The organism is Enterobacter cloacae complex sp. 2024EL-00214 (assembly GCF_043945575.1).
GTDB classification, from domain to species: domain Bacteria; phylum Pseudomonadota; class Gammaproteobacteria; order Enterobacterales; family Enterobacteriaceae; genus Enterobacter; species Enterobacter cloacae_P.
This window is the reverse complement of the sequence record NZ_JBIMRC010000010.1, coordinates 57672-115342: the sequence shown is the minus strand read 5'-3', so window position 1 is coordinate 115342 and position 57671 is coordinate 57672. Positions and strand designations below refer to the sequence as shown.

The following is a 57671-nucleotide window of genomic DNA, read 5'->3' as shown; positions in this document are numbered from 1 at the left end:
GAGCATCACTGGCATCAGCAACGACAGGGTGTAGTTGGTACTGAAAATAGAGCTGTTTTCATTCATCGGGATCAGGAGCAGCGAAAGCAGCCCGCCCATCACCGTAACCCAAAGCAGAGATTCGATAACCGTGACTTTTTTGTCTATCTGCAAACGGATCTGGGAAATAAATCCCCTGATATACCGTGGATGACGGATCAGCCGGATAAGCAAGTAGCTCAGCGGCACACCGGTAAGCCCACTGACTAACAGCGCCTGATAGTTAATGAGCGTACAAATATTGAGAGGGTTCAGCCCCGCCAGGCTCTGACGGCTCTCATAGATACCAAGATAGGCCGCAAACTGAAACAACAGCAGGAACAGCGTCGCCGGGCAAAAGACCTGCCAGAAGAGACGCTGAGCCATCAGGCGCACATCGCCATAAGCGGTCATATTGCGTCCGGGAGCAAACACGCGGTAGCCGCCCCAGCAGAGCACTAAGGGGACAATAAAATGAAATATGCTGGCGACGGTTTCAAACAGCCCAACCGACGTGTAGTAGCGGAACAACAGCGACAACACGATCCCGGGGAGCGCTTCCAGACCAAAGAACATCATCAGTGAAAGCAGGAACGAGAGCGGCAAATAATACAGTGCCACAATACCGTCGCCCATTTGCGTAAAGGTATTCGCCACGCTAATCGCAGGCAACAGAACGACAGGTAAAATAAGAGGGAGCGCCCACCAGCGATCTTTATTGTGACTCAGGAAGGGGATAATTTTCATAGATGCCCGGTTAAACCCCTTTCGCTCCAGAGGGAAAATGAAGACAGGCATCCGACCTGACATACATGCCGCCCGAAAGAGTACAGAGCGAATATCGTGGAGGATGGATTTTAGTTATCGGGGCCGGGAACCCGTTGACTTAAATCAAACTATTTAATCTGAACGCCCCTTATTTACGATTTTTTTGGTTACTTTCTTTGTTGTTATCAACGTAATAAATGCATAAGTTACGTTCAATAACATTAACAAATGTAAATGTTGACGGTTTTTTACACATCACAGAATTGACCCCGTCTTCCCACTGTGCCTTAATAACCGTATCGCCCAAAAGGGTATGCCCAGGAAAACACAGTGAGTCAGGCCACGCGTATGCACAAACGACATCGGTTTAACACTCGGATGACCCGCATCATACTGCTCATCAGCTTCCTGTTTTTCTTTGGCCGCTTTGTTTACTCCTCCATTGGTGCCTGGTATCACCACCAGGATAAAATGCAATCTCAGCAAACCAGTCTGTCCGTCGACACTGCCGATCGCTAAGCCAGCGGCGTATTTTGCAGCATCCGTATAATGGCAGAGATCCCTTTACTCAGGATTTTGTCCTGACGCATTACAACAGCCAGTTGGCGCTGCAAAACCGGTGTCAGTGAATGCACACTCAACCCTTCACAATCGGCCAGGTTTTCCACCGCCATTCGCGGCACGATGCTGTAGCCAAGCCCTGCACGCACCATACGTTTGATAGCCTCAATGCTTCCAAGCTGCATCACGGGCGCTATCGCGATCCCGCAGGCCTCAAACCAGCCGTCAATTAGCGCACGCGTGCCACTTCCCGATTCGAACGCAATCAAGGGCTGAGCGTGCAAGACCTCTGGCGTCAGCAGATCCCACGGGCCGGGCTGCTCCTGCGAAACAATAAAGACGAACTCTTCATTCATCACCGGCATGACATCCAGCGTGCGCCCGCTGACAGGCAGCGTGACCAGCCCCATGTCCAGACGATTCTCTTCAATCGCCCGAACAATATCGAGCGTGTTCCCGGTCGTGACGCCCACCTTTAATAACGGGTAATCGTTTCGTAGCTGTTGCAACAGCGGGGGCAAAAGATGGATACAGGCTGTTGCCCCCGTCCCGAGCGTGATTGTGCCGCTGACCTCGCGGTTAAACTCGCTGACGGAACGAATAGCCTCATCCACTACCTGTTCAATACGCTCCCCGTGGCTTAACAGTGCCAGCCCGGCAGCGGTGGCTTTAATGCCGCGCCCTGTACGTTCAATCAATCGCGTCTGAAGAAATTGCTCAAGCTGGCGGATTTGCAGGCTAACCGCAGGCTGAGAAAGGCCAAGCACATCCGCTGCGGCTGAAAAGCTGCCCCGCTGTACCACCAGGCGAAAAGTCGCCAGATTGCCCAGATTTAGCGTCGTCATTCAAAGTTTCTCTTATACAGGTCATAAGGTCACGAGCCTGCCAGCACAATACCGCGCCCGTTATGCTGAGGACAACTGCATTAACGGAATGAAAAATAATGGAAACACCTGCACTTCCCCGGTGCCTCTCTCTGACTGCCGGTTGCAATCAGCTCATCAACTGGGGTATCTCTTTTTACATGCCGGGTACCTTTGCACAGGCAATTGCCCACGACCGGGGATGGTCATCACCCGACATCTATCTCGGCCTGACTCTCGCCATGCTGATGATGGCCGCCGTCTCCCCTTTTGTCGCCCGCTTGCTGGCTCGCTTTGGCGGGCAACGTGTCGTGATGGGCGGAACCTTACTGATTGCCGCAAGCTGTGTAGTAATGACGTATACCTCTACGTTAACGGGCTGGTACGGCATCTGGCTCATCACCGGCATTGGCATGCGTCTTTCGCTGTATGACGCGCTTTTCGCCTCTCTGGTAAATCTCTACGGCCAACAGGCCCGACGTACGATTTCCCGTGTAACGCTGGCAGGTGGCCTGGCATCTGCCGTATTTTGGCCATTGGGCGATGCGTTACTCAAGGTGATGCACTGGCAGGATGCGCTTCTGATTTACGCCCTTTTTGGCCTGCTGAGTGCTGTGCTTATCTGCCAACTGCCTCACCACAAGCCTCCCGTCATTGTAAAAACAGAAGCGTCTGTATCGAAAGATGACCCGCATAACGGATGGCTCTATGCGGCATTTATCGCTCTCATCACCTTTGTCTCTAACGGTACGTCTACACATCTGCCGGAATTTATCGCCAGCTTTGGCCTTCCGGTTGGCATCGGGATACTATGGGGATTTGGTCAAACTGGCGCAAGGCTGATGGAAGTGATGGCAGGTACGCGCCTGACACCGCTCAGGCTGACGCTACTGACCTCGCTTGCCATGCCGCTCTGTTTTCTGGTCGGGCTGGGCGGGTCGAAATTTGTGTGGCTCGCCGCCGGATTTGTGCTGGGGTATGGTGCGATAAACGGGTTGGTGACAATAGTCAAAGCCACGCTGCCGCTGGAGTTGTTCAACGCTGAAAGCTATGCCAGACGCACCGGGGTATTGCTTATCCCGGGACAGCTGATGGCGGCGGCATCTCCGTTTGCCTATGCGTGGCTGAATAACATGCTCGGGATTGCCGGAGCACAATGGTTTTCCCTGAGCCTGACGCTGGTCATCGCTGCGCTGGCGGTCGTTATTGTGCGTCGTAACAGGCACATCCGCCCAGAATCTGTCAGCAAAATGTATCCCACCGTATCCCGGCAACCTCGCGGATAACCCGATACAAAAAACCATCAGGAGCAAACATAAAGACGATAACATACGCCCGCATTCAGCGGGCCTGAATGACAAAGGAGAAACCGGGCTTCACTCTACCTTTTTCACCCGGGTACCGACCGCTGTCAGTACCGTGCCGTCCTGCGCTGTCAGGGCCATAAATGGAACCGGCTTTCCGGTACGGTTATCAACCAACAATGAATGGCGTTCTCCTGGTTCGAACAAATGTTGTTCCCCCCATTGCCGCAGCGCCACGACGATGGGGAACAGGCTTTCCCCCTTCGTCGTCAGGACATACTCCTGATACGCCGTACCATCTGAAGCGCCCTGCATGGCCAGAATGTCCGCATCAACCAGCTTTTTCAGTCGATCGGACAGAATGTTTCGCGCGACGCCCAGGCTGCGCTGAAAATCGCCGAACCGACGCATTCCATCAAAGGCATCACGCACGATAAGCAGCGACCAGCGATCTCCGATAAGATCGACACAGCGAAGCACGGGACAAAATTCATTTGTTGTCGGTTTACGGGTCGACATAGATTTCCTCGCTAGCGTCAGATTGCGATAACCAGTTGCATTTTAAAACCACATACCCTAGCATTCAACCAGTTTCATTTTGAAACCAGGTTGCATGAAGCCGGGATCGTGAAAACATCGCTAACATCGCCACTACCGTCAGACAGACAGAACACCACTGACATGCCCCGCAGCCTGATATGGCTGTTTTCCATCGCCAGCGGATTAAGCGTCGCTAACGTCTATTACGCACAGCCTTTGCTTGATGCGCTGGCCGGGGACTTCGGTATCAGTCACGCGGCTGTTGGCGGCGTTGTTACCGCCACGCAACTCGGCTGCGCGCTGGCTTTGCTGTTCGTTGTTCCATTGGGGGACAACGTGGATCGCAAACGCCTGATGGCAATACAACTGTTGGCTCTTGTGGCCGCGCTGATATCCGTCGGCATAGCGCAGACTTCCTCAACCCTTTTGGCAGGCATGCTCGCCACCGGCATGTTGGGTACCGCAATGACGCAGGGGTTAATTGCTTATGCCGCCAGCGCCGCGTCGCCCCATGAACAAGGGCGCGTCATTGGTGCGGCACAAGGTGGCGTGTTTATTGGCCTGTTACTCGCCAGAGTGTTCTCCGGCGGCATAAGTGACATAGCAGGCTGGCGCGGAGTATATCTCTGTGCCGCCGTGCTTATGGTCATCATCGCATTTCCACTGTGGTGGAAACTCCCCCGTCTGCCAGCCGTTCCCACTGTAATGAGCTATCCGCAACTTATTGGCTCAATGCTGACCCTGCTACGGAAAGAAAAAGTGCTGCAAGTACGCGGCATACTGGCCTTGCTGATGTTTGCTGCGTTCAATATTTTCTGGAGCGCACTGGTGCTTCCACTGAGTTCGCCACCCTATAACTTCTCACATACCGCGATTGGGGCGTTTGGTCTGGCTGGCGTGGTGGGAGCGCTTGCCGCTACCCGTGCAGGGCAATGGGCCGATCGGGGGTATGCCCGGAACACCAGCGCGGCAGCGCTGGTCATCTTACTGTTAGCATGGTGGCCATTGTCGCTGATGGACCGCTCGCTCGGCATCCTGCTCATCGGCATCGTGTTGCTCGATTTGGGAGGACAAGCGCTGCATGTAACCAACCAAAGCCTGATCTTCCGCACCCGCCCCGAGGCACATAGCCGGCTGGTTGGCCTTTATATGCTTTTCTATGCCACCGGCAGCGGGTTTGGGGCGATAGGCACGACAATAACCTATGCCGCCGTTGGCTGGCAGGGTGTGTGCCTGCTCGGCGGAACGGTCAGCCTGCTCGCGCTACTGTTCTGGTGGATAACGCAAAAATCCGTAGATCAGGCATAAAAAAACCCGCATTGATGAAAAGACCCCATACAGCAGGTCACTCCATCTTGCGGGTTTAACACGTATCAGGACCGGTTGTGCGCGGGATAATCCTTGTTAATCCACGCGTGGTCATCCTCCCACGTGAACATCCATTTGCGCACCGGGCCTGCCATCACGTTCAGATAGTAGCTGTCATACCCGGCCATCGTCGCCACCGGGTGATAGCCCTTCGGCACCATGACCACGTCACGGTTATAGACCGCCATGCACTCATCCAGCGTTCTGTCGTCGGTGTAGACGCGCTGCATGCAGAAACCCTGCTCCGGGTTGAGACGATGATAGTACGTCTCCTCCAGATAAGTTTCGTTTGGCGGATTATCCGTGTCGTGCTTATGGCTCGGATACGAACTGGTACAGCCTTCGTTGGTCCAGACCTCCACCACCAGCAAACTGTCGGCAGGCTTATCTTCCGGCAGAATATTATGCACATAGCGCTGGTTATGGCCTTTTCCGCGCGCTTCACCGCCAATATCCTGTGGCGCGATCAGTCGCGTCGGGTACGTCCCTTTACCCGGTGCAGAACAGACCGCCAGCTCCAGCTTTGTCAACGCCTTCACCTGCACCGCTTCGTTCGGCGTAACGTAAACCGCCCAGGGTTTGATCCGCTCGAACGGGCTCATCCGCTCACCGATATCGCTAAACTGCGCCGTGGGAGTGCTGATGGCGGCGCGTCCGGCCACCAGCACCAGACAGCGCTCTTCACCGACGGCGGGCAGCGTCAGCGCCTGCCCCTCCTCCAGCTCATAAACGTCAAAGCCGACGTGCCCCCAGCCTGCACGTTCCGGCGTGACTGACTGCGTACAACCTTCCGCGTTGGGCTGCTGCCAGCGTGATAACAGACGTGACATGTCACCTCCTCAGATAAGCCCGGCGTCACGCGCCAGGCGGCTCAGATTGTTATATCCCAGACGGGCATACGTGAGCGGGTGTGCGATAGCCGGATCCTGCTCAGCTTCCACCACCAGCCAGCCCTGATACTGGTTCGCTTTCAGCAATGCCATAATCGGCGGGTAGTTCACGCTGCCGTCGCCCGGCACGGTGAAAACGCCGCTCAGCACCGCATCCAGGAAGCTGGTTTTGCGATTTTTGACGTCGGCCAGCACGTCGGCACGGACATCTTTGCAGTGAACATGATTAATGCGGGATGCCCAGCGCTGCGCGACCACCAGCGGATCGACGCCGGCAAAGGTCAGATGACCGGTATCCAGCAGTAGCCCAACCTCTTCACCAGTGTGAATCATCAGGTTATCCACGTCTTCAGCGGACTCAATCACCGTCCCCATATGGTGATGATAGGCAATCTGAACGCCCTGCTGTTGCGTATAGCGGGCAAACGCGGTGAGCTTTTCTCCGTACTCTTTCCAGCGTTCCTGCGGGAAGCGGGGACGCAGGTGAACCGGGGTCTGCTGCTCGCCATGAATGCAGCCGCTCACTTCAGCGAAAACCAGCACCTTCGCGCCCAGCTCACGCAGTAACGTGAGGTGCGATTGCACGGCGGCAATCTCCTCCTCCACGCTGCGCTCCAGTAAACGACCGGAATACCAGCCGGAGACCAGTTGTAAATCATGACGCTGCAGAATGGGGCCAAGCAGTCGCGCTTCACGCGGGAATTTGTTGCCCAGTTCGAAACCGGCAAACCCGGCCTCTTTTCCTTCGCTCAGACAGGTATCCAGTGGCGTCTCCGCGCCAAGAGAAGGCAAATCGTCGTTGGTCCATGTCAGCGGGTTAATGCCTAATTGCACAGTCATCTTTGTCTCCTGAATTATGCTTGTCCGCGCTCACGCCACCAGGCGATAAGCTGCAGGTAGTTGTCCCGGATGCGTGCGACCAGCTGCGCATCATCAATATCGTGTTTCAGCCACGCGCGGGAGGCATCGCCAAACAGCGTGCGCCCCACGGCAAACCCTTTCACCAGCGCCTGACCGGCGGCGGCTTTGAAATCGGCACGCAGTTGCTCTGCCGGCGCATCAAGCCCGAGGATCACCACACCACGACAGTGCGGGTCACGGCGTTCAATGATCTCGCCCAGCGCCGTCCAGCCAGCGGAAGAGAGCGGCGGCAGTTTCCACCAGTCGGGGTAAATCCCCAGGTTGTAGAAGCGGGAAATGGCACGCAGATACAGCTCGTCACTGCGCGGCATGCTGGCAGGCAGGATCACCTCCAGCAGCAGCTCATGCCCGGACTGGCAGCAGGCGTGGTACACCTCGGCGATTTTCTGCTCCTGCTCCAGACGCAGGCCATGCGCATCTTCCGGATGGAAAAAGACCAGGCATTTCACCACATGTTCCTGCGGCCAGCTGATGAGCTGGGTACCGATATTGCCGTGCTCCATCTCCAGCGGACGGGAACCTGGCAGCTCAATCGGACGGCCAATCCACCAGCCTTCACCGGTAATCGAATTCAGCGCGTCCTGACCAAAGGTACCGTCACACAACAACCCGGCTTTACCTTCCAGCCCGGCGCAGTTTGCCGCCTCGCGGCTGGCCTGCAGGATCAGCTGCTTCAGCGCCGGAATACGCTTCAGAGACGCACCGCACTGCATCGCCATTTCTTCAAGCTGGCTACGGTGATCGAAGGCCATGACGCACAGCTCCGGCCATTGACGCCGACGGGTCGTGACGCGGTGCAGATGGTTGAGATGCGGGTCGAGGTCGGGACGCGGTACCTGCGCTGCACGGGAAAGGTAATCATCCAGCTCAATTTTTCCCGGCATTGCGGGGGCACAACCGTGGCGCGACACCACCAGCGCCCCACAGGCGTTAGCATAGCGGCACGCCTGCTCCCAGCCCTCATCGTTAAGATAACCACGCAGCAGGCCAGACATAAATGCATCGCCCGCGCCGAGCACATTCAGCACTTCAACGCGCACGCCGGTCACCGTCAGGCCATCATCCAGACGTGGCGGAATGGCATCGGTATAAACCGAGCAACCCAGCGCGCCGCGTTTGCAGACCAGCGTAGCCTTACTTACCGCGCGAACCTGTGCCAGCGCCTGCAACGTATCGGTGCTGCCGCCCGCGATATGGAACTCCTCTTCGGTGCCGACAATCACGTCAAACAGATGCAGCACCTCCTGCAGCTCGCGGGTCACCTTATTGGCAGCAATAAAGCGCGTTTCGCCGTCACCTAATGAGGTCAGCCCCCACAGTACCGGGCGATAGTCGATATCCAGTACCGTGCGCAAACCGTGCCGACGGGCGTAGTTCAGCGCCGTCAGTACCGCTTCGCGCGTTTGCGGATGAGAAAGATGCGTCCCGGTGATGGCAAGACAACGTGCGGAAGCGATGTACTGTTCATCTACATCGCTGGCGGTAATCGCCATATCCGCGCAGTTATCGCGGTAAAAAATCAGTGGAAAGGTGTCCCGGTCTTTAATGCCGAGTAGCACCAGCGCCGTCAGGCGTTCTTTATCGGTAATCAGATGGCTGGTATCGCAGCCCACCTGGTTTAACTCTTCGCGCAGGAAGCGCCCCATATGTTCATCGCCGACGCGCGCCAGCATCGACGAGCGTAAGCCCTGGCGCGCCGTGCCGTACGCCACGTTGCCGGACGAACCGCCGAGATATTTCGCAAAGCTCGACACATCCTCCAGCCGCGCGCCAATCTGCTGGCTGTAGAGGTCAACCGCCACGCGGCCCATGCATATCACATCAAACTGCTTTTCCACGTTGATACCTCTTCAGACAATGTCGTTCACGTTCAGCCAGCGGCCTTGCTGGTGTGAGAGTGCAATGGCGTCAAGTACGCGTGACACCTTCCAGCCCTCTTCGAAGTCCGGCCACATCGGCGTACCGGTGGCAATGCCGTCCACCAGGTCACGCACTTCCACGGTTTTCTGATCGTTAAAACCGATACCATGCCCTGCCCCCATACAAAATGCGCCATAGTCCGGGTGCGACGGGCCAACGAGCAGCGTGCGGAACCCCTGGCGGTTGACCGGATCGTCATGCAGGTAAAGTTTCAGTTCCGCCATCCGCTCCTGGGTAAAACTGATGGCTCCTTTGGTACCGGTGATCACATACGACAGCCCCATCTTGCGGCCACAGGCGACACGGGAGGTTTCAATGACCCCCTGCGCCCCGCCCGCGAAACGCACCATCGCATGAGCCTGATCCTCGTTTTCCACCGCGATCATTTCCGCCGAACCGACCTTCGCCGGGCGCTCCGGCACCACAATCTTCAGGTCACCACAGACCTGCTCAATATCACCGACCAGATAGTGCGCCATGTTGACAATATGCGCCGACAGATCGCCCAGCGCCCCCAGCCCTGCCGTCTCTTTAAAGCAGTGCCAGTGAATGGGGGAAAGCGGGTCGGCCATGTAGTCTTCGTTGTGCGTGCCGTAGAAGTGGATCACCTCGCCAATTTCTCCGCGCGCAATAATCTCTTTCGCCAGCTGTGCCGTCGGGTTTTTCATGTAGTTGAAACCCACCAGCGTTTTCACCCCTGCCCGTTCGGCGGCCTCGACCATTTCACGCGCATCGTGAGCATTCAGCGCCAGCGGCTTTTCCGAATAAACGTGTTTGCCGTGACGAATCGCTTCCAGCGCCATCTCCTTATGCAGATGGTTGGGCGAGCAAATGTCCACCACGTCGATGGCCGGATCCGCCACCAGCGCGCGCCAGTCACCGGTAGAGCGGTTAAAGCCAAACGCCTGCGCCCGTTCGGCCGCCAGTTCCGGGGTCACTTCCGCCACCATTTCGCGTACCAGTTTGCCGCGCAGGTTAAACACCGTCGGTGCCTGGGCATAGGCAATGGCATGTGCCTTGCCGATATACCCGGTACCGATGAGTCCAATGCGTACTTCTTTCATTATTTATCCCTCACAATGCGCCGCGACGGCTCTTGGCATAGGTATCAAATGCCACAGCCAGAACGATAATTAACCCGGTAATAATTTGCTGGTAGTAGGCCGAGACGTTCATCAGTACCAGGCCGTTAATCAGAATGCCCATAATGATCGAGCCGATGATGGTGCCGCCGATACGTCCGTAGCCGCCCATCAGCGAAGTCCCGCCGATCACCACCGAGGCAATGACGCGCAGCTCAAATGAGATCCCGGCCACCGCTTCCGCACTCCCCAGACGCGCGCTGAGGATAAAGCCCGCCAGCCCCGCCAGACAGCCAATCAGCACGTAGACGCTCACCAACACCCGCTTCACGTTGACCCCGGCCAGGCGCGCCGCCTCCGGGTTGCCACCGATGGCGTACACAAAGCGCCCCCAGCGGGTTTTATGCAGTGCCAGGTAACCGCCAATGGCGACCAGAGCAAAGATCCAGATTGGAATCGAAATGCCGAGCAGCTCGCCACGCCCCCACCAGCGGTAGCCCGGGTCGAAACCGGCAATCGGTGCGCCGTCGTTAATCACCAGCGTCAGACCACGCCAGATGGTCATCCCGCCGAGGGTGACGATAAACGGCGGCAGACGCAGGCGCGTCACGCCAAGACCGTGCAGGAAGCCAATGGCAGTCCCCATTGCCAGACAAATGCCCAGCCCAATCAGCCAGCTCATGCCGCCCCAGGCGTTGGGATCGACGGTGGTGAAGTTGTCACCCTTAATCACATACGCGGCAGTCATGGCGCAGACCGCCAGAATGGACCCCACGGACAGGTCAATCCCGGCGGTCAGAATGACGAAGGTCATCCCCACGGCCATGATCCCGTAGATAGACACTTCGGTCAGGATATTGAAAATATTGCGTTCAGAGAGAAAATTGCTGTTCTGCAACTGAAAGAAAATCAGCAGCAGGATCATGAAAATCAACACCCCGAAGCGCTCAAAAAAGGCGATGGGATCGATGCGCCCGGCGCGTTTAACCGGAACCTGCGTTTTAGAAATCATTTGCGTCATGAGAAACTCCGTTATGCCGCGTTCAGGGCGTTGTGGTTGATGGCCATCATCGTCATAAGCCGCTCTTCACTGGCGTCGTCGCCGTGGATCTCGCCGGTAACCCGGCCTTCACTCAGGGTGATGATCCGGTCAGAAACCGCCATCACCTCAGGCAGATCGGAGGAGATCACGATCACCGCCACGCCTTTTTTTGCCATATCAAACAGCACCTGATGCACTTCCGATTTGGTGCCAACGTCAATGCCTCGCGTCGGCTCATCAACGATCAACACGCGCGGGTTCAGCGCCATGCAGCGTGCGAGGATCACTTTTTGTTGATTCCCGCCGGAGAGCTTACGTACCTCCTGCTCGCTGTTGACCATCTTGATTTGCAACGCCTGACGGTAAGACTCAATCAGGTCGTCCTCTTTGCGGGTGTTGACGAACCAGCGCCAGTGCAGCAATGAAGAGAGGCAGGAGAGTGACAGGTTGTCGCGAATTGACAGGCCCAGCACCGCGCCCTCTTTTTTACGATCTTCCGGCACCAGCGCCACGCCCTGATCCAGTGCGTAAAGCGGGTCGCGCGGCTGATACGGTACGCCGTCCAGTTCAAACACACCGGAGGTAAAGGCGTCGGCACCAAACAGGCAGCGCGCCACTTCGGTTCGCCCGGCCCCCACCAGCCCGGCAATCCCCAGCACTTCGCCAGCATGAACGTGGAAGCTGATGTCATGCAGCGCAATGCCATGTGGATCCAGCGGCGGCTTTTCACGGCTCAGCCCCTTCACCGCCAGACGAATGGGTTTGTCTTCATGATGCGTTTCGCTGGAAGGGCGACGGTTAAAGGCCACGTCGCGTCCCACCATCAGGCGGATCAACTGCTCTACGGTGGTATCCGCGACCGCCCCGGAGCCAGTGAAGCGGCCATCCTGGAAAACGGTAAACCGATCGCAAAGCTGAAAGACTTCGTGCAGACGGTGAGTGACATAAATAATGCTCACGCCACGGCTTTTAAGCTCCCGCACCACGCGGTGCAGGCTCTCCACCTCGCTGTCACTCAGGGCAGCGGAAGGCTCGTCCATAATGATCAGTCTGGCGTTCAGCGTCAGCGCCCGGGCGATTTCCACCATCTGCTGCTGGGCCACGCTCAGACGAGCAACAGGCGTAGTCGGCGCGACGTTCAGCTGCAGGTAATCGAGAATGACCTGCGCTTCCTGATTTACCGCCTTCTCGTCGACAATCAGGTTACGCTTGCGCGGCTCGCGGCCCAGGAACATATTTTCCGCGACGGTCATATTGGGCAGCAGGTTAAATTCCTGATAGATAGTGATAATGCCCTTGTTCTGCCGCGCCACCGGAGAATCATCCACTGGCAGCGTTTCGCCGTTGAACCAGATATCCCCGCGCGTTTGCGGCTGTGCGCCCGCAAGTGCTTTCAACAGCGTGGACTTTCCCGCTCCGTTTTCACCCAGCAGAGCGTGAATTTCTCCGCTGCCGACGGTCAACTGAGCGCTGCTCAGCGCCCAGACGCCGGAAAAGCTTTTTGCCAGGTCGGTCACTTTCAGTAAGGGTTGCGACATCAGTCTGCTCCTCCTCATAAGGAGCCGCCGCTGGGGCGGCTCCGAATATGTTAGTTACCGGCCTCACCGATACGCTCAGCCTGCTGCAGGTTCTCTTTGGTGATAAGCGTTGGTGGGTAGTCAGCACCGGTGATCGCTTTCTTCTCACGCACGTTCGCCACCAGCTGGCTCATCGCCGTTTGCACCGCGAAACCCGGACGCTGATCGGCTGTCACCGCCAGCCAACCGTCGCGCACGCGGGCCAGCGCTTCAGGCACCGCATCAAAGCCGGTGACAAGAATTTCACCCGGCTTCACGCCCTGCCCTTGCAGGGCTTCAATCGCGCCCAGCGCCATATCGTCGTTCGCAGAGAGGATCACCTGAGGGCGTTTTGGCAGCGACGGCAGTACGCTTTCCACAATGCGCATGCCTTCAGAGCGCATCCAGTTACCGGTCTGATCGGCGACGATCTTGTACTTATCACCCCCCGCTTTCAGGCTGTCGCGAATGCCTTTGGTGCGCTCGATGTTAGAGGAGGAACCTGGCTGACCGGTCAGCAGAATGATGTCTGCCCCGTTGGGGAATTTGGTTTTGACGAAGTCGCCAATCGCCTGCCCCCCTTTATAGTTGTTAGCGCCAAAGTGCGGCACTTTCTTCTGGCTGTCGACGGAGCGGTCGAGCGTGACGATAGGCAGTTTCGCATCCTGAATTTCATCTACCGCGCTGGAAACGGCGTTCACGTCATTCGGGGAGACGATGAATCCCTGCGCCCCACGGGTGATGGCATTTTCCAGGTCAGCCACCTGCTTCGGCGAACTTCCCTGACCATCCAGCACCTGCAGGTTCACCCCCATTTCTTTCGCCGCTTTCACTGCCGTGCGCTGCATGTGGACTTCAAACGGCATAGCCAGGTTTGGCGTACTGAATACGATTTGCTCGCTTTCGGCCATTGCTGCCCCGGATGTCATGGCGATGAGGGCGGCTAAGATCAGTTTTTTCATTATTATGTCTCTCTGTGTAGGGTTGTTGTGGTTTAGAGGACGATCTCACGCTGGCTACGCAGTGATTCCAGCGCTTTATCCGCAAGGTACAGCGCACGTTCACCATCATCGCCGCTGCAATCAGGAACCGTTTCGCCGCGCAGTACCGCAACGAAGTGTTCCCATTCCGCGGCATAGGCGGATTTGTAGCGTTGCAGGAAGAAGTGTTCCGGCAGCGCACTGGTGCAGCCCTGTTTGCCGTAATGCTGCACCTGGTTTTCAAGGATATTGCCCGCGCACAGCAGCCCTTCAGAGCCGTGCAGCTCAAGACGCTGGTCGTAGCCGTAGGCAGAGCGACGGCTGTTAACAATGGTTGCCATCGCGCCGGAGGCATATTTCAGGACAATAAACGCGGTGTCGATATCGCCCGCCTCACCAATCGCCGGGTCAACCAGATTGCTGCCCTGGGCAAACACCGACACTGGCTCTTCACCCATGATGAAGCGCGCCATATCAAAATCATGGATGGTCATATCACGGAACATGCCGCCGGAAACGCGCACATATTCTGCAGGCGGAGGAGACGGATCGCGCGAGATGATCAGCAGCGATTCCGGCTTACCGATACGCCCGGCCAGCACGTCGGTTTTCACACGACGAAACTGCGGGTCAAAACGACGGTTAAAGCCGATGAACAGCGGTACGTCATACTCTTTGACCACTTTCAGACAGTCGCGCACGCGGGCAAGATCCAGGTGTACGGGCTTTTCACAGAAGATGGCTTTGCCATGACGGGCAGCCATTTCAATCAGATCCGCGTGGGTATCCGTGGCGGAGGCAATCAGCACGGCATGAACATTAGGGTCGTTCATCGCTTCATCCAGGCTCTGTTGGCGCGCCTGATAGTGTGTCGCGAGACGAGTGGCAAATTCCTGATTCGGGTCGACCACGGACCAGAGCGTGGTCGCGTTGTGGCTGGCGATGTTAGCTGCATGTACCTGGCCAATTCGGCCAGCGCCCAGTAAAGCAATGTTAAACATAACGGCTCCCGGTGTTGGTGAATGCTGTGAACTAACGACCCTATAAATAAAACATTTATTTCATTTTTATAAATAGTGAAAATTATGTTTTTGAGTGCAGGTTAACATTTTTGAGATGAATGAGATAAATTTTGTTATCAATCTCACAACATCGTGGACGATATGCCCCTCACCCTACCCCTCTTCCCAAAGGGAAGAGGGAACGGTACAGAGCCGTCTTTTCTCCCTCTCCCCTGTGGGGAGAGGGTCCGGGTGAGGGAAAAAAGAAAATGAAATGAAAATTTCGTTACGGTGGGAAAACTTAATACTGACGGGCTTTTTTCAGCATCTCCTGGGTTTGCTCAGCCGCGTGACGAACCGCAAGTGATTCAGCCACCTGCGCATCACCGGTTCGCCACCAGGACGCATAATCATGGGTCATGGTTTTCGGCAGCACTTTGATATCCAGTAGCGTTGGCCCGGGATGCGCACGGGACGCTTCCAGCGCCGTCAGAAGACTTTGCTCATCATGCACCCGCCATGCGCGACAGCCATAGCTTTCGGCATTTTGGGCAAAATCGACCTTCACCAGTGGCCCGTCCAGCCGCCCGGTAAGCGGGTTGCGGTGGCGGTTTTCCGTGCCAAAGCTGCCCATTCCGTGCCCCATCTGCAGGTTGTTAATACAGCCGAAGCTGGCGTTATCAAACAGCAGAATGGTGACTTTTATCCCCTCCTGCACCGCCGTTTGCAGCTCGGAGTGCAGCATCATGTATGAGCCGTCTCCCACTGCGGCGTAAACCGGCTGCTGTGGTTTCGCCAGCTTCGCCCCGATGGCGGCGGCAATCTCGTATCCCATACAGGAATAGCCGTACTCCAGATGGTAGCTGTCCGGCGTTTTGACCTGCCAGAGCCGCTGTAGATCCCCCGGCAGCGAACCGGCGGCCCCCACCACGATGGCGTTATCTTCAATATGCTGGTTAATAAGCCCCAGCACCCGCGTCTGGGTCAACCGGGTGTTGAGCGTGTCGCCGTACTCTGCCAGCTGTGCATCAAGATGCCCCGCCACTTCGGGCGCATCATCAGGGTGCCAGTCCCGCATCCACAGACGGCGGCACTCGTCGTGCCAGGCTTCCCGCGCCAGTGAGATCTCATCACCCCAGCGGCTGCGGTAATGCTTAAGCGCCTGGGTTAATGCCGTCAGCCCGGTGTGGGCATCGGCAATCAGCGCGGTGGCGTCCAGCTTCAGGGCATCAAACTCCGCTACGTTCAGCAGCAGAAACTCAACATCCGGATGGGAAAACAGCGCTTTTGAGCCCGTCGTAAAGTCCGTCAGGCGTGTCCCGATGCCAATCACCAGATCGGCCTGCGGGGCGAGCTGATTCGCCGCCATCCCGCCCGTCACTCCAATCCCCCCCATGTTCAGCGGGTGATCGCTGACCAGCGCCCCCTTTCCGGCCTGGGTTTCGGCAAACGGCAGTTGCAGCGTCTCGACAAACTCGCGAAACGCATCATGCGCACCGGAATAGCGCACCCCACCACCGCACACCACCAGCGGACGGTGTTTGCGGGCAATCAGATCCTGAGCCCGTGTCAGACGCTGTGGGTCAGGCGGTCGACGCTCTATGTGATGCACGCGACGCGCAAAGAAGCTCAGCGGATAATCCCACGCCTCGCCCTGCACATCCTGCGGCAGGCAAATAGTCACCGCCCCCGTGTTTGCGGGGTCAGTCAGCGTTCGCATCGCACTTAACATCGCACTCATTAACTGTTCCGGCCGGTTGATACGATCCCAGTAGCGGGAAACCGGACGGAAGCAATCATTGGTGCTGATACTGAGATCGTGATACTGCTCAATTTGCTGCAACACCGGGTCTGGCTGGCGACTGGCATAAACATCACCCGGTAGCAGAAGCAGCGGGATGCGGTTCGCCGTGGCGGTCGCTGCCGCCGTCACCATGTTAGCCGCCCCCGGCCCGACGGATGACGTCACGGCAAAAATACGCTGGCGACGGTGCTGTTTGGCGAATCCTGTCGCCATATGGGCAATGCCCTGCTCGTTACATCCCTGCATCACTTTCAGATGGCCGGCATCCTGCTCCAGCGCCTGACCGATGCCAAGCACATTACCATGACCAAAGATGGTCGCCACGCCCTCCACGAAGGGCGTTTCTTGTCCATCGACACAGACATATTGTTGATTCAGGAACCTGACCAGCGCCTGGGCCATAGTCATACGTTCGGTTTGCATAACACCTCCTGTCAGCCCAGCGTCGGCATGGAGAATGCAGCGCCGGTGTCTTGCTGCATTTCAGGCCAGCGCGCAGTGACGGTTTTCATTCGGGTGTAGAAACGCACGCCGTCATTGCCGTGGACGTTAAGTGCGCCAAAAATGGAACGCTTCCAGCCGCCAAAGCTATGGAACGCCATCGGTACCGGGATCGGCACGTTTACACCAACCATACCGGCCTGTACCTCTTCGCAGAAGCGCCGCGCGCAGCCGCCGTCACGGGTGAAAATCGCCGTGCCATTACCATATTCATGACGGTTAATCAGTTCCACTGCGCTGTTGTAATCTGCTACGCGCACCACAGAAAGCACCGGCCCGAAAATCTCTTCTTTATAGATGGTCATCTCTGGCGTGACGTTATCGAACAGGGTCGGCCCGACAAAGTAACCCTTCTCATGGCCTTTAACACTGAAACCACGCCCGTCGACGCGCAGGTTCGCCCCCTGTGATTCTCCGCTGTCGATATAGCCCAGCACTTTGCTACGGTGTACTGAGGAGATCAGTGGCCCCATCTCGTTTTCCGGCGTCTGATCCAGACCTGGCCCAACGCGCAGTACGGCGATCTGTTTTTCCAGCCGCGCACAGAGGTCATCTGCTGCTTTATCACCGACCGCCAGCACCACAGAGAGCGCCATACAGCGTTCACCCGCCGCACCATAGGCTGCGCCCATAATGGCATTCGTCGCCATATCCATGTCGGCGTCTGGCATAAGAATGCAGTGGTTTTTCGCCCCACCCAGCGCCTGACAGCGTTTACCGTGGGCGGATGCAGTCTGGTAAATGTATTCCGCAATTGGCGTTGAGCCGACAAAACTCACCGCCTGCACGCGCGGGTCAGTCAGCAGCACGTCAACGGACTCTTTATCGCCCTGCACGACGTTGAATACACCGTCCGGCAGCCCGGCCTCTTTCAGCAGTTTTGCCAGTGCGAGTGCCAAGGAAGGATCTTTTTCCGACGGTTTCAGCACGAAGGTATTACCCGTCGCCAGCGCAATCGGGAACATCCACATCGGCACCATCGCCGGGAAGTTAAACGGTGTGATCCCGACACAAACTCCGAGCGGCTGCATCAGCGAGTGGCTATCGACGCCGGTACCGACGTTGGCAGAGTGCTCACCTTTTTGCAGATGCGGAATACCGCAGGCGAACTCCACCACTTCCAGTCCACGGGTCAGTTCACCGACCGCGTCGGAAAACACTTTGCCATGCTCTTCGCTAATTAAGCGGGCAAGCCTCTCGGTGTTCTCCTCCAGCAACGCTTTGAAGCGGAACATCACTCGTGCGCGTTTAAGCGGAGAATGACGTGACCACGCCGGAAACGCCTGCTGCGCGGCCGCAATGGCCTGCCCGGTTTCCTGTGCCGTACTCATCACCACCTGGCGGATCTGCTCGCCAGTGGCCGGGTTGAAGATTGCCTGAACGCGCTGGCCTGAACCGGTGACACATTCGCCGTGAATAAAATTCGCTACCGTCTCCATCCTTAACCTCTCGCTGTTGATACGTGATTGTTACCTGAACACTGTGTTTACTGAACACTATATATGAAACAAATATTCCATTTTAAGTTGAAATAAAATAAATGATGATTATTGTGATCAAGGATGGATTTTTATGTTAACGACCAACATCACTGGCACAGCCTGCGCTATTAAGGAATTTCACACGAGTCAATGGCTGAAGCTTCTGTTTCATTTTTGATGCCAGATGGATGGCCGACATTTAAAAGACGCGGTTTTGCGTTTAGAATCATAAAACTGTATTTGGGGGACAAAATGACGACAGCAACCAGCCTGAACGAACTGCAGCAGCAAATCCGCGATCGCTACGATAACCTGAGTAAGAGGCTGCAGCAGGTCTCCCGCTATGTGCTGGATAACACGAACAGCGTGGCCTTTGATACGGTCGCCGTCATTGCTGAACGCGCCGATGTTCCACCGTCGACGTTGATCCGCTTTGCTAACGCGTTTGACTTCACCGGCTTCAACGAAATGAAACAGCTGTTTCGAATGAACCTGGTTGAAGAGACCGCCAGCTACAGCGACCGCGCGCGAATGTTCCGCGAAATGGAGAGCGAAGCCGTCCCGGAAACGCCGCTGGATATCCTGCAGGAGTTTGCGCGTTCCAATGCGCAGGCACTTCAGCAGCTGGCCGCCCGTGCCGAACCGGAAATGCTCGAACGCGCGGTACAGCTACTGGCTGAAGCCGATACCATCTACATTGCTGGCCTGCGCCGTTCTTTTAGCGTGGCAGCCTATCTGACCTACGCTCTGAGCCATCTGGAGTGCCGCCCTGTTCTGCTCGACGGGATGGGCGGAATGCTGCGCGAACAGATCAACCGCATTAAGGCACGCGACATTGTGGTGTCGATTAGCTTCTCGCCGTACGCGGAAGAGACGGTGATGGTCAGCGAAACCGCCGCCAGCGTTGGCGCACGGCAGATTGTGATCACCGACAGCCAGATAAGCCCGCTGGCAACATTTAGCGATCTCTGCTTTGTGGTGAAAGAGGCGCAGGTGGATGCGTTCCGCTCTCAGTCAGCAACGCTATGCCTGGTGCAGTCGCTGGTGGTGGCGCTGGCGTATCAGTTGGGTGGCGGGAAGTGAGGTCATTACATGGTTATCAGACGCTTAAAAAGTAACTGCTGGATATCCTGTCGATGTGCCAGGATCACATGTGCTGTCACTAACGTTCCGTCTACTGAGTACAAAACCCGGTAGCCTTCAGCGTGGTTAAACTCCCGGTATTTGGCACAGCCAATTTTCAGTAGCTCAGGGCAAATCTGGCACCCCTGCGGGAACTGACCAACGGTACTCTCAAACTGTGTGAGAATATCTGCGATAACCGGGCGTGGCTCAACATCAATACGGCGCAGGAAACCCGTTATTGTGTCGAGGCAGTGCTTTACCGTAAGCGTGTACTCAAAGGTCACCCGCTGTTCCATGAAAGTCCCTTAACGTTAAGCACTCTGCATTAATCCGCAAGCCCATCCAGCAACTGGTCTTTGGAGAACACGCGCCCTTCCGCTTTATCTTTTTCTGACAGGGTAAGAAGCTTCAGCAAAGCAATGGCATTTTCCCGTTCCTGCTGCTGGTCATAGGATTCTATAACATAAGCAGGTACACCATTTTGTGTAACCAGGATGGGTTCTGACAGATCGAGCGTTGCCGCGTTCTTTTTAACGTAGCTGATTGTCTCTACTTTCATGATGCGTCCACCTGATGGTCATGCCTTAGTTTTAATATAGACCATATTTAGACCACCAACAATAGCCGATTGACGTTTCCTAAGGTCAGCACCGCCGTAAATAAAAAAACCCTCTGTAATAACAGAGGGTTTTGTTCACTGACTAACGGGGGAAACTTATTCCCACTCGATCGTAGCCGGTGGCTTACCGCTGATGTCATAAACGACACGGGAAATGCCGTTAACTTCGTTGATGATGCGGTTGGACACACGTCCCAGGAAGTCGTACGGCAGGTGCGCCCAGTGCGCGGTCATAAAGTCGATGGTTTCTACCGCACGCAGGGAGACAACCCAGTCGTATTTGCGGCCATCGCCCATTACGCCAACGGAGCGAACCGGCAGGAACACGGTAAACGCCTGACTCACTTTGTTGTACAGGTCGGCTTTGTGCAGCTCTTCGATGAAGATAGCGTCCGCGCGACGCAGCAGGTCGCAGTACTCTTTCTTCACTTCGCCCAGCACGCGCACGCCAAGACCCGGGCCCGGGAACGGGTGACGGTAGAGCATGTCGTACGGCAGACCCAGCTCCAGACCAATCTTACGCACTTCGTCTTTGAACAGCTCACGCAGTGGTTCAACCAGGCCCATCTTCATCTCTTTCGGCAGGCCGCCCACGTTGTGGTGAGATTTGATGACGTGTGCTTTACCGGTTGCGGATGCCGCAGATTCGATAACGTCCGGGTAGATAGTCCCCTGCGCCAGCCACTTCACGTCTTCCAGCTTCAGCGCTTCTTCGTCGAACACTTCCACGAACACGCGACCAATGATTTTACGTTTGGCTTCCGGGTCATTTTCACCCGCCAGCGCATCCAGGAAACGCTTCTCGCCTTCCACGTGAACGATGTTCAGACCGAAGTGGTCACCGAACATGTCCATCACCTGCTGCGCTTCATTCAGGCGCAGCAGACCGTTATCCACGAAGACGCAGGTCAGGTTTTTGCCGATAGCACGGTGCAGCAGCATTGCGGTGACGGAGGAGTCAACGCCGCCGGACAGGCCGAGGATCACTTTGTCATCGCCAACCTGCTGACGGATACGCTCAATGGCGTCGTCGATGATTTTTGCTGGCGTCCACAGCGCTTCGCACTGGCAGATGTCACGCACGAAGCGCTCCAGCATGCGCATGCCCTGACGGGTGTGGGTCACTTCCGGGTGGAACTGCACGCCGTAGAAGCGTTTTTCTTCGTTCGCCATAATTGCGAACGGGCAGCTTTCGGTGCTGGCAACGGTCACGAAATCAGACGGGATAGCGGTCACTTTATCGCCGTGGCTCATCCACACGTCCAGCAGCGGTTTGCCTTCTGCGGTCAGGGAGTCTTCAATACCGCGCACCAGCGCGCTATCGGTAACCACTTCAACCTGCGCATAGCCGAACTCACGCTCGTTAGAACCTTCTACGTGGCCGCCCAGCTGCATTGCCATCGTCTGCATGCCGTAGCAAACGCCGAATACCGGCACGCCTGCTTCGAACACGTACTGCGGTGCGCGCGGGCTGTTGTCTTCAGTGGTGCTTTCCGGGCCGCCGGAAAGGATGATGCCGCTTGGATTGAATTCGCGGATCTGTGCTTCCGTAACATCCCACGCCCACAGCTCACAGTAAACGCCCAGTTCACGCACGCGACGCGCTACCAGCTGAGTGTACTGAGAACCGAAGTCCAGGATGAGAATGCGATGTTTATGAATGTTTTCCGTCATTGACGCTAATTCCGAGGCAAGTGAAACAGATTAAATAAATCGCCCGACGCGAAGTCGGGCGAAGAAAATCAGGAGCCCAGACGGTAGTTCGGGGACTCTTTGGTGATCGTCACGTCGTGAACGTGGCTTTCCTGGATACCCGCACCGCTGATACGTACGAATTCCGCTTTAGTACGCAGCAGGTCGATGGTACCACAGCCGGTCAGACCCATACAGGAACGCAGGCCGCCCATCTGCTGGTGAATGATCTCTTTCAGACGGCCTTTATAGGCAACGCGACCTTCGATACCTTCCGGTACCAGTTTGTCCGCTGCGTTGTCGGTCTGGAAGTAACGGTCAGAGGAACCTTTGGACATCGCGCCCAGGGAGCCCATGCCACGGTAAGATTTGTAAGAACGCCCCTGATACAGCTCGATTTCACCCGGAGATTCTTCAGTACCGGCCAGCATGGAGCCAACCATCACTGCAGCCGCACCGGCCGCAATGGCTTTAGCGATGTCACCAGAGAAACGAATACCGCCGTCAGCGATAACCGGGATCCCGGTACCTTCCAGTGCTTCAACCGCGTCAGACACGGCGGTGATCTGTGGAACGCCCACACCGGTGACGATACGGGTAGTACAGATGGAGCCAGGGCCGATACCCACCTTCACCGCGCTGCAACCCGCGTCAGCCAGGGCGCGAGCGCCTGCACCAGTCGCGACGTTACCGCCGATGATCTGCAGATTAGGGTATTTCGCACGGGTGTCACGAATACGTTGCAGAACGCCTTCGGAGTGGCCGTGGGAGGAGTCAATCAGCAGTACGTCAACGCCAGCAGCAACCAGCGCGTCAACACGCTCTTCATTGCCCGCACCAGCACCCACCGCAGCGCCCACGCGCAGACGGCCATGCTCGTCTTTACAGGCGTTAGGTTTACGCTCTGCTTTCTGGAAATCTTTAACGGTGATCATGCCGCGCAGGTGGAAGTTTGCATCCACAACCAGCGCTTTCTCAACGCGTTTTTCGTGCATCTTCGCGAACACAACGTCACGGGATTCGCCTTCACGAACGGTCACCAGACGCTCTTTCGGCGTCATGTAAACGCTGACAGGCTGGTTCAGGTCGGTGACGAAACGCACGTCACGGCCGGTGATAATACCGACCAGTTCGTTAGCTTCAGTCACGACCGGGTAACCGGCAAAGCCGTTACGTTCGGTCAGGGCTTTCACTTCGTGCAGGGTCGTGGTTGGCAGAACGGTCTGTGGGTCAGACACGATCCCGGATTCATGTTTCTTCACGCGGCGAACTTCTTCCGCCTGACGCTCGATAGACATGTTTTTGTGAATAAAGCCAATGCCACCTTCCTGTGCCAGGGCGATTGCCAGGCGCGCTTCAGTCACGGTGTCCATTGCCGCAGAGAGCATAGGAATGTTCAGGCGAATGGTTTTGGTCAACTGCGTGCTGAGATCGGCAGTATTCGGCAGAACGGTGGAGTGAGCGGGAACAAGGAGGACGTCGTCAAACGTCAGGGCTTCTTTAGCGATACGTAGCATGGGCAATATCTCTGACCTGGGTGGTTAAATATTGCCGTGGCATTATACAGAGCGTAACCGATTGCATCCACACTTTTTTATAAAAAAAACTTGCACTCCCCTCTCAGCAGGTTACTATCGACTGAATAACTTGCTGATTTAGAATTTGATCCCGCTCACATGTTATCCTCTCAACCCCCCTCAATTTTTACTGTTAGCCGCCTTAATCAAACGGTTCGTTTACTGCTTGAGCAGGAAATGGGGCAAGTCTGGATCAGCGGTGAAATCTCTAACTTCACGCAGCCGTCATCCGGCCACTGGTACTTTACGCTCAAAGACGATACCGCTCAGGTACGCTGTGCAATGTTCCGCAACAGTAACCGCCGCGTGACGTTTCGTCCTCAGCATGGCCAGCAAGTTCTGGTTCGCGCCAATATCACCCTGTATGAACCGCGCGGTGAGTACCAAATCATCGTCGAAAGCATGCAGCCTGCGGGTGAAGGTCTGTTGCAGCAAAAATACGAACAGCTGAAAGCAAAGCTCTCGGAAGAGGGTTTATTCGATCAACAGTTCAAAAAACCGCTGCCCTCACCTGCCCACTGCGTTGGGGTGATCACCTCAAAAACCGGTGCAGCCCTGCACGATATTTTGCATGTGCTCAAGCGTCGTGACCCTTCCCTGCCCGTTATCATCTACCCGACCGCCGTGCAGGGTGACGATGCGCCAGGGCAGATTGTCCGCGCGATTGAACTGGCGAATGCGCGTCAGGAGTGCGACGTGTTAATCGTTGGGCGTGGCGGTGGTTCGCTGGAAGATTTGTGGAGCTTTAACGACGAGCGCGTGGCGCGGGCTATTTTCGCCAGCCTTATCCCCGTTGTAAGCGCCGTGGGGCACGAAACGGATGTCACCATCGCCGACTTTGTCGCAGATTTACGCGCCCCTACGCCATCTGCAGCGGCGGAAGTGGTGAGCCGTAATCAGCTGGAGCTGCTGCGTCAGCTTCAGAACGGCCAGCAGCGTCTGGAGATGGCGATGGACTATTTCCTTGCCAACCGTACCCGTCGCTTTACCCAGCTTCATCATCGCCTGCAACAACAACATCCTCAGTTACGCCTGGCGCGACAGCAAACCGTGCTGGATCGCCTGCGTCAGCGAATGAACACCGCACTGGATAATCAGCTCAGGCGTGCAGTGTCGCGCCAGCAGCGCATCATCCAGCGTTTGAACCAGCAAAACCCACAGCCGAAGATTTACCGGGCGCAAACGCGTATTCAACAGCTGGAGTATCGTCTGGCAGAGAACCTGCGAACCCGTCTGAGTCGCTCCCGCGAGCGTTTCGGTAATGCGGTGACCCATCTGGAAGCCGTCAGTCCTCTCTCCACGCTGGCACGCGGATACAGCGTGACCACCGCGACGGATGGCAAAGTGCTGAAGCAAACTAAGCAGGTGAAAGCCGGTGATATGCTCACCACCCGCCTGTCAGACGGCTGGGTGGAAAGCGAAGTGAAAGGTGTGACCGCAGCGAAGAAAACGCGGAAGAAAAAACCGGATTAAACCGGCACAAACTCCACGCGCTTTTTAGAGATCAACCCGTGGCCATTCTGACAGAAGTAATCCACCGCACCACAGGCTTTTAATACCTGGAGAGGCTTATGGCACTCCGGGCAGCGGGCTTCCAGCTGAATATCTTTATTGCAGTTATCGCAGTGCGCCACACCGTTTTGTGGCTCCAGTTCGGCATGACACTCCGGGCAGGTAATGGACATGGTGACTCCTTTAAAAGACATTCAAATTTGAGTGGATTTTACCACGATGCGCTCAGTGTGGACCACGCAACTGTTGCTGTAGAGTCAACAACAGTTCGACTTCCTCAAGCCTGCGCTGTGTCGTACGGCTCACCTCTTGCGGATCGCGTTCAAACAAACTGTACTCACCCAGAATATGCTCAGCCAGACAGTGTTCGTAAATCGTGCCGGGAATGTGCCAGTGCTGAATATCATCGCCATCAATACGCTCCAGCACATCTTCTGCACCGCGCCGATCGTGGCTGATAATCCGCCCGTCACGCAAATACAGCCGCAGCCCTTTTTGCCCACCGGCGGGGCCTGCATATTTGTTGAGCCAGATATCCACCGGCACGCCGCTAATGTGCCCCTGAAGATGCGCTTCACCTTCAGCCGTGGTCAGATCGCCTTTTATAATATCGCGTCCCAGCCGATCTTTGGCCGTTACCACCCGTAACGCCATTTCATCACGCCCGCCCAGATAACGTACCGTCTCACGCAGCATCGCCAGCACATGAGTCCCGATATCCAGAATCACGCCATCGGGGTGATGCAGTGTACGCGTGTCCGGTTCACCGGTAGCAAAGTTGAGCGCAATGGGTTCCCCTGCGGGGTTATAGCCGCTCGGCTCCTGCAGAAAACCTTCAATTCTGACGACATCAGAAAACGTACTGACCAGCGTCTGCTTCACCGTTTCGAGACGCGCCATCCAGTGATCGAGCGCCAGCACGCGGGACGCGACGCCGGGCAGTTCCAGCAATGATTTGAGTTTTTCAATCTGGGGAAGCGTGGCGACAATCGGTTTTTCGACCACAATACGCGACACGGGTGAGGCAATTGCCTGCTCAAGCACCTCAAGATGGTTCAGGGAGGCGGTGGTAATAAACAGAGTATCAAGAGGTTGGGAGAGCAGTTCAGCGAGTGATGCACAACGGGTTACACCTTCAGGCTGTTTGACGGGCTGAACATCAAAACCTGAACAGCGCGGAGATTCATCAAAGAGATTTCGTATTGCGGGCAGGTAAGCCGTTTCAACCACTGCACCAAGACCAACAAACCCTAACAGCATGTTCTTACCTCGTTGAGTAAATTGCCGGGGCGTAACGCCTGCCCCGGCAACCTCGAGGTGTTATCAGGCGCTAGTAGCCGGTTTAGTCTGCACATTTTCCAGCATACGACGAACCGGAACAATGAGGACGATCAGTACCGCGGCACAGATAACCAGTGCAATGGAGCAGCGAGCGAAGAGATCCGGCAGCATATCAAGCTGGTCTGCCTTCACGTGACCACCAATCAGACCCGCCGCCAGGTTACCCAGCGCACTCGCACAGAACCACAGCCCCATCATCTGCCCACGCATTCTTTCCGGAGCCAGCAGCGTCATGGTCGCCAGACCAATCGGGCTCAGGCACAGCTCGCCAAGCGTCAGCATCAGGATGCTGCCCACCAGCCAGAACGGAGAAACGCCTGCGCCACCGTTGTTCAGCACGTTCTGCGCCGCCAGCATCATCAGGCCAAAACCCGCCGCAGCGCAGAGAATACCGATAACAAACTTGGTGATGCTGCCCGGACGAATGTCCATGCTGGCAAGCTTCGGCCATGCCCAGCTAAACACCGGTGCCAGCAGGATAATGAACAACGCGTTGACCGACTGGAACCACACGGCCGGAATTTCAAAACCACCGATCATGCGATTAGTGTAGTCGTTAGCGAACAGGTTAAATGACGTTGGCTTTTGCTCAAACGCAGACCAGAAGAACGCAGCGGAAACCAGCAGGATAAAGCAGACCAGCAGTCTGGCACGCTCTTTACGGGTCAGGCCGGCAAAGACGAACAGATAAACAAAGTAGAGGGCAACGGACACCGCGATCACGTACACCAGCATGCTGGCAATCGCGACCGGCCTAATCACAATCACGCCCTGTGCAATCAGCGTAACGATAACCGCAACACCCGCTGCCAGCGCCAGCAGCCAGGTTCCCACGCCATTGCGCTTCACCACCGGGCTGTTCCAGGTGGAATCCAGACCGACTTCGCTGTCATAGCGTTTCATCGCCGGAACGGCAAACACGCGGAAGATGATCAACGCCACCAGCATCCCGATGCCGCCGATACCAAAGCCCCAGTGCCAGCCGTGGGATTTAATCAACCAGCCGGAGATAAGCGGCGCGATGAACGATCCCATGTTGATGCCCATGTAGAACAGCGAGAAACCGCCGTCACGACGCGCATCACCTTTTTTATACAACGTCCCGACCATGACCGAGATACAGGTCTTGAACAGGCCGGAGCCAATCACAATAAACATCAGGCCGATAAAGAACAGGTTGTCACCCATAATGGCCGAGAGCGCAATCGACAAATGACCGAGTGCGATCAGAATCGAACCGTACCAGACGGCTCTCTGCTGACCCAGCCAGTTATCCGCCAGCCAGCCACCCGGCAGTGCAGCCAGGTACATGGTACCGGCAAAGATCCCGACAATCGCCGAGGCATTTTCACGCGCCAGCCCCATCCCGCCGTCATAAACGGTGGCAGCCATAAACAGGATCAGCAGCGGGCGAATGCCGTAAAACGAGAAACGCTCCCACATCTCAGTGAAGAACAACGAGCCAAGCGGATACGGATGGCCGAAGAACGTTCGGCTTTCTTTTTGATTAACAGAGGATTGCATAATTCTCCCGAAAAGGTATGTCGTCGTGCTGGTAAGCACCGCAATGTACGCCGGCCAGTTACGTATCTGGCCGATTTTTTACAGGCGGCGAAAAATTATTTAACTATTTGATAACCTGGCACCAGTTTTGTCTAGTACCCAACCCTGGACTTTAAGATGAAAATTCGACAATTGTCTACTTTCTTAGATTTAAACATGGTTAAAAATGAATAGCGATTGACATCACACCGGGAAAACGGGCGGTAAGAATGAGCGAAAAAAAACCCGCGACAGGCGCGGGTTTTAGTGAGATCGGCAGTGCTTATTTGCTTTTCTTAATGTGTTTAATCAAACGCTTACGCTTACGCATCTGGTTTGGCGTCAGAGTGTTACGCTTGTTAGCAAACGGGTTATCCCCTTCCTTGAACTGGATACGGATAGGTGTGCCCATCACGTCCAGCGATTTACGGAAGTAGTTCATCAGATAGCGTTTGTAAGAGTCCGGCAGGTCTTTCACCTGATTACCGTGGATCACCACAATCGGTGGGTTATAACCACCGGCGTGGGCATATTTCAGCTTCACGCGACGGCCACGCACCAGCGGTGGCTGATGGTCTTCTGCTGCCATATTCATGATACGGGTCAGCATCGCGGTGCTCTGACGACGGGTGGAGCTATCATACGCTTCACGTACGGAATCGAACAGGTTACCCACACCACTACCGTGCAGTGCAGAGATAAAGTGCACACGAGCAAAGTCGATAAAGCCCAGACGGAAGTCCAGGGTCTCTTTCACCTGCTCTCTCACTTCATTGCTCAGGCCATCCCATTTGTTGACCACGATAACCAGTGAGCGCCCACTATTGAGGATAAAGCCGAGCAGCGACAGATCCTGATCGGAAATACCTTCACGTGCGTCGATAACCAGCAACACTACGTTGGCATCTTCAATCGCCTGCAGCGTTTTGATTACGGAGAATTTTTCTACCACATCGGTGATTTTTCCGCGCTTACGCACACCCGCGGTGTCGATGAGTACATACTCACGCTCATCGCGCTCCATCGGGATGTAGATACTGTCACGGGTGGTGCCAGGCATATCGTATACAACGACACGTTCTTCACCGAGAATGCGGTTAGTAAGCGTAGACTTACCTACGTTTGGACGGCCCACAATCGCCAGTTTAATTGGCAGATCCTGCGGGTTGAATGCCTCTTCAGGCTCTTCTTCTTCGCCTTCTTCACCGTCTTCGAACTGCGCCCAGTATTCAGCGTCTTCGTCCACTTCTTCCGGCGGGTTCACTTCGTCAACCCACGGCAGCAGAACGGTTTCGAGCAGGCTGGTCACACCACGACCATGAGATGCCGCGATAGGATAGATATCGCCCAGGCCTAAAGACCAGAAATCAGCAACCGCCTGATCGGCATCGATGCCGTCAGTTTTGTTCGCCACCAGGAAGGTTGGCTTTTCACGTGAGCGCAGATGTTTAGCAATCGCGGAGTCCGCTGGCATCAGGCCCGCACGGGCATCCACCATAAACAGAACCACGTCTGCTTCTTCAATCGCCAGCAGAGACTGCTCCGCCATGCGGGTCTCAACGCCATCTTCTGTCCCGTCAATACCGCCGGTATCGATACAGATGAACTCGCGTCCTTCCACCTCTGCACGACCGTACTTACGGTCACGCGTCAGCCCCGGGAAATCCGCAACCAGCGCATCACGGGTGCGTGTTAAACGGTTAAAAAGAGTGGATTTTCCAACGTTAGGGCGCCCGACAAGCGCGACCACAGGTACCATGTTTGAAGCCTCATAAAATTCAAAATCACGTCGCTTTCGCGGCGTTTTTAAAAATGTCAAAACGGCTCCTGAGTGAACAGGAGCCGTTTAGTATACTACAACAGCCGGGTAATTAGCGCGTGATCGCGTACAGCGTGCCGTCTTTTGCCTGGATCAGCAGCTTACCATCCGCTACAACCGGCTCCGTCAGGAAGCCTGAGCTGTCGACTTTTTGCTGAGCAGTGAAGCGACCCGTTTCCGGATCAACCCAGTGCATGTAACCTTCGCTATCACCTACCACCAGGCTACCGTTGTACATGACCGGCGCGGTCAGCAGACGGTGCAGCAGATCGCTCTGCGTCCACAGCGTTACGCCGCCTTCGGTGTTCAGCGCCAGCAGGCGGTCGTTCTGATCAACCATATAGATACGGTTGCCATCAACGACAAAATCATTCACTGAGCCCAGCTCACGTTTCCACATGATCTGGCCACTGCGCAGATCCAGCGCGGTCAGGTTACCGTTATACGCCAGAGCGTAAACCACACCGTTAACGATAACTGGCGTTGTGTCGACGTCACTCAGGCGGTCAATTTCGGTTGTACCGGTCGCCTGGGAGATACGTTGCTGCCAAATCATCTGACCTTGTTGCATCAACACTGCGCTCACACGACCGTTGTCGCCGCCAACAATGGCAGCACCAAACGCGGTAGCCGGCGCGGATTCACCGCGCAAGGAGAGCGCAGGTATATCCAGGTTAACGGTCCATTTCACCAGACCATCTGCTTCGTTCAGCGCCTGCAGCTGGCCGTTGCTGGTGTGAATCAGAACCAGGCCATCGCTCACTACCGGACGAGACAGAGATTCACCAGCAACCGTCGTTTGCCAGGCCACAGAACCATCACTGGTGTTCAGTGCATAGACCTGTGCCTTTTCGCTTCCCACATACACATGACCACCGGCAACGGTCAGGCCGCCAGAGAGCAGCACAGGTTTACGGGAGAACCAGCCATCTTTTTCCGCCAGGTTAACGGACCATACTTCCTTCCCGTCATCAGCGTTAACCGCTTTCACGGTGCCTTTGCGGTCAGCCGCATAGACAACGCTGTCAGCAAATGCCGGATGCAGGTTGGAATAGAACTCACCAATTCCATCCCCCACGGAGGTACTCCACGCGGTTGACGGGGTAAACTGGTTTTCAACAGTCGGCAGCGGGGACATTTTGACAACATCTTCTTCGCCACTGAACAGTGAACAGCCACTCAATAACGTAACAGAAAGCAGTCCTGGCAGAAGTAATTTACGCAATTGCATCGGGTCCCTCTCAGACGGACAAATTATTTATTTTCATCTGCATCATTTCGCTCAGCGCAGGTGAAGCCTTGCTCTCTACGCCAGCTTGCCACGCTTTACGCGCACCTTCTTTGTCACCTTTGCTCAGCAGCGCTTCACCACGGAGATCGGCAACAATGGCTGCAAAGCCTTCGCCTTTGATGGTATCGAGCGTTTTCAGCGCATCATCGGCCTTTTTCAGCTGAACCTGGATACGTGCCAGGCGCAGATTAATAACCGCTTTCAGGTTTTCATCGCTGGCAGCCGTAAGCCCCTGCGACAGCTGTGCCGCCGCTTTTTCCAGCTCGTTCTTATCAACGAATTGCTGCGCAACTTCCAGTGCGGCCAGCGCACCATAAGTGTTTTTATTGTCAGCCGCAAATTTCTCTGCTGCCGTCAACGTCTGTGGCGCGTCGGCACGAATAGCGCTGACGGTATTTTCATACGCCAGAGACGCGCCGCGCGCAGAATCGGCCTGATGATTATTCCAGTAACGCCAGCCTACCAGCGCACCTACACCTAAAATAACCCCAACAACCAGAGCCTTGCCATTTTCAGCAAAGAAGCGTTTTATCGCATCAACCTGGTCGTGTTCGTTCTCGTAAATTTCCACGCAGTCCTTCTCCTTAGAAAGTCAAAGAGCGCAAGTGCGCCGCAACGCCGTCCTGCGTTACCGTTGTTTGCTCACCAGAGCGCAGGTCTTTCACTACCACTTCGCCGTTAGCCACTTCGGACTCACCCAGCACCAGTGCAATACTTGCGCCCCACTTATCGGCACGAGCAAACTGTTTTTTGAAGTTGCCGCCGCCGTGGTTGGTCATCAGCTTAGCGTCCGGTAGTGCGTCACGCACGCGTTCTGCAAGCTGCATCGCCGCAGACTGCGTATCCGCACCTGAAGCCACCAGGTATATATCGACAACGGAATCTGCTTTAAATTCCGGATTAACTGCCTGAACCAGCAAAACAAGTCGCTCAAGACCCATCGCAAAGCCGACAGCCGGAGCTGCACGACCACCAAGCTGTTCAACCAGGCCATCATAACGACCACCCGCACAAACCGTCCCCTGAGAACCCAGGCTTGAGGTTACCCACTCGAACACAGTACGGTTGTAGTAGTCCAGACCGCGCACCAGGCGCTGGTTCACGGTATAGGCAATGCCCGCAGCTTCAAGCAGTTTGCACAGACCCGTAAAGTGTTCACGAGACTCGTCATCCAGGTAGTCACCCAGCGCAGGAGCATCATTCAGCAGCGCCTGTACGTCAGGGTTTTTGGAATCAAGAACGCGCAGCGGGTTGCTGTACATACGGCGTTTGCAGTCTTCGTCCAGCTTCTCTTTGTGCTGTTCCAGGAACGCGACCAGCGCATCACGGTAGTTAGCACGCGCTTCCAGCGAACCAATAGAGTTCAGTTCCAGCGAAACGTGCTCAGAGATCCCCAGCGCACGCCACCAGCGAGCCGTCAGCATAATCAGCTCGGCGTCAATGTCCGGGCCTTGCAGACCAAAGACTTCCACGCCCAGCTGGTTGAACTGGCGATAACGCCCTTTCTGCGGACGTTCGTGGCGGAACATCGGACCGATATACCACAGGCGCTGCTCCTGATTGTACAGGAGACCATGTTCGATGCCGGCGCGTACGCAGCCCGCCGTACCTTCCGGACGCAGAGTCAGGCTGTCGCCGTTGCGGTCCTCAAAGGTATACATCTCTTTTTCAACCACGTCGGTCACTTCGCCGATCGCGCGTTTGAATAACGGGGTCTGCTCTACAATCGGCAAACGGATTTCGCTGTAACCGTAGCTGCCGAGCACCTGTTTCAGTGTGCCTTCAATGCGCTGCCAGATGGCGGTTTCGCCAGGCAGATAATCGTTCATGCCGCGGATGGCTTGAATGTTTTTTGCCACGTTTATTCTCTTTCTATATACAAAAAAAACCCAAAGAATGGGTTCAATCATACATGGGAAGCGAGCGGCTTCCCATCACGTTATTTTTCAACCTGCTGAACGCTGATACGCTGCGCTTCATCCAACATCGTCGCTTTGGCGCGAATGCGGGCTTCAAGCTGGTCGATCATGTCACTATTATCCAGACGATCTCTGCGAACGCCATCTTCATAGAGACCACTTTTCTTGTTGCCGCCGGTGACGCCCAGCGTTGACACCAGTGCTTCACCCGGGCCGTTCACCACACAACCAATAATGGAGACGTCCATTGGGGTGATGATGTCTTCCAGGCGTTGCTCCAGAGCATTCACGGTACCGATCACGTCAAACTCCTGACGCGAACAGGTTGGACAGGCAATGAAGTTGATCCCACGCGCACGGATACGCAGTGATTTCAGAATATCGAAACCAACTTTGATCTCTTCAACTGGATCGGCTGCCAGCGAAACACGCAGGGTGTCGCCGATCCCTTCGGAAAGCAGCAAACCAAGACCGATTGCCGATTTAACGGAACCGCTACGCAGGCCGCCAGCTTCGGTGATCCCAAGATGCAGAGGCTGATCGATCTGCTTTGCCAGCAGACGATAAGACTCTACCGCCAGGAATACATCGGACGCTTTTACGCTAACTTTGAACTGATCGAAGTTAAGACGATCCAGGTGATCAACATGGCGCATAGCGGATTCGAGCAGTGCCTGTGGTGTTGGCTCACCGTATTTTTCCTGCAGATCTTTTTCCAGAGAACCGGCATTCACGCCGATACGAATTGGAATGTTTTTGTCGCGCGCGCAATCCACAACCGTACGGATACGCTCTTCGCTACCGATGTTGCCCGGGTTGATGCGCAGGCAATCCACGCCATACTCGGCCACTTTCAGTGCAATGCGGTAGTCAAAGTGGATATCTGCAACCAGCGGGACGTTCACCTGCTGCTTGATCAGTTTGAACGCCTCAGCGGCATCCATTGTCGGCACAGAGACGCGGACAATATCCGCACCTACGCGCTCTAATGCTTTGATTTGGTTGACCGTTGCTTCCACATCCGTGGTGCGCGTGTTGGTCATTGACTGAACGGCGATAGGTGCCCCATCGCCGATTGGCACATTCCCAACGTAAATCCGTTTCGATTTTCTACGTTGAATCGGAGCCTGGTTATGCATGAAAAATCTCCCGCGTTGCCCGTCTGTTACTGTGCTGCTGATTGTTCGGCATTAACGGTAAGACGCGCAACCTGGTTAGTTCTGATAAAGCGGCTCAGATCGACAGGTTTGCCCTGGTACTGGATCTGTACCGCTGAAGGAGCGCCAATCTTGAGCTTATACGGAGCCTGACCCGTCAGGTTTAACGTGCCATCTTTACGCTGTAAGCCGCTGAAAAGTTTTTTACCGGTTGCATCAGTCACTTCCAGCCAACAGTCGGCGCTGAAGTTCATCACCAGCGCGTTTGGATCGGCTGCAGGAGTCATCGTGCCAGCCTGGCCAGTAGGCAGTGACGCTGCGGTGTTATTCGCTGGCGCAGTAGCGGCAGGAGCCGCATCCACATTAGCCTGAGAAGGGGCAACAACTGCGTTTTGATCCTGAGCCTGAGGTGCTGGCGTGTCCGCCGTTGCCGCTGGCGTCTGCGCAGCGTCGGTTGCAGGAGCATCCGTTGCCGCCGTTTGCGGTTCGCTGGAGCTTGCCGCGCCGTCAGTGCTGAGCGGTACACTTTGCGCATTACCATTGCCGGCCTGGTTAAGCTCAGCGGAGGACTGATCGGCCATTGTGGTGATCTCTTCCTGCTGCGCTTTGTGGTTTTGCCACCACCATGCCCCCGTCAGACCGATAACCACAAACAGCACCAGCCAGGTAAAGCTCATCAGCCAACCATCACGTTTTTTACGACGTTTCCCCAGAGAGAAGGTCTGCATCGGCGCAACTTTTGCTGCACGTACAGGTGCCTGCTTCTCCATCATTGGCAGTAATTCGTTTTCGGGGATATGCACCAGTTTTGCGTAAGAGCGGATATAACCACGCAAGAATGTTGAAGCCAGATCGGCAGGTGCCTTATCTTCTTCAATATCGCGAACCGTGGAAACCTTCAGACACAAGCGTTCTGCAACGGCTTGTTGGCTGAGTCCGAGTTGTTCACGGGCGTTGCGAAGACGAACGCCAGTGGAGAGTGCTTCATGTTGGTCGTGAGTGGCTTCAGTATTCATTCGCTACAACTACTGGTACGTGAAAAATAAGGGTCCAGGTGCCGGTGAGTCACAATGCCACCCGCACCGCGAAACTTCTGGTCAGTTAACCTTGAACAGACAGTATAAGACTGTCAGCCTGTAGATGACAGTGCAGCCCTGCCCACGAAGCTAAACTGTTGTTACGACGTTACATACTGCCCGAAAGTCGTATGAAACGCACCGTAATTATTATTCAGTCATCATTAATATGACTGAATATTCAGTAAGCTTATGCGTCACGGCGCAGAAAATGCGCCGTGAGTGCATAATAATCAAACAGATTTGACCGCAATCGTCTCGCCCTGCATGCGTTTACGCAGAGTACGTTTGGTACGGTCAATCACCTCGCCTGCCAGCTGGCCGCATGCCGCATCAATATCATCGCCACGGGTTTTACGCACGATAGTCGTAAAACCATACTCCATCAGCACTTTGGAGAAGCGGTCGATACGGCTGTTCGAGCTACGGCCATACGGCGCGCCCGGGAACGGGTTCCACGGAATCAGGTTGATTTTGCATGGCGTATCTTTCAGCAACTCAGCCAACTGATGCGCATGCTCAGTACCGTCGTTCACGTGATCCAGCATCACATATTCGATAGTCACACGACCCTGGTTCGCATTGGATTTCTCCAGGTAACGACGCACAGCCGCGAGGAAGGTTTCGATATTGTACTTTTTGTTGATCGGTACAATTTCATCACGGATTTCGTCGTTCGGTGCATGCAGGGAGATTGCCAGCGCCACGTCAATCATGTCGCCCAGTTTATCCAGCGCAGGCACAACGCCTGAGGTAGACAGCGTCACGCGACGTTTGGACAGACCAAAACCGAAGTCGTCGAGCATGATTTCCATTGCCGGAACCACGTTAGTCAGGTTCAGCAGCGGCTCTCCCATCCCCATCATCACCACGTTGGTGATTGGGCGGGTGCCGGTCACTTTTGCTGCACCCACGATTTTCGCGGCGCGCCATACCTGGCCGATGATTTCAGACACGCGCAGGTTACGGTTAAAACCTTGCTGAGCGGTAGAACAGAATTTGCACTCCAGAGCACAACCCACCTGGGATGACACGCACAGCGTGGCACGGTCTTCTTCCGGAATGTAGACGGTTTCAACGCGCTGATCGCCAACGGCAATCGCCCATTTGATGGTGCCATCTGAAGAGCGCTGCTCTTCCACCACTTCCGGCGCACGGATTTCCGCCACTTCTTTGAGCTTATTACGCAGCACTTTGTTGATGTCAGTCATGTCATCAAAGTTGTCGCTGCAATAGTGGTACATCCATTTCATGACCTGATCGGCACGAAACGGCTTCTCGCCCATCTCTTTAAAGAACTCGCGCATCTGCTGACGGTTCAGATCCAACAGGTTAATTTTTCCATTTTTATTTGGAACCGCAGGAATGACGACTTCGGAGGTATTCACTAATTCAGACATAATTTTTTCCGGCCTCGTTGTTACACGTTATGGCCCGTGGAGGGTTGAAAAGAAACGCCCCGGAAAGCTGTCTGCTCATCCGGGGCGTTGCATTGTACAAAGTCTGGCGCAGGGATGCCACGTTTGCACGCGGCATTTACGAAAATAATATGTAAACGAAACCGTTAAATTAACGGGTACGTGGACATACTTCGCCTTCACCGAAGAAGAAGGCGATTTCGCGAGCAGCAGACTCAACAGAGTCAGAACCGTGGGTACCGTTCTCGGTGAAGCTGTCTGCGTAGTCCGCGCGCAGAGTACCTGCCAGCGCGTTATCCGGGTTGGTTGCACCCAGCAGATCGCGGTGACGCTGTACTGCGTTTTCACCTTCCAGGACGGATACAACGATCGGGCCTGAGGTCATGAACTCTACCAGGCCGTCAAAGAATGGGCGACCTTCGTGCTCAGCGTAGAAACCGCGCGCCTGCTCAACGGTCAGATGCAGCATTTTGGTGCCAACAATCTTGAACCCTGCTGATTCAAAACGAGCAAAGATGCTGCCAATAACGTTTTTTGCCACCGCGTTTGGTTTGATGATGGAAAAAGTACGTTCAATAGCCATGATAACCTCTGTCAAATGTTCTGTTGTTTTACATACCTGAGTATGGTGTGGCGCGGATTATAATGAGCAATAGCGCCATTGCCTATGGATTCAGGTAACATTTTTTTAAAATAAGACGAGTTTTAGCAACAGCTCACATCTGAAAGCGCTTTTTACGTTACTGCAGCACAAAATTCACCGTCGCCACCTGCCCCGCCTCATCCATTACCAGTAACTGATAATCACCCGATTTATCAAGCTGTAGTGTGTAAACCCGCCCTTTCACATCCAGCGGCTCACCGTTCAAAAACCACCATCGTTCACCGCTATTACCGGTCACCTGCAGCGGGAGTGAAACACGGGACTCGCCAGGCAGACGTTTGATAACCGCGCCTTCACGCACACCCGTCAACATGAGTGGCGCAGGTGCATCCTGCGACAGTGGCGGGCAGGTTGCAGAAGAGGCGGGAACCCGCACCGCACGACGCTCCGTTGCTGGAAGCCACGGTTCGAGCGGCAGCGGCCAGACATCCAGAACTTTTTCGGCTGCGTCCGGGCAGTCTGCCGCGACGCGCTTACCCGTCTTATCCAGCCAGACGGGGAAACGGATCCCACGAATACCTTCCTGCTCAGGCAGCAGAAGCGTGGGAGGTTCGCTGCCCTCCAGCAACCAGGTCGACAGGCGACGCCGACAGTTTTCACTGCCTTCCGGCAGCGATTGTCCGCCCGGCCAGCAGATAACACCCCGCCCCACGCTTTCCGGGCGAGGGTCACGCGGCAGACGCGCCTCATCTAACGTTGATCGCGACTGAAGCAGATTATTCACCTGGTTCAACAGCGGAACAGCACTCGCAAAACCAAACTGCCCGGCCACTGGCGTACCGTCCGGCCTCCCCGTCCAGATACCAATAACATAGCGGGCATTAAGCCCGACGGCCCAGGCATCACGGTAGCCATAGCTGGTTCCCGTTTTCCATGCCAGCGGTGCAACCTGTGGCAGTGCATCGTCCGGCAGCGGTTGTGCCTCATTAGCCAGAATACGACGAATGATCCATGCCGAGCCTTGCGACAACAGCGGGCGTTCGATCAGCGGATCGCCAGGCTGTAAGCGCAATCTTCCCGCGTTACCGTGTCGGGCAAAGGCGCTGTACGCGGCAGTGATATCCGCCAGCCGTGCGCCTGCGCCCCCCAGGATCAACGATAAATTCGGCTGCGCACCAGCAGGCAGGATCAACGGCAGTCCCGCGTTGCTCAGCATCCCCGCAAAACGTTTTGGCCCGTACGCTTCCAGCACCTGGACGGCTGGCAGGTTGAGGGAACGAACCAGCGCTTCACTCATGCTGACAGGCCCGTGGAACCCGCTGTCAAAATTTCCCGGGCGATAATCCCCCGTTTTTCTCGGCACGTCCTGAAGTAACGAAGCAGGGTGGATCAGGCCATCGTCCAGCGCCATACCGTAGATAAACGGTTTCAGCACCGATCCAGGCGATCGGATCGCACTAACCATGTCCACATGGCTAAAACGACTGTCATCGTTGATGTCGGCCGAGCCAACCCAACCACGCACTTTCATATTCGTATGATCCACCACGATCATTGCCAGCGAACTGCGTGCCGGTAACCGGGATTTCCAGTTCATGGCCAGCTCTTCAAGCTGCCGCTGCAGGGCGGCATCCAGCGTGGTGACAATTTTTGTATCGCGGCTTTTACTGAGCATCATGCGTGAAAACAGTGGTGCCAGCTGCGGCATCTGCCGTGGTGCCAGCCATACAGACTCTTCACGGGATTCTTTCACCTGACTGGCTGACCAGACACCCTGCGTCACCATCCGCTCAAGCACTTTATTGCGTGCCGCTTCGGCACGTTCCGGCCAGCGGTCAGGACGCAAGCGGCTAGGTGCTTGCGGCAATACCGCGAGAAGTGCGGCTTCAGAATAGCTCAGCTGTGATGGTGGTTTGCCCAGGTACGTCCAGCTCGCGGCACCAATTCCCTGTAGCGTTCCACCAAACGGGGCCCGGTTGAGATAAAGCGTGAGGATCTCACGCTTGGAGAGGTGCCACTCCAGCTGCATTGCCCGCCAGAGCTGACGGATCTTGCCGCCAAAGGTGCGCGGATGTGGATCCAGCAGGCGAGCGACCTGCATGGTGAGCGTACTGCCGCCAGACACAACCTTCCCGGAGGTGAGATCCTGCCAGGCGGCACGCAGCACTGCAAAAGGGTTCACTCCAGGGTGATCCCAGAACCAGCGATCTTCGTACTGGATCAGGGCATCAAGGTAGCGCGGAGATACCTCTTCAATAGTGACCGGATAGCGCCAGATACCTTCGCTGTCGGCAAAACGCCAGAGTGGCGTTCCCTTCTCATCGACCACCACCCGCGCGGGGTTAACCTCTTTCAGAGGTAGCGGCCACAGGCGGTCGGCGGCAAAGATAAGCCCCCATACAATGAGAAGCGCTCCCGCCAGCCACAGCCAGCGGGAGCGTATCAGACGTGCAATCAGCATATTACGGAACAACAATCAGCGGGCCACTGGCCGCACCCGTTGCCCGCCACTGCGGAACATACATGGACTCCACCATCGGGACAGGTACCTGGTAGGTTCCCGGCGTCACGGCGCGCGCCAGATAAACCAGCGTGACCGGTTGTCCTTCATTAACCGGCACAGCCGCCACAAAGCGGTCGTCGCGGAATTCCATATGCTGGATATCTGCCTGCTGCATCTGGCTGAGCAGGTTCTGCACTTCGCTGCCGCTGTCCTGCAGGCTGGCACTGCTGTTCGCCAGATTCTGGTTTTCCAGTTCCAGCCCCGCCGGGAGCAGATCCACCACCAGTGCATCCGGTACGTTCTGGCTGGCTTTAACGTCAAGCCACACCAGCACCAGTTCGCCGCTCTTCAGTGAAGAGAGTGATTTTGTGCTGCCATCGGTCGCCAGAATATGACGTTCAACCTGCAGTACATTAGACGCTGGCTGAGGCGCATATTCCGGATAACCCGTGCTATCAAGGCGTACCCACAGCGGTGCAGTGCCGGTATTGGTTACCTGCAGTGCGCCAAGCTGGTCACCGTTCACGTTTTGTACCTGCGCCTTGTCACCGCCAGATGCAGTATCCGACAGAGACGTTTTCGCCTGCCATGCCCCGCTCAGAGTTTGCAGTGAACGTCCGGCCAGGAACAACGCATTACTCTCCTGCGTTGACAGCCAGCGCTGGCTGAATGCCTCTTCAGATAAGGTATTGAGCAGTGCATTTTGCGCATCCGGCAACAACTTGTACTCTTCCAGAAGAGAGAGCATCAGGGCGTTATCACGAAGCGGGCTACCGTAATCCGCCATCCAGTTTTTGCTGTCGTTACGCGGCGTCTTAAGCGCCAGATCCAGCGCCTGCTGGCTGCGCGGTGCATCCCCCATCAATTTGAGTGCCATACCCAGTTGCATCAGGGGCAGACCAGAAGCCGCCTGCCCGTGGCGATCCCAGATCTCACGTAGCGCACCGAGCGGTGCTTTCTGTTGACGCGCCAGTATCAACGAGGCATACGCCTGCACCGCAAACTTGCTGGCCTGCGTGTCATCGCTGTAACGGATGGACATTGTGCCGGGGTCCTGCAGGTAACGAAGCAGACGGTTATTAGCATTGTTTACCGCATCGGTGGGTACGCTGTAGCCCTGCTCGCCTGCGCGAACCAGGAAGTCAGTAACGTAGGCGGTCAGCCAGTATTCTTCCGGGCCGCTTTTATCCCACAGTGCAAAGCCCCCGTCGTCACGCTGCATCTGCAGCAGACGGGAGATACCGATATCAATGGCCGCGCGGCGTTTATCGTCCGTATCGCCTTTGATGCCAAGCGCCGTCAACTGTGCTGCGTTGGTATAGAGCGACGGGAACAGACCACTGGTAGTTTGTTCCAGACAGCCGTACGGATAAGCCTGCAGTTCACGAATGTAGCGCGCCAGATTCAGCGGCGGTTTACCGCTAAGCAACAGCTGGCCCTGCAACGTTGCAGGAGAGAAACCGTTGATATGCTGCGCTGGTGCGGTCCATGACTCGCCAGGGTTCAGCATCGCTCCGGTATTCACCGTTTGTGCCGGGAATGCCGGACGGACACCGATTTTCCAGCTCTTCTGCTGCGGTGCAAACGTCTCACCAGGAAGCTGAAGGCCGGTCACCTGAGCGCTAATCTCACCATCACCATAACCATCCAGTGCACGAACCGGAATGAACATGGTGCGGCGGACACCTGGAGCGAGCTGAACCGGTTGTGGCTGAGCGCCTTCCAGCGTCAGCTTGCCGGTCGCGGTTAAGGCGACGTTCAGCGTTTGCGGCTGGTCAGTCAGGTTAGTGATATCCAGCGTCAGTCTGGAGGTATCTCCGCTGGCGAGGAAGCGTGGCGTGTTGAGTTCGGTAATGACCGGCGCGGCCACAATCACCTTGCTTTCGCTGCTGCCGAAATCCTCTTCCGTCCAGGCCTGCGCCATCAGACGCAGCTCGCCGTTGAAATCACCAATCGGCAGCGTAATGGTGCCTTCGCCGTTGGCATCCAGCACTACCGGTTGTGTCTGCTGCGCAATAATAGTGACATGGTTCACTGGCGGCTTACCGCCGCGCTTCAGTTCATCACCGTCACCACCAAAGCGCAGTGCAGCCATACGGCCCTGCCCTTCGATCACCTGGCCGTAGATATCGTAGATATCCGCGCCATAACGCTTCTGACCAAAGAAGGCTTGCCACGGATCCGGCGTGACGTAGTCGGTAATATTCAGTACGCCGCTATCGACCGCCGAAACCAGTACGTTCACTTTCTGCGGTACTGCGCCCTCTTTCACGCTGGCCTTCACCTTCACGGACAGCGTCTGGTCAGGACGCATCTTCTGCGGATTATCCAGGGCGATATTCAGTCGACGATTTTCGTCACCCATCGGCAGATGCAACAACCCGACCGCGCGTTTCGGCGTGGCCGATTTGGATTTATCACCCGGGCGAACCACCAGCGTGCTGAGGTAAAGATCGTGACGTTTCCAGGTTTTATCCACCGGAATGGAGAGATCCAGCCCATTTGCCGGTACATCGATCTCTTTCCACCACAGCGGCCCTTCGCTGGATTCGATCATCACATAGCCTTTGCCCGCAGCCGGTGCCGCAATATGCAGCTGAATGGTATCGCCGGGCTGGTAAGCAGGCTTATCGATTTTTAGCGTTACGCGGTCAGGGCGAGCAGCACCGGTACCGTCGCTGTTATCCTGCCAGCTGTAACCTGCCCAGAAGCGCACGCTGCTGACCATCTCATCGGGTGCTTTAACCTCCAGACGGTAGGAGCCCCACTCCACCGGGAAGGTGACTTTGCCTGTCTCATCGGCCTTGAGCGTCAGTTCCTGTTCACCTTCCACAAGATCTTTTTGATCAAACTGAGACTGCCAGCCATCGCTCTCTGACCAGTTCCAGTAGTAGTCACGACGCTCGCGGATCAGACGAACCTGAAGCCCGGAAACAGCCTTTTTCGCGCCAGTAGCATCGGCATACACAATGTCGAAGCTGGCGTTACCGTTTTCATCAACAATCGGCTGGTTGACGGTAGTGTCCGTGCGGTAGTCGTACACTGCCTTGCTGGCAAACTGTGGGCGAATACCCGGTAATTCGGTAGCAGGCCAGATAGCCTGCTCGGCACGACGCGTCACCGGACGACCACCTGATTCCAGCAGGCTGGCCTGCAGGATCAGTTGCAGAGGGGAATGCACCTCTTTCCACTGACTTTCTGTGGAAACCTGTCCACGCCCCTGTTCATCCAGCGTAATCTGCACTTCATCCAGGCTACGGCTCAGGTTCTCTTCGGCGATATCACCAAACTGGAACCCCGGCAGCGCAGTAACGGCGTCGCGCAGCGGACGCAGGAAGAGCTGGCCCTGCAGCGAGTTACCATTGGCAGGTGCGCCATACAAGTAATAACCCACTACGTTAAAATCGACAGTATCCTGTGGCGAAACCGGCGTTTTTTGTCCGGTCAGGTTCAGCGCCATACGCTCCGGCATAAAATCTTCAACGTGGAAATCCCACAGGCGCTGCAGGTTATCGCCCGTATTGGCACGAATATGCCACATCCCGGTTTGCGCTCCGCTGTCGAGCGGATAATTAAAGCGGTAGAGGCCGTTCTCAGGCTGGACGACCACGGTGCGAGCCACCTGTCCGTCAGGGCGCAGTACATCAAGTTTCACCGGCTGGGCAGGAAGCGGTTTGCCGTCGCTGTCGCGCAGTAAGCCGTTGAGGATCACCGTTTCACCCGGGCGGTAGAGGTCACGCGGGCCAAACATAAAGAATTGCTTGCTGTAGCCCGGACTACCTGCAATATCAAATTCCGCCAGTTCAAGCGCTGGTAACTTGAGATCAAGCAGAGTGGTCTGGCCATCTTTGCTGGCCAAAATCAGCGCCGCCTCTTTGTCTGTCTCCAGTTTTGCATGGCCGTCGGCATCGCTGTTCGCCTGGGCAAGTGTCTGCCCTTTGTCATTCAACAGAGTGACGGTTACGCCAGATTGCGCCGCACCGTTTTCCAGACTCTGGGTGAAGATATCGAGACGGTTATGATAACGGTGAGCGGACAACCCAATATCACTTAGTGTGAAGAGCGTCGCGGCATTGCTGTAGTTGTAGTGTCCGGCCTGGTTCATCACTGCGATGTAGACACCAGATTGCTGAAGCGGCTTGATATCACGCAGCGGTAGCAGCAGTTTCTCACGCGTGTTGCGCGCCGGGTTGAGGTCAAAACGGCCAGTGTAAACCAGTTCCGCCATCTTCAGCAGGTTATCGGACTCCCAGTTGGTCAGGGAGTTACGGTACTCCCACTGGCTGACAAAGGAGGCCAGCGACTCAGGCTTCACGCGGTAGAAGTTCACATCCACGTTGTTGACGTTAAGCGCCATCACCGGCAGACCTTCCACCACTTTACCTGGCAGCAACGAGCCACGGCTGGCGAAGCCAACGGTCGGCTCAACGTCCCGGGTAGTCAGCGCTTTTTCGTAATCGATACCAAAGGTCGCCTTGTTCAGCGCCTGCAGGTCACGTTCAACGGTAACGACCAGATTGCGGTTTGGTTCCAGATGGCGCAGACGCAGCTCTTTCAGGTTCGGCGCAAGCTCCCACGCCCCGTCCACTTTGCCGCTTTTCTTATCCACCACGTGCACCGTCTTTGCAAAATCCTGATCGGGATTCAGCGGAACAGAGAACGTCAGTACCAGCGTAGCGGCACCGTCGAGCTGAACTTCAGAGGTATCCAGCAGGGTTAGCGCCTTGCCCTGACTCTGTGCAGCCAGTTTTGCCAGCGTTTCAGCATCGGGTTTTTCCGGTGTTTTTACTGCAGTTGCCGTTGATGCTGCGGGTGATACAGCCTGAGGTTTATTGTCGCTGTTATCACAGCCGACAAGCGTGAAGGTGGTGAAAAGCGCGAGAGAAATCGCGGCTAAGCGAAACGGTTTCATCCTTTGTCCCTGGCCCGTGGAGCCTGTTGGTCGTCATCCGGATAAGTATTATCCTCAAGTTTGATTAATACAAAAAGTCCAATTTTAGAATCTGGAAAGCGCCTCGCAAAGCGAGGGACCCAGCCCCGGCAAAAAACCGGACAGGATGACGAAGCGGTGAAAAAATAAGGGCTTGCTCGCGAGTTGAACGCGCTCTGCTTGTCGGTGTCAGAAAAAACACCGACAATCCTTTTTTACGGAAAAGAATGGAGGCAACCATGTCCACCTCATATTTTGTCGCCACCGACTGGCTGATTGAGCACAGTGACGACCCGGAAGTCCAGATTATTGATGCCCGGATGGCCCCTCCCGGGCAAGAGCACCGCGATGTTCCCGGCGAATACCGCGCAGGGCATCTGCCAGGTGCAGTGTTTTTTGATATCGAAGCCCTGTCCGACCACACCTCTTCTCTGCCACACATGTTGCCGCGCCCGGAAGCGTTTTCCGTGGCGATGCGCGAGCTTGGCGTTAGTCGTGACAAGCACCTGGTGGTCTACGACGAAGGTAACCTCTTCTCTGCGCCGCGTGCGTGGTGGATGCTGAAAAACTTCGGCGTCGAAAAAGTTTCAATTCTGGCGGGCGGTCTCGCAGGCTGGAAGCGCGACGAGCTGCCACTGCAGCAAGGTGACGTGACGCTGCCTGAAGGGGATTTCGACGCAACGTTTGACGCAAACGTCGTGAAACGCCTGACCGATGTTCTGGTTATCAGTCATGAAAAAACGGCACAAATTGTCGATGCCCGCCCCGCACCACGTTTCAACGCCGAAGCCGATGAGCCACGTCCTGGCCTGAAGCGTGGTCATATTCCGGGTGCGCTGAACGTACCGTGGGGCGATCTGGTGTTTGAGGGTGAACTGAAAACTACCGACGAGCTGCACACCATTTTTGACCGTCAGGGCGTCGATTTACATCGTCCGATTATTGCCAGCTGTGGATCTGGCGTGACGGCGTGCGTGGTGATTCTGGCGCTTGCAACCCTTGGCGCAAACGACGTGACGCTGTACGACGGAGCCTGGAGCGAATGGGGAGCCCGCGACGATCTGCCGGTTGAGCCTGAGCCTACCCGCTGAGAGCGGCCTGCTAAGAAATACGGCGGGGTGAGTCTTCACCCCGCCGCGTTTAGATAATGCGGTTGGTTTTGAGATCGCGCAGGAACCCGCCCCAGCGACGCTCATAGAACGGCGTGATGTGCTCGGTAATAAAGTGGCTGATGCCCTTCTCACCTTTCTTCACCTGACAGATATCAATTGGCTCATCGCCCGGCAACGTATCGGTGGCAACGCTTCCCGTCGCCTGAATGATCTCTTCGATATCACCGTCCGCTTCAATACCAATCAGCAGCACTGGCCGCTCGTCCGCACGCTCTTTAATGGAGCAAAGGAACGCGCGTTTCACCGGTTTGATGGTTTTGAAAAGCGTGGTCAGGGAGTCAATCATCTGCGCAGGCGGTTCTGCCACTTCTGATAACAGCAACGTCTCGCCCCCCTCCAGCACTTCCTGCGTGCTGAGCGGGTTACCTTCTTCGCCAATCAGATGGCTAATTTCACGCGGCGTGAACTCTTTCCCGGTCGGCAGTTTGGCGTTGAGGAACAACGTTGCACCCAGCGTCATTTCAAATAACGTGCGAACGGGCATGACGACGAACGCCTGTTCGTCTTCCACCGCTTCCTGCAGCGCTTCCAGAGAGGTGAAGAACGGGATCACCGAAGTGCCATCGTCCTTCTCCCAGTGGAGCAGATCCAGCGCACTGTCTTCAACGACCTGCTCACCTTCTGCTGCGGTTCCCGGCACCCAGACGGTGGATTCCAGCAACGTGCGGAAAAATGCCGGACGGTGGGCGGGCTCGGTCGCCGCCTGTTCCAGCAGGGTTTCTAATTCGTTTTTGGTTTCGGACATAACAATTCCAGATGATGCATTTCCCCCTCACCCCGGCCCTCTCCCTCAAGGGAGAGGGAGCAAACCATCCCCCTCTCCCCGTGGGAGAGGGTTAGGGTGAGGGCAATGACGATTACTCAGCCGTCAGCAGGTTCGCAACGGTACGTACGCCCAGACCGGTCGCGCCCGCAGACCACTGCTCAACCACCGCTTTACGGTACGTTGCGGAGCAGTCAATGTGCAGCCAGCCTTCATGGTAGTTCTCTACGAAGTGAGACAGGAAGCCTGCTGCAGTGCTCGCACCCGCCGGGTACGCTGCACTTGCGGTGTTGTTCAGCTCGGCAAAGTTAGACGGCAGCTGGCTACGATGGAACTCGGCCAGCGGCAGACGCCAGAACGGTTCGTTTTCCGCAGCGGCACTCGCCAGCAGGCGGGCTGCCAGCTTGTCGTCAAAGCTGAACAGTGCGTGGTAGTCGTTACCCAGCGCAGTTTTCGCCGCACCGGTCAGGGTTGCCATGTCGATAATCAGCTCTGGCTTCTGCGCAGACGCGTCAATCAGGCCATCGGCCAGTACCAGGCGGCCTTCTGCATCGGTATTCATCACTTCGACGTTTTTACCGTTACGGTAGCGAATGATGTCGCCCAGCTTGAAGGCATTACCGCTGACCATGTTGTCTGCACAGCACAGGTAGAGCTTCACGCGTTTGTTCAGACCACGGGTGATGGCGAATGCCAGCGCACCGGTAATAGTGGCCGCGCCGCCCATATCGGACTTCATGGAGTCCATGAATGCGCTCTGCTTCAGGCTGTAACCGCCGGTATCGAAGGTGATGCCCTTGCCGACCAGGCAGGCAAAGACTGGCGCTTCTTTATCACCGGTTGGGTTGTAATCGAGAGCCAGCAGCACCGGAGGACGTTCAGAACCGCGGCCCACGGTGTGGATCCCCATGTAGTTCTGTTCGCGCAGGTCTTCACCTTTGGTAATACGGTAAGACATCTTATCGCCCGCCACGCCGCACAACAGGTCAACGGCACGTTGTGCCAGCTGCTCAGGACCAAGCTCTTCCGCCGGGGCGTTGATGGTGTCACGCACCCAGTCGATAATGGTCAGACGGCTTTCCAGCTCTTTCTGGCCCGCAGCGTCGAGGTTCGCCCACTCAATTTTACGGGTGCCTTTCGGGCCTTTGTAACCTGCCCAGAATGCCCAGCTGCGGTCAGTATCCCAGCCTTCACCGTCCAGCAGGACATGTTTAATACCCAGGCCATCCACTTTACGCGCCGCGCGCTGGATCAGCCCCAAATCATCGTTGCCAGTCAGGTGCAGGGTAATACCGTCGTTGTTGATGCTGTAAGTGGCTTTTTCGCCCCAGCGTGCATCCGCAGGCTGTGTAGAGAGCGTAATCTTCATCGCTTCGGTCATTTTATTTATCCTTATTAGCAAACGGGCCGCCTGAAGGCAGCCCGTAATGTGATTTAGTTAGCCTCATCTAACCAGACTAACAGAATCGCCTCCAGAATTTTTTCATTGGATGCGTTGGGATCATCATCAAAATCTTCCAGATCGCAAATCCACTGATGCATGTCGGTGAATCGTACGGTTTTCGGATCGAGATCCGGGTTAGCATCAAAGAGTGCTTCGCCGATTTCACGGCTATCTGTCCACTTCAGTCCCATATTAATGCTCGCGTGCGTGGTTGATGGTGTAGCGTGGGAATTCCACGACCAGATCTTCATCGGTCACCGTGGCCTGGCAGCTTAAGCGGCTGTCTGGCTCCAGACCCCATGCTTTATCCAGCATGTCGTCTTCGTCTTCGGTGCTCTCAGCGAGAGAGTCGAAACCTTCACGCACGATGCAGTGGCAGGTCGTACAGGCGCAGGATTTTTCACAGGCGTGTTCCACTTCGATACCGTTACGCAGGGCAACATCGAGGATGGTTTCACCGGTCTTCGCTTCCAGAACTGCACCATCCGGACAGAGGTCCGCATGAGGCAAAATAACAATCTTTGGCATATTAAACCTCGTCCACGGACTGGCCTTTCAGCGCGACGCGGACAGATTTGTCCATGCGGCGAGCAGCAAAGTCCTGGGTTTGTTTATCAACGTTTTTAATGGCTTCTTCTATTGCGTCAGCGTCATTGTCTTCCGCCACTGCGCTTAAGTGCGCGGCGGCATCGTCAATGACCTGACGCTCAGCGGCGCTGAGCAGCGCGGCATCAGCAGCGAGCGCACCGTTCAGGCTTTCCAGCACGCGAGCGGCTTCCACTTTTTGTTCAGCCAGCATGCGCGCCTTCACATCCTGTTCGGCGTAGCTCATTGAATCCTGAATCATGGAGGCGATTTCGCCATCGGTCAGACCGTAAGACGGTTTCACCTGGATGGACGATTCAACGCCGGTCGATTTTTCCATCGCCGTGACGCTCAGCAGGCCGTCCGCATCCACCTGGAAGGTGACGCGAATATGCGCCCCGCCCGCTGGCAGTGCCGGAATACCGCGCAACGCAAAGCGTGCCAGTGAACGGCAATCCTGCACCAGTTCGCGTTCTCCCTGCATCACGTGGATGGACATCGCGGTCTGACCATCTTTAAAGGTGGTGAACTCCTGCGCACGCGCCACCGGAATGGTGGTATTACGCGGGATCACTTTCTCCACCAGGCCGCCCATCGTTTCCAGCCCCAGAGAGAGCGGGATCACATCGAGCAGCAGCATTTCGCTGTCTGGTTTGTTGCCGACCAGAATATCGGCCTGGATAGCCGCGCCAACGGCAACCACTTTGTCCGGATCGATGGAGGTCAGCGGCGTGCGGCCAAAGAATTCACCTACGCGCTCACGCACCAGCGGTACGCGGGTAGAGCCACCCACCATAACCACGTCCAGCACGTCGTCTGCCTCAACACCCGCATCTTTCAGTGCGCGACGGCAGGCCAGCAGCGTGCGTTTTACCAGAGAAGTGATCAGGTCATTAAACTGTTCACGGGTGATTTCACCCTGCCAGCCCGCCACGTTAACCGTGACAGCCTGCGCGTCGCTGAGCGCAATTTTGGCGTCGATAGCCGCATCCAGCAGTTCACGCTGTACACGCGCATCGCTGCGATCGGCAATGCCCGCCTGCTCGCGAATGAAATCGGCCAGCAGATGGTCGAAGTCATCACCACCCAGCGCGGAATCTCCGCCGGTGGCCAGCACTTCAAAAACGCCACGGCTTAAGCGCAAAATAGAGATATCAAAAGTCCCGCCGCCGAGATCGTAAACCGCAATCACCCCTTCCTGACCAGAGTCGAGGCCGTAGGCAATAGCGGCTGCCGTCGGTTCGTTCAGCAGACGCAGAACGTGCAGGCCCGCCAGACGCGCCGCGTCTTTGGTACCCTGACGCTGTGCATCATCGAAATAGGCCGGAACGGTGATCACCACACCGTCCAGATCGCCGCCGAGCGTTGCCGTAGCACGCGCTGCCAGCGCCTTGAGGATGTCTGCCGAGACGCGGATTGGGTTCAGCAGGCCGGCTGCCGTTGCCATCATCGGCAGGCCATTTTCACTTGCCTGCAGTTGATACGGCAGATGCGGATAACGGGTCTGAATATCGGCCAGAGAACGGCCCATCATGCGCTTCACAGAGCTGATGGTGTTAGCCGGATCGCGCGCAGCGTTAGCGCGTGCGTCATAGCCAACCACGTGACCCTGCTGTTGGTAGTGGACCACGGAAGGCAGCAGATGGCGGCCCTGCTCGTCAGCCAGCGTTTCCGCCTGGCCGCTACGCACGGTCGCCACGAGGGAATTGGTGGTGCCCAGGTCAATACCCACCGCCAGACGACGCTGGTGCGGTGCGGCACTTAAGCCAGGCTCACTAATTTGTAATAAGGCCATAATTGCTTCCGAAATTAAAAATCGAGCAGCTTTTCTTCGAGTTGTTCAGCACTGCTTCGCAGTTTATCGAGAAAACGGAGTTTGCGCACAGTGTCTGCCGCCACATCCCAGGTCTCGTCGTTCAGTTGCGCCACCATCAGCTGATGGCGGGAATCGAACATGCCCTTCACGCGTTTGATGAAGCTTTCCAGACGCGCTTCGTCTTTAGCCTGTTCAATCTCATCCAGCTCTTCACGCAGTTCCAGCTGTTCCATCAAAAACGCCGTATCGCGCACGGTGTGCTGTTCGCTCGCCAGGTCAAAACCGTGGAGCGAAAGCAGATATTCTGCGCGCGTCAGCGGGTGGCGCAGCGTCTGCCAGGCCTGGTTGATGGTCGCAGATTGTGAAACCGCAGCCAATTGCTCTGACTGAGTACCACTGGCGAATTTGTCCGGATGATACTGACGTTGCAGATCCTGAAAACGGATCGTCAGCGCCTGGAGATCAATCGGGTATTGAGCGGGTAGTCCGAAGAGAGTGAAGTAATCCATAACAATCTCAGGGGTAGCCGATTAAAACAAACCCCACGCACAGGTTACTGCGGTGGGGTTCATCGGATGACGCACGGTTAAACGTGGAAGCTTTCGCCGCAACCACACTCGTCTTTGACGTTCGGGTTCGTGAATTTGAACCCTTCGTTCAGGCCTTCTTTTACAAAGTCCAGCTGAGTGCCGTTGAGGAATTGCAGGCTTTTGCCATCGACCACCACCTTCACGCCCTTGTCTTCAAACACGGTGTCGTCAGACGCCGGTTCATCAACAAACTCCAGTACGTAAGCCATACCAGAACAGCCGGAGGTACGTACGCCCAGTCGCAGGCCAAAGCCTTTACCACGGTTCGCCAGAAAAGAGCTTACTCGCGCGGCAGCGCTGTCGCTAAGGGTAATCGACATACTCAAACCTCAATTATTTTGCTTCACGTTTGCTTTTATAATCCGCAATAGCGGCTTTGATCGCGTCTTCTGCCAGGATAGAGCAGTGAATTTTCACCGGTGGCAGTTCGAGTTCTTCAGCAATGTCCGTGTTCTTGATTGCCTGTGCTTCGTCCAGAGATTTGCCCTTTACCCATTCGGTTACCAGGGAGCTGGAAGCGATAGCAGAACCGCAGCCGTAGGTCTTGAAGCGCGCGTCTTCAATGATACCTTCATTGTTGACTTTAATCTGCAACTTCATCACGTCGCCGCACGCCGGTGCACCGACCATGCCGCTACCGACAGATTCATCGCTGTTGTCAAAAGAGCCAACGTTGCGCGGGTTCTCGTAATGATCGATGACTTTTTCGCTGTATGCCATGATTGAATTCTCCTTATTGGGTACCGATTAGTGATGTGACCATTCAATGCTGTTCAGATCCACGCCCTGTTTGAACATTTCCCACAGTGGAGAAAGATCGCGCAGACGACCAATGGAGTTGCGAACCAGCTTGATGGTGTAGTCAATCTCTTCTTCGGTAGTGAAACGACCTAAAGAGAAACGGATAGAGCTGTGTGCCAGCTCGTCGGTCATACCCAGTGCACGCAGCACGTAGGATGGCTCCAGGCTTGCAGACGTACAGGCAGAACCGGAAGAAACCGCCAGGTCTTTCAGCGCCATGATCAGCGACTCACCTTCAACATAGTTGAAGCTGACGTTGAGGATGTTTGGAGCGCCCTGCTCGAGGGAGCCGTTCAGATACACTTCTTCCATATCTTTCACGCCGTCCCACAGACGGTTACGCAATGTGCGCAGGCGCGCCATCTCGGTTTCCATCTCTTCTTTCGCAATGCGGTACGCTTCACCCATACCCACGATCTGGTGAACAGGCAGAGTACCTGAACGCATGCCGCGCTCGTGACCACCGCCGTGCATCTGTGCTTCGATGCGGATACGTGGCTTACGACGCACGTACAGCGCACCAATGCCTTTCGGGCCATAGATTTTGTGGCCGGAGAAGGACATCAGATCCACTTTCAGCTGGCTCAGATCGATAGGCAGTTTGCCCACGCTCTGGGTCGCGTCCACGTGATAGATGATGCCGCGCGCACGGCACATTTCGCCGATGGTCGCGATATCCTGCACAACGCCAATTTCGTTGTTTACGTGCATGATGGAAACCAGAATGGTGTCATCACGCATCGCCGCTTCGAGCTCTTTCAGGTCGATGATCCCGTTGCTCTGCGGAGCCAGGTAGGTCACTTCGTACCCTTCACGCTCCAGCTGGCGGCAGGTATCCAGCACGGCTTTGTGTTCGGTTTTGCTGGTGATGACGTGCTTGCCTTTTTTCTGATAAAAGTTGGCTGCACCTTTGATCGCCAGGTTGTCGGATTCGGTCGCACCGGAGGTGAAAACAATTTCACGCGGGTCGGCACCGACCAGGTCAGCAATCTGATTACGGGCGATATCGACCGCCTCTTCAGCATGCCAGCCAAAACGGTGTGAACGGGAAGCTGGGTTACCAAAGTTTCCGTCCAGGGTCAGACACTGCATCATTTTCTCGGCAACACGCGGGTCCACCGGCGTGGTTGCGGAGTAATCGAGATAGATCGGTAATTTCATTGCTCTATAAACTCCGTACATCGCTTCAATGCAAGGAATCAGGCTACCGGCTGGATGTACGACCGAGTACACGGGGCAACCAACGCCCCGGCCTGATTCTGAAATTCTAATTGTTTTCCTAAGCGCGTAACTTAACGTCGATTGCGTCTTGCGCGCGGGTGCTGCGTTGTGAATCATGGTTGTGCTGACGGCCAGAGACGTCCAGAACTTCCTGGTTATTGACCAGTTCACCCAGGGTGATGTTGTTCAGGAAGCCGGTCAAACGGTCGCTCAGATCGCGCCACAGCGCGTGGGTCAGGCACTTATCGCCGCCCTGGCAGCCACCTTTACCCTGGCAACGGGTCGCGTCAACAGATTCGTCAACTGCGCTAATGACTTCACCTACCGCAATACTGCCCGCGTCTTTGCCCAGCAGATAACCGCCGCCTGGGCCACGAACGCTGGAAACCAGTCCATTTTTACGCAGTCTGGAGAACAGCTGTTCCAGATAAGAGAGGGAAATCCCTTGTCGTTCAGAAATATCAGCCAATGGAACCGGGCCCGCTTCGGAGTTGAGTGCAACGTCCAGCATCGCGGTTACGGCATAACGCCCTTTAGATGTCAGTCTCATGTCTTACTTAACCTCAAACTCGCCCCTGCCCGGGGTTTTTTATTGTAAAATGGGGGTATTGCATAGCAGGGCCAAGTCTGACATTCCCGACTAAATTGGTCAACTATTTACTTGACTGTTTTAGTCAGGTATTTAACTTTCTGTGCCTTCATAGCATGGGTGCGGCCTGATGCCCTCATCCCGCCCCTCTCCCACGGGGAGAGGGAGATACCAAACAGGTACTACTCTTCTTTATTCTTCTGCTCAATCGACGCTAGAATGCCGCGCAGGATGTTCAGTTCCTGGCTTTCAGGGCGTGCGCGGGTAAACATGCGGCGCAGCTTATTCATCACCTGCCCCGGATGACCTTCGCGGATAAAACCGGTGGAAAGCAGCGTCTGCTCCAGGTGACCATAGAAGCGCTCCAGGTCATCCACCAGCGGGTACGCTGTCTCTTCCTGAGGCTCTGCACTCTCTTTTTCCTGCGTCGCCAGCCATGCCATGCGCACTTCATAGGAAATAACCTGCACGGCCATCGCCAGGTTCAGCGAGCTGTATTCCGGGTTGGCCGCAATCGCGACATGGTAGTGGCATTTCTGCAGCTCGTCGTTGGTCAGGCCAACGCGCTCGCGGCCAAACACCAGCGCAACCGGTGCCTGTTCTGCTTCAGCGACACTTTTCAGGCCGCATTCGCGCGGATCCAGCATTGGCCACGGCAGCGTACGTGAACGGGCGCTGGTTCCTACCACCAGGCTGCAGCCTGCCAGCGCTTCGTCCAGAGTATCGACAATCTGTGCGTTGCCGATCACATCACTGGCTCCGGCCGCCAGGGCAATCGCCTGAGAGTCTGGTTTCACCAGTGGGTTAACCAGCCACAGGTTTGTTAAACCCATCGTTTTCATAGCGCGAGCAACAGAGCCCATATTGCCGGTGTGCGAGGTTTCGACCAGCACGATTCGAATGTTTTGCAGCATATTTTTTTACGTCTGAATTCAGTGTCTGAAGAATATTCGGACATATTACCATAAACGAGAGACAGATTCCGATCTCGCTGCTATACTCTGCGCCGATTTTCCCGTTCTTTAACATCCAGTGAGAGAGACCGATGCATCCGATGCTGACCATCGCCGTGCGCGCAGCGCGCAAGGCGGGTAATGTAATTGCCAAACACTACGAAACCCCTGACTCCGTAGAAACCAGCCAGAAAGGCAGCAATGATTTCGTGACTAACGTCGATAAAGCCGCAGAAGCGATTATTATCGAAACGATCCGCAAATCTTACCCGCAGCACACCATCATCACCGAAGAAAGCGGTGAACATGAAGGTACCGATCAGGATGTTCAATGGGTTATCGATCCACTGGATGGCACCACCAACTTTGTAAAACGCCTGCCACACTTCTCTGTATCTATTGCAGTACGCATCAAAGGCCGTACTGAAGTCGCCGTGGTTTACGATCCAATGCGTAACGAACTGTTCACCGCCACCCGTGGCCAGGGCGCACAGCTGAACGGCTACCGTCTGCGCTGCAGCAATGCACGCGATCTGGACGGTACCATTCTGGCGACCGGTTTCCCGTTCAAGGCGAAACAGCACGCAACCACCTATATGAATATCCTGGGCAAACTGTTCACCGAATGTGCTGACTTCCGTCGCACCGGTTCTGCTGCGCTGGATCTGGCCTACGTTGCGACCGGCCGCGTTGACGGTTACTTCGAACTGGCACTGAAGCCGTGGGACTTTGCTGCGGGCGAGCTGATCGCACGTGAAGCAGGTGCGATTGTTTGCGACTTCACCGGCGGCCACAACTATATGTCTACCGGCAACATCGTTGCAGGTAACCCTCGCGTCGTTAAAGCCATGCTGGCAAACATGCGTGATGAACTGAGTGACGCGCTGAAGCGTTAATCCCGGTCATTCCCTCTCCCCGTGGGAGAGGGTTAAAGTCAGGGTGAGGACATCAGACCGCACCCGACTAAAACGGCCTCAATCCCCTGCCCACCGGCACCGCACTCATCCACATCGTTATCGCCGCCACCAGCAAAATTACGCCGCCCGCCAGCGCGAGCGTTGTCCACCCTATCTGTCGCCATAGCACCGGTGTTTTATTACCGCTGAGTTTTACCGCCAGCTGACGGAAGCTGTGTACCAGCAACGCCAGCGACGAAATAGTGAGTGACGTTCCCGCGGCCATCGCCAGCGCCGAGAGCATCCCCCAGCCGAAAACACCGATCACCTTACTGAACAGCAACACCATAATCGCTCCCGAACACGGGCGCATTCCCATCGAAAGAACGATCATTAAACGTGCGCGCCAGTCGTCGCCGTTCTGCAGCTGTTCCTGCGTCGGCAGATGCTGGTGTCCGCAGCCGCAGTGGGCATCATGCACGTGATGCGGCATAAAGGTTTTAAATTTGGGTTTTTGCAGTAACTGGCGCAGTTTTTTCAACGCCCGCCAGCAGAGGATGAGTCCCAGCACACCCACCAGCGCATAGCTCCCCTTCTCCAGCCAGAAACTGCTCATGTGCAACTGACGAGCAGGAAGTTGTAAAAGCGAAAGGACGACCGCGACCAGCACAATCGCCACGCCGCCCTGAAGCAGTGAAGAGGCCAGCGTCAGACCGATGCTTGATTTCAGTTTCGAAGGATGGGTGGCAAGCCAGGTGGTGATCACAATCTTGCCATGCCCCGGCCCCAGAGCGTGCAGTACGCCGTAGATAAAGCTGAACGCCAGCAGAGAGCCACCCGCTTTTGTCGGGTTTTCCGCCACGGCCTTCAGCAGCCCGCTCATCTGCTGGTTAAGCTCGCGCTGCCAGATGATGCTTTTCATCAGCACCTGGGGCCAGGCTTGCCACAGCCACAGAGAACCGAAAATGGCTAACAGCAAAAAGAGCGCCAGCGGCCAGAGGTGTAGCCAGCGGCGCGGTTTCCGAACCGGAGAGGCGATCACTGACATTGTAACGTCACCTCCTGCGCGAACTGTTTACCCAACTCCATATCCTCAGGTGGGGCATCTTCCTTGTCGAGTGAGACCGCAAAGTTCAGCGTCTCTTCGCTGGGTTTCGGCGTGTGAACCGCTATTTTGCAGGTTTTTTGCAGCGTCGCGGGCAGTTGCACGTCGCTGTCCTCTGCGTAGCTCATATCAACGTAGTAAGTCGGGTCAAAGGTTGAGAAGGTGAACGTCTGTCCTGCCAGAGGCTGAGGTTGCGCCAGCGGGAGCACAAACGTTAACACCGCCTGATGACCATCGCGCGACATACCGTACTCCGTCGGGCGGTTCAGAAATTTCACCTTTTGCCCGTTATGCCAGAACTCCGTGAAGTAGTGCTGACCCAGTACGTTAGCCATCACTTCCGCCGCCAGCTTTTTCCAGATCTCATCGCCTGGCTTTGCGTTTCCCGCATCATAAAGCAGGTCAGCCGAGGTGATTTCATCCATCGTCCAGCGCATTTTAAGGCCACTGAGCTGCCCCCCGTCGGTTACCAGCCCGGTTTTCAGGCTGATAAAACTGTGAGGATGTGCGCTGGCGGCGAAAGTGGAAACCGCCAAAAATAACGTCATCGTACTTTGTTTAACTATTTGCATCAATTCCTCACGTCAAAAATTCTGTGATGTTCACCAGCAATCCTGAGTGAAAGGCCTGCCGGTGCGCTTTTCAGCGCCCATCCTTTAGCTATCCTTATCAAACATTCACACTGGATACCCGACAGATGATGACGACGCTTGAAATTCCATCTGTGCTTTCCAGTTCGCAGCGCCGCTGCCAGGTGCTTTTGATGCTTTACCTGCCCGATGCTGTCGTCACCGCACAGAGTATAATCGCTGCCAATGGCGTGGACGACGCTATGGCACGGCAAGATATAGCCGAGACGCGCGATGAAATCCAGCGCTATCACCGGCTTGATATCGTCACGCACCCTGACGGCAGCTACCGAATTGAAGGTTCTGCCCTGAATCAGCGTTTATGCCTGCTGCACTGGCTGCGCAGGGCGCTCCGGCTTTGTCCTCATTTTGTCTCGCACCA

At 55.8% G+C, this 57671-nt stretch carries 51 protein-coding genes (2 of these 51 cut by a window edge); 8 read left to right on the top strand and 43 right to left on the bottom strand.

The window, feature by feature from the left end:
* A protein-coding gene (locus ACHHZ6_RS13170; RefSeq protein WP_395122340.1) for an EAL domain-containing protein crosses the window boundary here: on the bottom strand, positions 1 to 765 show its beginning. It extends 1476 nt beyond the left edge of the window; the window shows 765 of its 2241 coding nt (coding positions 1-765); it begins with the start codon at positions 763 to 765; its stop codon lies beyond the left edge, outside the window.
* Positions 766 to 1116: 351 nt separating this feature from the next.
* On the opposite strand from ACHHZ6_RS13170, the gene ACHHZ6_RS13165 reads away from it, so the two are divergent.
* Positions 1117 to 1305 (top strand): YfgG family protein, encoded by a 189-nt coding sequence (locus ACHHZ6_RS13165; RefSeq protein ID WP_182272256.1) that lies wholly within the window; start codon positions 1117 to 1119, stop codon positions 1303 to 1305.
* Here ACHHZ6_RS13165 and ACHHZ6_RS13160 read toward each other — a convergent pair.
* Positions 1302 to 2192 (bottom strand): LysR family transcriptional regulator, encoded by an 891-nt coding sequence (locus ACHHZ6_RS13160; protein WP_395122338.1) that lies wholly within the window; start codon positions 2190 to 2192, stop codon positions 1302 to 1304. The two genes, ACHHZ6_RS13165 and ACHHZ6_RS13160, sit on opposite strands and share 4 nt — an antisense overlap.
* Before the next feature lie 98 nt (positions 2193 to 2290).
* Here ACHHZ6_RS13160 and ACHHZ6_RS13155 point away from each other — a divergent pair, with 98 nt between their 5' ends.
* A complete protein-coding gene (locus ACHHZ6_RS13155; RefSeq protein ID WP_395122336.1) occupies positions 2291 to 3496 on the top strand; it encodes an MFS transporter in 1206 nt (401 codons plus the stop codon).
* Positions 3497 to 3586: 90 nt separating this feature from the next.
* Here ACHHZ6_RS13155 and ACHHZ6_RS13150 read toward each other — a convergent pair whose 3' ends face one another.
* A complete protein-coding gene (locus tag ACHHZ6_RS13150) occupies positions 3587 to 4033 on the bottom strand; it encodes a helix-turn-helix domain-containing protein (protein WP_182272259.1) in 447 nt (148 codons plus the stop codon).
* A 108-nt stretch (positions 4034 to 4141) separates the two neighbouring features.
* On the opposite strand from ACHHZ6_RS13150, the gene ACHHZ6_RS13145 reads away from it, so the two are divergent.
* A complete protein-coding gene (locus ACHHZ6_RS13145; RefSeq protein WP_395122335.1) occupies positions 4142 to 5362 on the top strand; it encodes an MFS transporter in 1221 nt (406 codons plus the stop codon).
* Between the two features lie 65 nt (positions 5363 to 5427).
* Here the strand turns inward: ACHHZ6_RS13145 and iolB are convergent, their stop codons facing one another.
* The 10 genes from iolB to ACHHZ6_RS13095 all read right to left on the bottom strand — a co-directional run bounded on the left by iolB (position 5428) and on the right by ACHHZ6_RS13095 (position 18558).
* On the bottom strand, positions 5428 to 6252 hold the full coding sequence (gene iolB, locus ACHHZ6_RS13140; RefSeq protein ID WP_182272260.1) for a 5-deoxy-glucuronate isomerase: 825 nt from the start codon (positions 6250 to 6252) through the stop codon (positions 5428 to 5430).
* Between the two features lie 9 nt (positions 6253 to 6261).
* Complete coding sequence (gene iolE / locus ACHHZ6_RS13135) at positions 6262 to 7152, bottom strand: myo-inosose-2 dehydratase (RefSeq protein WP_182272261.1); 891 nt, start codon at positions 7150 to 7152, stop codon at positions 6262 to 6264.
* Between the two features lie 14 nt (positions 7153 to 7166).
* Positions 7167 to 9071: a 5-dehydro-2-deoxygluconokinase gene (gene iolC, locus ACHHZ6_RS13130; protein ID WP_395122333.1), complete on the bottom strand. Its 1905-nt coding sequence runs from the start codon at positions 9069 to 9071 to the stop codon at positions 7167 to 7169.
* Between the two features lie 12 nt (positions 9072 to 9083).
* Positions 9084 to 10217 (bottom strand): Gfo/Idh/MocA family protein, encoded by a 1134-nt coding sequence (locus tag ACHHZ6_RS13125; protein ID WP_395122332.1) that lies wholly within the window; start codon positions 10215 to 10217, stop codon positions 9084 to 9086.
* Between the two features lie 10 nt (positions 10218 to 10227).
* Positions 10228 to 11256, bottom strand: coding sequence for an ABC transporter permease (locus ACHHZ6_RS13120; RefSeq protein WP_182272264.1), 1029 nt, complete (start codon positions 11254 to 11256; stop codon positions 10228 to 10230).
* 11 nt (positions 11257 to 11267) lie between these two features.
* Entirely contained in the window at positions 11268 to 12815 is a 1548-nt protein-coding gene (locus ACHHZ6_RS13115; protein ID WP_182272265.1) for a sugar ABC transporter ATP-binding protein, read from the bottom strand.
* Between the two features lie 50 nt (positions 12816 to 12865).
* Positions 12866 to 13795, bottom strand: coding sequence for a substrate-binding domain-containing protein (locus ACHHZ6_RS13110; protein WP_182918771.1), 930 nt, complete (start codon positions 13793 to 13795; stop codon positions 12866 to 12868).
* Between the two features lie 32 nt (positions 13796 to 13827).
* A complete protein-coding gene (iolG, locus tag ACHHZ6_RS13105) occupies positions 13828 to 14814 on the bottom strand; it encodes an inositol 2-dehydrogenase (protein ID WP_182272266.1) in 987 nt (328 codons plus the stop codon).
* 301 nt (positions 14815 to 15115) lie between these two features.
* Positions 15116 to 17041, bottom strand: a complete 1926-nt coding sequence (gene iolD, locus ACHHZ6_RS13100) for a 3D-(3,5/4)-trihydroxycyclohexane-1,2-dione acylhydrolase (decyclizing) (protein ID WP_395122329.1) — start codon at positions 17039 to 17041, stop codon at positions 15116 to 15118.
* An 11-nt stretch (positions 17042 to 17052) separates the two neighbouring features.
* On the bottom strand, positions 17053 to 18558 hold the full coding sequence (locus ACHHZ6_RS13095) for a CoA-acylating methylmalonate-semialdehyde dehydrogenase (protein WP_182918773.1): 1506 nt from the start codon (positions 18556 to 18558) through the stop codon (positions 17053 to 17055).
* Between the two features lie 294 nt (positions 18559 to 18852).
* On the opposite strand from ACHHZ6_RS13095, the gene ACHHZ6_RS13090 reads away from it, so the two are divergent.
* Positions 18853 to 19683, top strand: coding sequence for a MurR/RpiR family transcriptional regulator (locus ACHHZ6_RS13090; protein ID WP_182272269.1), 831 nt, complete (start codon positions 18853 to 18855; stop codon positions 19681 to 19683).
* Between the two features lie 5 nt (positions 19684 to 19688).
* On the opposite strand, the gene ACHHZ6_RS13085 is transcribed toward ACHHZ6_RS13090, so the two are convergent.
* The 4 genes from ACHHZ6_RS13085 to guaB all read right to left on the bottom strand — a co-directional run bounded on the left by ACHHZ6_RS13085 (position 19689) and on the right by guaB (position 23553).
* On the bottom strand, positions 19689 to 20021 hold the full coding sequence (locus ACHHZ6_RS13085) for a type II toxin-antitoxin system RelE/ParE family toxin (protein ID WP_182272270.1): 333 nt from the start codon (positions 20019 to 20021) through the stop codon (positions 19689 to 19691).
* Positions 20022 to 20050: 29 nt separating this feature from the next.
* Entirely contained in the window at positions 20051 to 20284 is a 234-nt protein-coding gene (locus ACHHZ6_RS13080; protein WP_004853132.1) for a type II toxin-antitoxin system Phd/YefM family antitoxin, read from the bottom strand.
* Positions 20285 to 20440: 156 nt separating this feature from the next.
* The gene (gene guaA / locus ACHHZ6_RS13075; protein ID WP_182918774.1) at positions 20441 to 22018 is read right to left on the bottom strand and encodes a glutamine-hydrolyzing GMP synthase; all 1578 of its coding nucleotides are present in this window, start codon (positions 22016 to 22018) and stop codon (positions 20441 to 20443) included.
* A 68-nt stretch (positions 22019 to 22086) separates the two neighbouring features.
* Complete coding sequence (gene guaB / locus ACHHZ6_RS13070; RefSeq protein ID WP_182272272.1) at positions 22087 to 23553, bottom strand: IMP dehydrogenase; 1467 nt, start codon at positions 23551 to 23553, stop codon at positions 22087 to 22089.
* Between the two features lie 159 nt (positions 23554 to 23712).
* Between guaB and xseA the strand changes: the two genes are divergently transcribed.
* The gene (gene xseA / locus ACHHZ6_RS13065; protein ID WP_182918775.1) at positions 23713 to 25086 is read left to right on the top strand and encodes an exodeoxyribonuclease VII large subunit; all 1374 of its coding nucleotides are present in this window, start codon (positions 23713 to 23715) and stop codon (positions 25084 to 25086) included.
* Here the strand turns inward: xseA and ACHHZ6_RS13060 are convergent.
* The 13 genes from ACHHZ6_RS13060 to ACHHZ6_RS13000 all read right to left on the bottom strand — a co-directional run bounded on the left by ACHHZ6_RS13060 (position 25083) and on the right by ACHHZ6_RS13000 (position 44707).
* Positions 25083 to 25298, bottom strand: coding sequence for a zinc ribbon domain-containing protein (locus tag ACHHZ6_RS13060; protein ID WP_182272274.1), 216 nt, complete (start codon positions 25296 to 25298; stop codon positions 25083 to 25085). The two genes, xseA and ACHHZ6_RS13060, sit on opposite strands and share 4 nt — an antisense overlap.
* 52 nt (positions 25299 to 25350) lie before the next feature.
* Positions 25351 to 26385, bottom strand: a complete 1035-nt coding sequence (locus ACHHZ6_RS13055; RefSeq protein WP_182272275.1) for a Gfo/Idh/MocA family oxidoreductase — start codon at positions 26383 to 26385, stop codon at positions 25351 to 25353.
* A 63-nt stretch (positions 26386 to 26448) separates the two neighbouring features.
* Positions 26449 to 27990 carry a peptide MFS transporter gene (locus tag ACHHZ6_RS13050; protein ID WP_182272276.1) on the bottom strand — a complete coding sequence of 514 codons (1542 nt, stop codon included), beginning with the start codon at positions 27988 to 27990 and terminating at the stop codon, positions 26449 to 26451.
* Between the two features lie 301 nt (positions 27991 to 28291).
* Positions 28292 to 29767 (bottom strand): ribosome biogenesis GTPase Der, encoded by a 1476-nt coding sequence (gene der / locus ACHHZ6_RS13045; protein ID WP_182274556.1) that lies wholly within the window; start codon positions 29765 to 29767, stop codon positions 28292 to 28294.
* Positions 29768 to 29879: 112 nt separating this feature from the next.
* Positions 29880 to 31058 carry an outer membrane protein assembly factor BamB gene (bamB, locus tag ACHHZ6_RS13040; RefSeq protein WP_395122327.1) on the bottom strand — a complete coding sequence of 393 codons (1179 nt, stop codon included), beginning with the start codon at positions 31056 to 31058 and terminating at the stop codon, positions 29880 to 29882.
* Between the two features lie 10 nt (positions 31059 to 31068).
* Positions 31069 to 31689 carry a YfgM family protein gene (locus ACHHZ6_RS13035; RefSeq protein WP_395122326.1) on the bottom strand — a complete coding sequence of 207 codons (621 nt, stop codon included), beginning with the start codon at positions 31687 to 31689 and terminating at the stop codon, positions 31069 to 31071.
* A gap of 13 nt (positions 31690 to 31702) precedes the next feature.
* Positions 31703 to 32977: a histidine--tRNA ligase gene (gene hisS, locus ACHHZ6_RS13030; RefSeq protein ID WP_182272279.1), complete on the bottom strand. Its 1275-nt coding sequence runs from the start codon at positions 32975 to 32977 to the stop codon at positions 31703 to 31705.
* A gap of 80 nt (positions 32978 to 33057) precedes the next feature.
* Positions 33058 to 34176, bottom strand: coding sequence for a flavodoxin-dependent (E)-4-hydroxy-3-methylbut-2-enyl-diphosphate synthase (ispG, locus tag ACHHZ6_RS13025; protein ID WP_182272280.1), 1119 nt, complete (start codon positions 34174 to 34176; stop codon positions 33058 to 33060).
* A 26-nt stretch (positions 34177 to 34202) separates the two neighbouring features.
* Positions 34203 to 35210: a cytoskeleton protein RodZ gene (rodZ, locus tag ACHHZ6_RS13020; protein ID WP_182272281.1), complete on the bottom strand. Its 1008-nt coding sequence runs from the start codon at positions 35208 to 35210 to the stop codon at positions 34203 to 34205.
* A 293-nt stretch (positions 35211 to 35503) separates the two neighbouring features.
* Positions 35504 to 36670 (bottom strand): bifunctional tRNA (adenosine(37)-C2)-methyltransferase TrmG/ribosomal RNA large subunit methyltransferase RlmN, encoded by a 1167-nt coding sequence (locus ACHHZ6_RS13015; protein WP_182272282.1) that lies wholly within the window; start codon positions 36668 to 36670, stop codon positions 35504 to 35506.
* A gap of 169 nt (positions 36671 to 36839) precedes the next feature.
* Entirely contained in the window at positions 36840 to 37271 is a 432-nt protein-coding gene (gene ndk / locus ACHHZ6_RS13010; protein WP_182272283.1) for a nucleoside-diphosphate kinase, read from the bottom strand.
* A gap of 157 nt (positions 37272 to 37428) precedes the next feature.
* A complete protein-coding gene (pbpC, locus tag ACHHZ6_RS13005; RefSeq protein WP_182274557.1) occupies positions 37429 to 39753 on the bottom strand; it encodes a peptidoglycan glycosyltransferase PbpC in 2325 nt (774 codons plus the stop codon).
* A 1-nt stretch (position 39754) separates the two neighbouring features.
* Positions 39755 to 44707 carry an alpha-2-macroglobulin gene (locus ACHHZ6_RS13000; protein ID WP_395122322.1) on the bottom strand — a complete coding sequence of 1651 codons (4953 nt, stop codon included), beginning with the start codon at positions 44705 to 44707 and terminating at the stop codon, positions 39755 to 39757.
* 257 nt (positions 44708 to 44964) lie between these two features.
* On the opposite strand from ACHHZ6_RS13000, the gene sseA reads away from it, so the two are divergent.
* Positions 44965 to 45816: a 3-mercaptopyruvate sulfurtransferase gene (sseA, locus tag ACHHZ6_RS12995; protein ID WP_182272285.1), complete on the top strand. Its 852-nt coding sequence runs from the start codon at positions 44965 to 44967 to the stop codon at positions 45814 to 45816.
* Positions 45817 to 45865: 49 nt separating this feature from the next.
* Here sseA and sseB read toward each other — a convergent pair whose 3' ends face one another.
* From sseB to trmJ, 11 genes are all read right to left on the bottom strand, one after another.
* Positions 45866 to 46642, bottom strand: a complete 777-nt coding sequence (gene sseB, locus ACHHZ6_RS12990; RefSeq protein WP_395122321.1) for an enhanced serine sensitivity protein SseB — start codon at positions 46640 to 46642, stop codon at positions 45866 to 45868.
* 112 nt (positions 46643 to 46754) lie between these two features.
* Positions 46755 to 48041, bottom strand: a complete 1287-nt coding sequence (gene pepB, locus ACHHZ6_RS12985) for an aminopeptidase PepB (RefSeq protein ID WP_395122319.1) — start codon at positions 48039 to 48041, stop codon at positions 46755 to 46757.
* A 53-nt stretch (positions 48042 to 48094) separates the two neighbouring features.
* Complete coding sequence (iscX, locus tag ACHHZ6_RS12980; RefSeq protein WP_182272288.1) at positions 48095 to 48295, bottom strand: Fe-S cluster assembly protein IscX; 201 nt, start codon at positions 48293 to 48295, stop codon at positions 48095 to 48097.
* A 1-nt stretch (position 48296) separates the two neighbouring features.
* Positions 48297 to 48632 carry an ISC system 2Fe-2S type ferredoxin gene (gene fdx / locus ACHHZ6_RS12975; protein WP_182272289.1) on the bottom strand — a complete coding sequence of 112 codons (336 nt, stop codon included), beginning with the start codon at positions 48630 to 48632 and terminating at the stop codon, positions 48297 to 48299.
* Position 48633: 1 nt separating this feature from the next.
* Entirely contained in the window at positions 48634 to 50484 is a 1851-nt protein-coding gene (gene hscA, locus ACHHZ6_RS12970) for a Fe-S protein assembly chaperone HscA (protein WP_395122318.1), read from the bottom strand.
* A gap of 14 nt (positions 50485 to 50498) precedes the next feature.
* A complete protein-coding gene (hscB, locus tag ACHHZ6_RS12965) occupies positions 50499 to 51014 on the bottom strand; it encodes a co-chaperone HscB (RefSeq protein ID WP_182272291.1) in 516 nt (171 codons plus the stop codon).
* 77 nt (positions 51015 to 51091) lie between these two features.
* Positions 51092 to 51415 (bottom strand): iron-sulfur cluster assembly protein IscA, encoded by a 324-nt coding sequence (iscA, locus tag ACHHZ6_RS12960; RefSeq protein WP_003860659.1) that lies wholly within the window; start codon positions 51413 to 51415, stop codon positions 51092 to 51094.
* 13 nt (positions 51416 to 51428) lie between these two features.
* Complete coding sequence (gene iscU / locus ACHHZ6_RS12955) at positions 51429 to 51815, bottom strand: Fe-S cluster assembly scaffold IscU (protein WP_003860661.1); 387 nt, start codon at positions 51813 to 51815, stop codon at positions 51429 to 51431.
* 27 nt (positions 51816 to 51842) lie between these two features.
* On the bottom strand, positions 51843 to 53057 hold the full coding sequence (iscS, locus tag ACHHZ6_RS12950; RefSeq protein ID WP_182272292.1) for a cysteine desulfurase: 1215 nt from the start codon (positions 53055 to 53057) through the stop codon (positions 51843 to 51845).
* A gap of 118 nt (positions 53058 to 53175) precedes the next feature.
* Complete coding sequence (iscR, locus tag ACHHZ6_RS12945) at positions 53176 to 53667, bottom strand: Fe-S cluster assembly transcriptional regulator IscR (RefSeq protein WP_182272293.1); 492 nt, start codon at positions 53665 to 53667, stop codon at positions 53176 to 53178.
* A gap of 221 nt (positions 53668 to 53888) precedes the next feature.
* A complete protein-coding gene (gene trmJ / locus ACHHZ6_RS12940) occupies positions 53889 to 54620 on the bottom strand; it encodes a tRNA (cytosine(32)/uridine(32)-2'-O)-methyltransferase TrmJ (protein WP_182272294.1) in 732 nt (243 codons plus the stop codon).
* Positions 54621 to 54751: 131 nt separating this feature from the next.
* On the opposite strand from trmJ, the gene suhB reads away from it, so the two are divergent.
* Positions 54752 to 55555: an inositol-1-monophosphatase gene (gene suhB, locus ACHHZ6_RS12935; protein WP_182272295.1), complete on the top strand. Its 804-nt coding sequence runs from the start codon at positions 54752 to 54754 to the stop codon at positions 55553 to 55555.
* Between the two features lie 67 nt (positions 55556 to 55622).
* On the opposite strand, the gene ACHHZ6_RS12930 is transcribed toward suhB, so the two are convergent.
* Together ACHHZ6_RS12930 and ACHHZ6_RS12925 are read right to left on the bottom strand one after the other, a co-directional pair.
* Positions 55623 to 56603, bottom strand: coding sequence for a nickel/cobalt transporter (locus ACHHZ6_RS12930; protein WP_182272296.1), 981 nt, complete (start codon positions 56601 to 56603; stop codon positions 55623 to 55625).
* Positions 56594 to 57232, bottom strand: coding sequence for a DUF1007 family protein (locus tag ACHHZ6_RS12925; RefSeq protein ID WP_395122314.1), 639 nt, complete (start codon positions 57230 to 57232; stop codon positions 56594 to 56596). The genes ACHHZ6_RS12930 and ACHHZ6_RS12925 overlap by 10 nt, the downstream gene beginning before the upstream one ends.
* Positions 57233 to 57357: 125 nt before the next feature.
* Between ACHHZ6_RS12925 and csiE the strand changes: the two genes are divergently transcribed.
* Positions 57358 to 57671 carry the 5' end (the start) of a stationary phase inducible protein CsiE gene (gene csiE / locus ACHHZ6_RS12920; protein ID WP_395122312.1) on the top strand. 964 nt of this gene lie beyond the right edge of the window, so the window shows 314 of its 1278 coding nt (coding positions 1-314); the start codon lies at positions 57358 to 57360; the stop codon falls past the right edge of the window.

Excerpts from the sequence above, each read along its gene's own strand:
- ACHHZ6_RS13160 (WP_395122338.1), bottom strand. The coding sequence starts at position 2,192 with ATGACGACGCTAAATCTGGGCAATCTGGCGACTTTTCGCCTGGTGGTA.
- ACHHZ6_RS13155 (WP_395122336.1), top strand. The coding sequence starts at position 2,291 with ATGGAAACACCTGCACTTCCCCGGTGCCTCTCTCTGACTGCCGGTTGC.
- ACHHZ6_RS13150 (WP_182272259.1), bottom strand. The coding sequence starts at position 4,033 with ATGTCGACCCGTAAACCGACAACAAATGAATTTTGTCCCGTGCTTCGC.
- iolB (WP_182272260.1), bottom strand. The coding sequence starts at position 6,252 with ATGTCACGTCTGTTATCACGCTGGCAGCAGCCCAACGCGGAAGGTTGT.
- iolE (WP_182272261.1), bottom strand. The coding sequence starts at position 7,152 with ATGACTGTGCAATTAGGCATTAACCCGCTGACATGGACCAACGACGAT.
- ACHHZ6_RS13125 (WP_395122332.1), bottom strand. The coding sequence starts at position 10,217 with ATGAAAGAAGTACGCATTGGACTCATCGGTACCGGGTATATCGGCAAG.
- ACHHZ6_RS13120 (WP_182272264.1), bottom strand. The coding sequence starts at position 11,256 with ATGACGCAAATGATTTCTAAAACGCAGGTTCCGGTTAAACGCGCCGGG.
- ACHHZ6_RS13115 (WP_182272265.1), bottom strand. The coding sequence starts at position 12,815 with ATGTCGCAACCCTTACTGAAAGTGACCGACCTGGCAAAAAGCTTTTCC.
- ACHHZ6_RS13110 (WP_182918771.1), bottom strand. The coding sequence starts at position 13,795 with ATGAAAAAACTGATCTTAGCCGCCCTCATCGCCATGACATCCGGGGCA.
- iolG (WP_182272266.1), bottom strand. The coding sequence starts at position 14,814 with ATGTTTAACATTGCTTTACTGGGCGCTGGCCGAATTGGCCAGGTACAT.
- iolD (WP_395122329.1), bottom strand. The coding sequence starts at position 17,041 with ATGCAAACCGAACGTATGACTATGGCCCAGGCGCTGGTCAGGTTCCTG.
- ACHHZ6_RS13095 (WP_182918773.1), bottom strand. The coding sequence starts at position 18,558 with ATGGAGACGGTAGCGAATTTTATTCACGGCGAATGTGTCACCGGTTCA.
- ACHHZ6_RS13090 (WP_182272269.1), top strand. The coding sequence starts at position 18,853 with ATGACGACAGCAACCAGCCTGAACGAACTGCAGCAGCAAATCCGCGAT.
- ACHHZ6_RS13085 (WP_182272270.1), bottom strand. The coding sequence starts at position 20,021 with ATGGAACAGCGGGTGACCTTTGAGTACACGCTTACGGTAAAGCACTGC.
- ACHHZ6_RS13080 (WP_004853132.1), bottom strand. The coding sequence starts at position 20,284 with ATGAAAGTAGAGACAATCAGCTACGTTAAAAAGAACGCGGCAACGCTC.
- guaA (WP_182918774.1), bottom strand. The coding sequence starts at position 22,018 with ATGACGGAAAACATTCATAAACATCGCATTCTCATCCTGGACTTCGGT.
- guaB (WP_182272272.1), bottom strand. The coding sequence starts at position 23,553 with ATGCTACGTATCGCTAAAGAAGCCCTGACGTTTGACGACGTCCTCCTT.
- xseA (WP_182918775.1), top strand. The coding sequence starts at position 23,713 with ATGTTATCCTCTCAACCCCCCTCAATTTTTACTGTTAGCCGCCTTAAT.
- ACHHZ6_RS13060 (WP_182272274.1), bottom strand. The coding sequence starts at position 25,298 with ATGTCCATTACCTGCCCGGAGTGTCATGCCGAACTGGAGCCACAAAAC.
- ACHHZ6_RS13055 (WP_182272275.1), bottom strand. The coding sequence starts at position 26,385 with ATGCTGTTAGGGTTTGTTGGTCTTGGTGCAGTGGTTGAAACGGCTTAC.
- ACHHZ6_RS13050 (WP_182272276.1), bottom strand. The coding sequence starts at position 27,990 with ATGCAATCCTCTGTTAATCAAAAAGAAAGCCGAACGTTCTTCGGCCAT.
- der (WP_182274556.1), bottom strand. The coding sequence starts at position 29,767 with ATGGTACCTGTGGTCGCGCTTGTCGGGCGCCCTAACGTTGGAAAATCC.
- bamB (WP_395122327.1), bottom strand. The coding sequence starts at position 31,058 with ATGCAATTGCGTAAATTACTTCTGCCAGGACTGCTTTCTGTTACGTTA.
- ispG (WP_182272280.1), bottom strand. The coding sequence starts at position 34,176 with ATGCATAACCAGGCTCCGATTCAACGTAGAAAATCGAAACGGATTTAC.
- rodZ (WP_182272281.1), bottom strand. The coding sequence starts at position 35,210 with ATGAATACTGAAGCCACTCACGACCAACATGAAGCACTCTCCACTGGC.
- ACHHZ6_RS13015 (WP_182272282.1), bottom strand. The coding sequence starts at position 36,670 with ATGTCTGAATTAGTGAATACCTCCGAAGTCGTCATTCCTGCGGTTCCA.
- ndk (WP_182272283.1), bottom strand. The coding sequence starts at position 37,271 with ATGGCTATTGAACGTACTTTTTCCATCATCAAACCAAACGCGGTGGCA.
- pbpC (WP_182274557.1), bottom strand. The coding sequence starts at position 39,753 with ATGCTGATTGCACGTCTGATACGCTCCCGCTGGCTGTGGCTGGCGGGA.
- ACHHZ6_RS13000 (WP_395122322.1), bottom strand. The coding sequence starts at position 44,707 with ATGAAACCGTTTCGCTTAGCCGCGATTTCTCTCGCGCTTTTCACCACC.
- sseA (WP_182272285.1), top strand. The coding sequence starts at position 44,965 with ATGTCCACCTCATATTTTGTCGCCACCGACTGGCTGATTGAGCACAGT.
- sseB (WP_395122321.1), bottom strand. The coding sequence starts at position 46,642 with ATGTCCGAAACCAAAAACGAATTAGAAACCCTGCTGGAACAGGCGGCG.
- pepB (WP_395122319.1), bottom strand. The coding sequence starts at position 48,041 with ATGACCGAAGCGATGAAGATTACGCTCTCTACACAGCCTGCGGATGCA.
- iscX (WP_182272288.1), bottom strand. The coding sequence starts at position 48,295 with ATGGGACTGAAGTGGACAGATAGCCGTGAAATCGGCGAAGCACTCTTT.
- fdx (WP_182272289.1), bottom strand. The coding sequence starts at position 48,632 with ATGCCAAAGATTGTTATTTTGCCTCATGCGGACCTCTGTCCGGATGGT.
- hscA (WP_395122318.1), bottom strand. The coding sequence starts at position 50,484 with ATGGCCTTATTACAAATTAGTGAGCCTGGCTTAAGTGCCGCACCGCAC.
- hscB (WP_182272291.1), bottom strand. The coding sequence starts at position 51,014 with ATGGATTACTTCACTCTCTTCGGACTACCCGCTCAATACCCGATTGAT.
- iscA (WP_003860659.1), bottom strand. The coding sequence starts at position 51,415 with ATGTCGATTACCCTTAGCGACAGCGCTGCCGCGCGAGTAAGCTCTTTT.
- iscU (WP_003860661.1), bottom strand. The coding sequence starts at position 51,815 with ATGGCATACAGCGAAAAAGTCATCGATCATTACGAGAACCCGCGCAAC.
- iscS (WP_182272292.1), bottom strand. The coding sequence starts at position 53,057 with ATGAAATTACCGATCTATCTCGATTACTCCGCAACCACGCCGGTGGAC.
- iscR (WP_182272293.1), bottom strand. The coding sequence starts at position 53,667 with ATGAGACTGACATCTAAAGGGCGTTATGCCGTAACCGCGATGCTGGAC.
- trmJ (WP_182272294.1), bottom strand. The coding sequence starts at position 54,620 with ATGCTGCAAAACATTCGAATCGTGCTGGTCGAAACCTCGCACACCGGC.
- suhB (WP_182272295.1), top strand. The coding sequence starts at position 54,752 with ATGCATCCGATGCTGACCATCGCCGTGCGCGCAGCGCGCAAGGCGGGT.
- ACHHZ6_RS12930 (WP_182272296.1), bottom strand. The coding sequence starts at position 56,603 with ATGTCAGTGATCGCCTCTCCGGTTCGGAAACCGCGCCGCTGGCTACAC.
- ACHHZ6_RS12925 (WP_395122314.1), bottom strand. The coding sequence starts at position 57,232 with ATGCAAATAGTTAAACAAAGTACGATGACGTTATTTTTGGCGGTTTCC.